This is a genomic window from Cellulosimicrobium sp. PMB13 (assembly GCF_051294865.1).
GTDB lineage: Bacteria > Actinomycetota > Actinomycetes > Actinomycetales > Cellulomonadaceae > Cellulosimicrobium.
The window spans coordinates 2924821-2982491 of record NZ_CP145910.1 but is presented as its reverse complement, the minus strand read 5'-3'; the positions used below and the strand labels follow the sequence as shown (position 1 = coordinate 2982491).

General features: G+C 73.6%; 48 protein-coding genes and 7 tRNA genes (2 of these 55 only partly in view). 30 read left to right on the top strand and 25 right to left on the bottom strand.

Annotated features, from left to right (window positions below; all coding sequences use genetic code 11):
- Positions 1-554 carry the 3' portion of a zinc-binding dehydrogenase gene (locus tag V5D56_RS13415; RefSeq protein ID WP_435735801.1) on the top strand. It extends 502 nt beyond the left edge of the window, so 554 of the gene's 1056 nt are visible here — the last part of the coding sequence; its start codon lies beyond the left edge, outside the window; its stop codon occupies positions 552-554.
- A gap of 29 nt (positions 555-583) precedes the next feature.
- Here the strand turns inward: V5D56_RS13415 and V5D56_RS13410 are convergent, their stop codons facing one another.
- Positions 584-1291, bottom strand: coding sequence for a GntR family transcriptional regulator (locus tag V5D56_RS13410; RefSeq protein ID WP_435735800.1), 708 nt, complete (start codon positions 1289-1291; stop codon positions 584-586).
- A gap of 65 nt (positions 1292-1356) precedes the next feature.
- Between V5D56_RS13410 and V5D56_RS13405 the strand changes: the two genes are divergently transcribed.
- From V5D56_RS13405 to V5D56_RS13390, 4 genes are all read left to right on the top strand, one after another.
- Positions 1357-2538 (top strand): TIGR03364 family FAD-dependent oxidoreductase, encoded by a 1182-nt coding sequence (locus V5D56_RS13405; RefSeq protein ID WP_435735799.1) that lies wholly within the window; start codon positions 1357-1359, stop codon positions 2536-2538.
- A 69-nt stretch (positions 2539-2607) separates the two neighbouring features.
- A complete protein-coding gene (locus V5D56_RS13400) occupies positions 2608-3285 on the top strand; it encodes a phosphonatase-like hydrolase (protein ID WP_435735798.1) in 678 nt (225 codons plus the stop codon).
- Positions 3286-3611: 326 nt separating this feature from the next.
- Positions 3612-5996, top strand: coding sequence for a hypothetical protein (locus tag V5D56_RS13395; protein ID WP_435735797.1), 2385 nt, complete (start codon positions 3612-3614; stop codon positions 5994-5996).
- A 57-nt stretch (positions 5997-6053) separates the two neighbouring features.
- The gene (locus V5D56_RS13390; RefSeq protein WP_435735796.1) at positions 6054-6635 is read left to right on the top strand and encodes a hypothetical protein; all 582 of its coding nucleotides are present in this window, start codon (positions 6054-6056) and stop codon (positions 6633-6635) included.
- A gap of 206 nt (positions 6636-6841) precedes the next feature.
- Here V5D56_RS13390 and V5D56_RS13385 read toward each other — a convergent pair.
- The 3 genes from V5D56_RS13385 to V5D56_RS13375 all read right to left on the bottom strand — a co-directional run bounded on the left by V5D56_RS13385 (position 6842) and on the right by V5D56_RS13375 (position 9012).
- Positions 6842-6913: transfer RNA gene (locus V5D56_RS13385), tRNA-Val, on the bottom strand.
- Positions 6914-6994: 81 nt separating this feature from the next.
- Positions 6995-7915 (bottom strand): aminotransferase class IV, encoded by a 921-nt coding sequence (locus V5D56_RS13380; protein WP_435735795.1) that lies wholly within the window; start codon positions 7913-7915, stop codon positions 6995-6997.
- Complete coding sequence (locus tag V5D56_RS13375) at positions 7912-9012, bottom strand: chorismate-binding protein (protein ID WP_435735794.1); 1101 nt, start codon at positions 9010-9012, stop codon at positions 7912-7914. Before V5D56_RS13375 ends, V5D56_RS13380 begins: the two co-directional genes overlap by 4 nt.
- 176 nt (positions 9013-9188) lie before the next feature.
- On the opposite strand from V5D56_RS13375, the gene V5D56_RS13370 reads away from it, so the two are divergent.
- From V5D56_RS13370 to V5D56_RS13340, 7 genes are all read left to right on the top strand, one after another.
- Positions 9189-9260: transfer RNA gene (locus tag V5D56_RS13370), tRNA-Gly, on the top strand.
- A gap of 47 nt (positions 9261-9307) precedes the next feature.
- A tRNA-Cys gene (locus tag V5D56_RS13365) sits at positions 9308-9378 on the top strand.
- Positions 9379-9412: 34 nt separating this feature from the next.
- Positions 9413-9487 (top strand) — tRNA-Val (locus V5D56_RS13360).
- Between the two features lie 216 nt (positions 9488-9703).
- Positions 9704-9775, top strand: a tRNA-Gly gene (locus tag V5D56_RS13355).
- A 55-nt stretch (positions 9776-9830) separates the two neighbouring features.
- A tRNA-Cys gene (locus tag V5D56_RS13350) sits at positions 9831-9901 on the top strand.
- Between the two features lie 41 nt (positions 9902-9942).
- Positions 9943-10017: transfer RNA gene (locus V5D56_RS13345), tRNA-Val, on the top strand.
- 135 nt (positions 10018-10152) lie between these two features.
- Entirely contained in the window at positions 10153-11088 is a 936-nt protein-coding gene (locus tag V5D56_RS13340) for a hypothetical protein (RefSeq protein WP_435735793.1), read from the top strand.
- 49 nt (positions 11089-11137) lie between these two features.
- Here the strand turns inward: V5D56_RS13340 and hrpB are convergent, their stop codons facing one another.
- Positions 11138-13663, bottom strand: coding sequence for an ATP-dependent helicase HrpB (gene hrpB / locus V5D56_RS13335; protein WP_435735792.1), 2526 nt, complete (start codon positions 13661-13663; stop codon positions 11138-11140).
- 61 nt (positions 13664-13724) lie between these two features.
- Between hrpB and V5D56_RS13330 the strand changes: the two genes are divergently transcribed.
- A complete protein-coding gene (locus tag V5D56_RS13330) occupies positions 13725-14093 on the top strand; it encodes a DUF2277 domain-containing protein (RefSeq protein ID WP_435735791.1) in 369 nt (122 codons plus the stop codon).
- Positions 14094-14102: 9 nt separating this feature from the next.
- Positions 14103-14441: a hypothetical protein gene (locus V5D56_RS13325; RefSeq protein ID WP_435735790.1), complete on the top strand. Its 339-nt coding sequence runs from the start codon at positions 14103-14105 to the stop codon at positions 14439-14441.
- Between the two features lie 97 nt (positions 14442-14538).
- Here V5D56_RS13325 and V5D56_RS13320 read toward each other — a convergent pair whose 3' ends face one another.
- Entirely contained in the window at positions 14539-14751 is a 213-nt protein-coding gene (locus V5D56_RS13320; protein WP_435735789.1) for a hypothetical protein, read from the bottom strand.
- Positions 14752-14954: 203 nt separating this feature from the next.
- On the opposite strand from V5D56_RS13320, the gene glgX reads away from it, so the two are divergent.
- The 4 genes from glgX to V5D56_RS13300 are packed head-to-tail and all read left to right on the top strand — an operon-like array spanning position 14955 to position 22694.
- The gene (glgX, locus tag V5D56_RS13315; protein ID WP_435735788.1) at positions 14955-17240 is read left to right on the top strand and encodes a glycogen debranching protein GlgX; all 2286 of its coding nucleotides are present in this window, start codon (positions 14955-14957) and stop codon (positions 17238-17240) included.
- Positions 17237-19819, top strand: coding sequence for a malto-oligosyltrehalose synthase (treY, locus tag V5D56_RS13310; protein WP_435735787.1), 2583 nt, complete (start codon positions 17237-17239; stop codon positions 19817-19819). The genes glgX and treY overlap by 4 nt, the downstream gene beginning before the upstream one ends.
- 29 nt (positions 19820-19848) lie before the next feature.
- Complete coding sequence (treZ, locus tag V5D56_RS13305) at positions 19849-21693, top strand: malto-oligosyltrehalose trehalohydrolase (protein WP_435735786.1); 1845 nt, start codon at positions 19849-19851, stop codon at positions 21691-21693.
- 14 nt (positions 21694-21707) lie between these two features.
- Complete coding sequence (locus tag V5D56_RS13300; protein WP_435735785.1) at positions 21708-22694, top strand: PPK2 family polyphosphate kinase; 987 nt, start codon at positions 21708-21710, stop codon at positions 22692-22694.
- A 41-nt stretch (positions 22695-22735) separates the two neighbouring features.
- On the opposite strand, the gene zapE is transcribed toward V5D56_RS13300, so the two are convergent.
- Positions 22736-23773 carry a cell division protein ZapE gene (zapE, locus tag V5D56_RS13295; protein ID WP_435739036.1) on the bottom strand — a complete coding sequence of 346 codons (1038 nt, stop codon included), beginning with the start codon at positions 23771-23773 and terminating at the stop codon, positions 22736-22738.
- A gap of 109 nt (positions 23774-23882) precedes the next feature.
- Between zapE and V5D56_RS13290 the strand changes: the two genes are divergently transcribed.
- Both V5D56_RS13290 and V5D56_RS13285 read left to right on the top strand, forming a co-directional pair.
- A complete protein-coding gene (locus V5D56_RS13290; protein ID WP_435735784.1) occupies positions 23883-24752 on the top strand; it encodes a dihydrofolate reductase family protein in 870 nt (289 codons plus the stop codon).
- Positions 24753-24757: 5 nt separating this feature from the next.
- Positions 24758-25243 (top strand): hypothetical protein, encoded by a 486-nt coding sequence (locus V5D56_RS13285; protein WP_251150858.1) that lies wholly within the window; start codon positions 24758-24760, stop codon positions 25241-25243.
- Between the two features lie 74 nt (positions 25244-25317).
- On the opposite strand, the gene V5D56_RS13280 is transcribed toward V5D56_RS13285, so the two are convergent.
- The 3 genes from V5D56_RS13280 to gndA are packed head-to-tail and all read right to left on the bottom strand — an operon-like array spanning position 25318 to position 28791.
- Entirely contained in the window at positions 25318-26085 is a 768-nt protein-coding gene (locus V5D56_RS13280; protein ID WP_435735783.1) for an aspartate/glutamate racemase family protein, read from the bottom strand.
- Positions 26078-27349 (bottom strand): carboxylate--amine ligase, encoded by a 1272-nt coding sequence (locus V5D56_RS13275; RefSeq protein ID WP_435735782.1) that lies wholly within the window; start codon positions 27347-27349, stop codon positions 26078-26080. Before V5D56_RS13275 ends, V5D56_RS13280 begins: the two co-directional genes overlap by 8 nt.
- Complete coding sequence (gene gndA, locus V5D56_RS13270) at positions 27346-28791, bottom strand: NADP-dependent phosphogluconate dehydrogenase (RefSeq protein WP_435735781.1); 1446 nt, start codon at positions 28789-28791, stop codon at positions 27346-27348. The genes V5D56_RS13275 and gndA overlap by 4 nt, the downstream gene beginning before the upstream one ends.
- Positions 28792-29069: 278 nt before the next feature.
- Here gndA and V5D56_RS13265 point away from each other — a divergent pair, with 278 nt between their 5' ends.
- From V5D56_RS13265 to V5D56_RS13245, 5 genes are all read left to right on the top strand, one after another.
- A complete protein-coding gene (locus tag V5D56_RS13265; protein ID WP_435739035.1) occupies positions 29070-29660 on the top strand; it encodes a DUF3000 domain-containing protein in 591 nt (196 codons plus the stop codon).
- Entirely contained in the window at positions 29657-30940 is a 1284-nt protein-coding gene (locus tag V5D56_RS13260) for an HRDC domain-containing protein (RefSeq protein WP_435735780.1), read from the top strand. The genes V5D56_RS13265 and V5D56_RS13260 overlap by 4 nt, the downstream gene beginning before the upstream one ends.
- 22 nt (positions 30941-30962) lie before the next feature.
- Entirely contained in the window at positions 30963-32006 is a 1044-nt protein-coding gene (locus V5D56_RS13255) for a lipid II:glycine glycyltransferase FemX (RefSeq protein WP_435735779.1), read from the top strand.
- 243 nt (positions 32007-32249) lie between these two features.
- A complete protein-coding gene (locus V5D56_RS13250) occupies positions 32250-33578 on the top strand; it encodes a thiolase family protein (RefSeq protein ID WP_435735778.1) in 1329 nt (442 codons plus the stop codon).
- A 62-nt stretch (positions 33579-33640) separates the two neighbouring features.
- A complete protein-coding gene (locus V5D56_RS13245) occupies positions 33641-35803 on the top strand; it encodes a 3-hydroxyacyl-CoA dehydrogenase NAD-binding domain-containing protein (RefSeq protein ID WP_435739034.1) in 2163 nt (720 codons plus the stop codon).
- A gap of 57 nt (positions 35804-35860) precedes the next feature.
- On the opposite strand, the gene V5D56_RS13240 is transcribed toward V5D56_RS13245, so the two are convergent.
- From V5D56_RS13240 to pflB, 7 genes are all read right to left on the bottom strand, one after another.
- Positions 35861-36616, bottom strand: coding sequence for a PIG-L deacetylase family protein (locus tag V5D56_RS13240; RefSeq protein ID WP_435735777.1), 756 nt, complete (start codon positions 36614-36616; stop codon positions 35861-35863).
- Positions 36617-36725: 109 nt separating this feature from the next.
- The gene (locus tag V5D56_RS13235) at positions 36726-37019 is read right to left on the bottom strand and encodes a hypothetical protein (RefSeq protein WP_435735776.1); all 294 of its coding nucleotides are present in this window, start codon (positions 37017-37019) and stop codon (positions 36726-36728) included.
- A 32-nt stretch (positions 37020-37051) separates the two neighbouring features.
- On the bottom strand, positions 37052-39277 hold the full coding sequence (locus V5D56_RS13230; RefSeq protein ID WP_435735775.1) for a DEAD/DEAH box helicase: 2226 nt from the start codon (positions 39275-39277) through the stop codon (positions 37052-37054).
- The gene (locus tag V5D56_RS13225; protein ID WP_435735774.1) at positions 39274-39660 is read right to left on the bottom strand and encodes a type II toxin-antitoxin system death-on-curing family toxin; all 387 of its coding nucleotides are present in this window, start codon (positions 39658-39660) and stop codon (positions 39274-39276) included. The genes V5D56_RS13230 and V5D56_RS13225 overlap by 4 nt, the downstream gene beginning before the upstream one ends.
- A 2-nt stretch (positions 39661-39662) precedes the next feature.
- A complete protein-coding gene (locus V5D56_RS13220; RefSeq protein ID WP_435735773.1) occupies positions 39663-39860 on the bottom strand; it encodes a CopG family transcriptional regulator in 198 nt (65 codons plus the stop codon).
- Positions 39861-39927: 67 nt separating this feature from the next.
- Positions 39928-40920, bottom strand: a complete 993-nt coding sequence (pflA, locus tag V5D56_RS13215) for a pyruvate formate-lyase-activating protein (RefSeq protein WP_435735772.1) — start codon at positions 40918-40920, stop codon at positions 39928-39930.
- A gap of 20 nt (positions 40921-40940) precedes the next feature.
- Positions 40941-43232: a formate C-acetyltransferase gene (gene pflB / locus V5D56_RS13210; protein WP_435735771.1), complete on the bottom strand. Its 2292-nt coding sequence runs from the start codon at positions 43230-43232 to the stop codon at positions 40941-40943.
- 339 nt (positions 43233-43571) lie between these two features.
- On the opposite strand from pflB, the gene V5D56_RS13205 reads away from it, so the two are divergent.
- The gene (locus tag V5D56_RS13205) at positions 43572-44669 is read left to right on the top strand and encodes a carboxylate-amine ligase (RefSeq protein WP_435735770.1); all 1098 of its coding nucleotides are present in this window, start codon (positions 43572-43574) and stop codon (positions 44667-44669) included.
- Between the two features lie 7 nt (positions 44670-44676).
- On the opposite strand, the gene V5D56_RS13200 is transcribed toward V5D56_RS13205, so the two are convergent.
- Together V5D56_RS13200 and dxs are read right to left on the bottom strand one after the other, a co-directional pair.
- Positions 44677-45375 (bottom strand): HAD family hydrolase, encoded by a 699-nt coding sequence (locus tag V5D56_RS13200; RefSeq protein ID WP_435735769.1) that lies wholly within the window; start codon positions 45373-45375, stop codon positions 44677-44679.
- Between the two features lie 123 nt (positions 45376-45498).
- Complete coding sequence (dxs, locus tag V5D56_RS13195; RefSeq protein WP_435735768.1) at positions 45499-47439, bottom strand: 1-deoxy-D-xylulose-5-phosphate synthase; 1941 nt, start codon at positions 47437-47439, stop codon at positions 45499-45501.
- A gap of 196 nt (positions 47440-47635) precedes the next feature.
- On the opposite strand from dxs, the gene V5D56_RS13190 reads away from it, so the two are divergent.
- Positions 47636-49087 carry a GuaB1 family IMP dehydrogenase-related protein gene (locus V5D56_RS13190; RefSeq protein WP_435735767.1) on the top strand — a complete coding sequence of 484 codons (1452 nt, stop codon included), beginning with the start codon at positions 47636-47638 and terminating at the stop codon, positions 49085-49087.
- Between the two features lie 6 nt (positions 49088-49093).
- Positions 49094-49804 (top strand): NUDIX hydrolase, encoded by a 711-nt coding sequence (locus V5D56_RS13185; protein ID WP_435735766.1) that lies wholly within the window; start codon positions 49094-49096, stop codon positions 49802-49804.
- A 58-nt stretch (positions 49805-49862) separates the two neighbouring features.
- On the opposite strand, the gene V5D56_RS13180 is transcribed toward V5D56_RS13185, so the two are convergent.
- The gene (locus tag V5D56_RS13180) at positions 49863-50339 is read right to left on the bottom strand and encodes a hypothetical protein (protein ID WP_435735765.1); all 477 of its coding nucleotides are present in this window, start codon (positions 50337-50339) and stop codon (positions 49863-49865) included.
- Positions 50340-50422: 83 nt separating this feature from the next.
- Between V5D56_RS13180 and V5D56_RS13175 the strand changes: the two genes are divergently transcribed.
- Positions 50423-51349, top strand: coding sequence for an aminoglycoside phosphotransferase family protein (locus tag V5D56_RS13175; protein ID WP_435739033.1), 927 nt, complete (start codon positions 50423-50425; stop codon positions 51347-51349).
- 15 nt (positions 51350-51364) lie between these two features.
- Here V5D56_RS13175 and V5D56_RS13170 read toward each other — a convergent pair whose 3' ends face one another.
- Complete coding sequence (locus tag V5D56_RS13170) at positions 51365-51844, bottom strand: DUF1801 domain-containing protein (protein WP_435735764.1); 480 nt, start codon at positions 51842-51844, stop codon at positions 51365-51367.
- Here V5D56_RS13170 and V5D56_RS13165 point away from each other — a divergent pair.
- Positions 51819-52079: a hypothetical protein gene (locus V5D56_RS13165; RefSeq protein ID WP_435735763.1), complete on the top strand. Its 261-nt coding sequence runs from the start codon at positions 51819-51821 to the stop codon at positions 52077-52079. The genes V5D56_RS13170 and V5D56_RS13165 overlap by 26 nt on opposite strands.
- 114 nt (positions 52080-52193) lie before the next feature.
- On the opposite strand, the gene V5D56_RS13160 is transcribed toward V5D56_RS13165, so the two are convergent.
- From V5D56_RS13160 to V5D56_RS13145, 4 genes are all read right to left on the bottom strand, one after another.
- On the bottom strand, positions 52194-55016 hold the full coding sequence (locus tag V5D56_RS13160) for an aconitate hydratase (RefSeq protein WP_435735762.1): 2823 nt from the start codon (positions 55014-55016) through the stop codon (positions 52194-52196).
- 212 nt (positions 55017-55228) lie between these two features.
- Complete coding sequence (locus V5D56_RS13155) at positions 55229-55444, bottom strand: hypothetical protein (protein WP_435735761.1); 216 nt, start codon at positions 55442-55444, stop codon at positions 55229-55231.
- 67 nt (positions 55445-55511) lie between these two features.
- Positions 55512-56840 carry a class I SAM-dependent RNA methyltransferase gene (locus tag V5D56_RS13150; protein WP_435735760.1) on the bottom strand — a complete coding sequence of 443 codons (1329 nt, stop codon included), beginning with the start codon at positions 56838-56840 and terminating at the stop codon, positions 55512-55514.
- Between the two features lie 67 nt (positions 56841-56907).
- Positions 56908-57671, bottom strand: partial view of an APC family permease gene (locus V5D56_RS13145; RefSeq protein WP_435735759.1) — the end only. 1240 nt of this gene lie beyond the right edge of the window; the window shows 764 of its 2004 coding nt (coding positions 1241-2004); its start codon lies off the right edge, out of view; the stop codon is at positions 56908-56910.

Sequence of the window (57671 nt, the reverse complement as noted above, 5' to 3'; positions counted from 1 at the left end):
CCGCCACCGTCATGGCGGCCGTCGAGGCGGCAGGACCGCTCGACGGACGGCGCGTGCTCGTCAGCGGCGCGGGGATGCTCGGCATCACGGCCGTCGCTGCGGCACGGGACGCGGGCGCCGCGGAGGTCGTCGTGACCGACCCCGACCCCGGCCGCCGCGTCCTCGCGCTCCGGTTCGGCGCGACGTCCGCGCGTGCCACCGACGAGCCGGTGGGTCTCGTCGACGTCGCGATCGAGCTCTCGGGCGCGAGCGCCGCCGTCGCTCGCGCCCTCGACGTCCTCGACGTCGGCGGTCGCCTGGTCCTCGCGGGCTCTGTGGCGCCCGGCCCCGCGGTGCCGCTCGACCCCGAACGGGTCGTGCGCGGCTGGCTCACCGTGACCGGCGTGCACAACTACGAGCCGCGCCACCTGCGCGCCGCGCTCGACCTGCTCTCCCGGACCCGGGACGTCGTCCCGTGGCACGAGCTCGTGACCCCCGCGGAGGACCTCGCCGCGGTCGGCGCGCTGCTGACCGGGCCGCCCGGCACCGCCCCGCGTGCGGCGGTCGCGCCGTGAGGGCGCCCGCCCCGCCGGCTCCCGCGGTCTCAGCCCTCGCCGAGCTCGACGACGACCCGCACCGCGTCCGCGCGCACCCACCGCTCGGTCGACAGCAGCGGTCGCCCGTCGACGGCGTCCCGCGCGAGGCTCGCGATGAGCCACGCCGGGTCGCCCGGCCGGCAGCCGAGGCCCGTGCTCGCCTCCTCGGGGGCGGACTCCATGCTGGCGCGCGTCCAGGCGCGCTCCGGCAGCACGCGAGCCGTCGAGCGCAGGATCGCGTCCAGCGACTCCTCGTGCCGCAGGGCCGCGGGCAGCTCCGGCACCAGGCTCGTCGTGAGCCACTCCACGCCCCAGGCCGCGGGCATCCCGTCGATGAACGACCGGCGCACCAGGCGGAACCCCGGCGTCCCCGGCTCGCAGCCGAGCGCTGCGGCGACGTCGTCAGGCAGCGGCACCTCGTCGCACGCGAGGACGACGGCGCGCGGCGTCGCACCGGCCTCCCGCAGGGTCCGGCTCCACGACGGGGCACGGCCCGGCGCGACGAGGTAGTCGACCCGACGCCGCGTGAACGTGCCGACACCCTGGATGCGGCTCACGAGCATCCGGCGCTCGAGCTCCTCGAGCGCCGCGCGCGCGGCCGCGCGGCCGACGCCGAACCTGCTCCCGACGTCCGCCTCCGACGCGACACGGCTCCCGGGCGGGAGCCGGGACAGCTCGTCGGAGAGCACACGCACGATCTCGGTCGACCTGGTCACGGGCGGACCGTACCCGGACCGGATGGCCCGCAGGTGAACAGCACCCGCGGCACGGAGAGGACACCATGAGCACGAGCGTGAGCACGAGCCCCCCGGAGCAGCGCCGCGCGCGGCACGCCGGCGGCCACGTCGTCGTGGTCGGCGCGGGCGTCGTCGGCCTCGGTGTCGCCGCCGAGGCGTATCGGCGCGGCCACCGCGTGACCGTGGTCGAGCAGGCGGCGGGCGTCGTCGGCTCGTCCGTCCAGAACTTCGGCCACGTCTGCGTCGCGGCGCAGGCCGGTCAGGCCAGGGCCTACGCGCTCGCCGCGCGCGATCGCTGGCTGGCCCTCGGCGAGGCCGCGGGCTTCCGGGTCGCGCGGACGGGGACGCACGTCGTCGCCCGGACGTCCGCCGAGCTGCGCCTGCTCGCCGAGCTCGCCGAGCAGCGCGGCGACGACGAGGTCCGCCTCCTCGACGCCGACCGTGCCCGGGCGGCCCTGCCCGTCCGGGCGGACGCCGTCGTGGGCGGTGCGTTCCTGCCGCTCGACCTGCAGGTAAACCCACGGACCGCCGCACCGGCGCTCGCCGCGTGGCTCGAGGCCCGCGGCGTGCGGTTCCTGTGGCGCACCGCGGCGCGTGCGGTGTCGACCGGACGCGTCGAGACGACGCGCGGCCCGCTGGCCGCCGACCTCGTCGTCGTCGCGACGCACCACGACCTGGACCGCCTGCTGCCCGACGTCGCCGTCGAGGCCGGTCTCCGCAGGTGCCGCCTGCACATGCTGCGGGTCCGGCCCGGGACCCCGGTACCGCTCACGACGCCGCTCCTCACCGGCTGGTCGACGGTCCGGTACGCGGCGCTCGCGGCGTGCCCCTCGGCGGCCGACGTCGCCGCCGAGCTCGCGGCGGCGGACCCCGACGGCGCCGCCTGGGACGTCAACCTCATGACCACGCCGCAGGAGGACGGGACGCTGATCCTCGGCGACACGCACGTGCGCGACGTCGACGCGCCCGTGTTCCAGGACGAGGCCGGATACGACGTCCTCCTGCGCCTCGCGGCCGACCTGCTCGGCCGCGACGACCTGCGCGTCGTCGAGCGCTGGCAGGGCACGTACGCGACCGCGCCCGACCGGGAGGTCCTGCTCGTCGAGCCGGAGCCGGGCGTCCACGTCGCGACGCTCACCACGGGCATCGGCATGACGACGGGCCTCGGCCTCGCCGTCGACGTGCTCGACCGCGCGGGACTCGAGCACGTCACCGCGGGCGCCTGAACCCACCGCACACCAGCCGCACCACCACAGCACCTCAGCACCTCAGCACCTCTCGGAAGGAACCACACCGTGATCGCTCTCGCCGCCCTGGACGTCGCCGGCACCACCGTCGAGGAGGGCAGCGCCGTCTACCGCGCGCTGCACGACGCCGTGCGCCGGCACGGCAGCACCGCGACCGTCCCCGACGTCGCTCGCTGGATGGGCGCGGACAAGCGCACCGCCATCCGCGCCCTGCTCGAGCTCGGCGGCGACGCGTCCGCCGTCGAGGACACCTTCGTCGACTTCGAGCGCCTGCTGGGCGAGGCGTACGACGCGAACCCGCCCGTCCCCATGCCCGGCGTGCTCGACACGTTCGCGGCGCTCCGCGGGCTCGGTGCGCGCATCGCCCTCACGACGGGCTTCTCGGCCGACGTGACCGGGCTCCTGCTCGAGCGTCTCGGCTGGCGGGACGGCGTCGTGGACGCCGTCGTGACGACGGACGACGTGCCCGCGGGGCGCCCGGCGCCCTACATGGTGCATCGAGCGATGGAGCGCACCGGCGTCACCGACGTCCGCCGCGTGCTCACGGTCGGGGACACCGTCCTGGACCTCGAGGCCGGCACCAACGCGGGCGCGGGGATCGTGGTCGGCGTCCTCAGCGGCGGCGTGCCGCGCGCGGTCCTGGAGGCCGCGCCGCACACGCACGTCCTGGACAGCGTCGCGGACCTCCCCGGCGTGCTCGACGGCGTCCTCGCCCCGACGGCCTGACCTCCACCTCCCCACGGCTCGGCGCGCGGGCAGGTCATGCGGCCCGCGCGCCCATCGTCGACGTGACCGGCACGTCTCCATCTGACCGCACGCTCGGCCTGGTCTCGGCATTCACAACCGTACGGACGTGCCACCCGCAGCAGCGGATGCACACACGGTGTCGCGACCATGCCGACCGCGCCGTCTCCGCAACGAACACGTTGATCGCACTGGCAATTGCCGGACGATCGAGCGTGAGGAAGGAATGCAGCCCCCGATTGCGCCGCTGTTGTCGGTGCGAATGCTCGGCGGTGCGCTCGCGAGAGTTCTGGTGGATGCTGGTCCGCATGAGCGGGGCGGACGGTGTCTGGCACGACGCCTTTATCTCGTACTCGACGCTGGGCAGCGCGCAACTCGGCGCCGCCCTGGAACTCGGACTCGAGGAGTACGGCAGGCGATGGGACGAGCCGCGCGCCCGTGATGTCTTCCGTGATGTCGCGGACCAGCCCGCGACATCGGACCTCGCTGCTGATCTGCTGACTCACCTCGACCGCTCACGGTTCCTGGTGTTCATCGCATCACCACGGGCGGTCGCCTCGATGTGGGTTCGACAAGAGCTCGAGCACTGGATTGCGAGGCGCGGGACCGATCAACTCCTGCTGGTGCTGGGCGAGGGAACGCTCGGATGGGATCAGTCGCAAGGGCGCTTCGGCGAACTCTCCACGCTGCCCGAAAGTCTTCGCAGGGCGTTCCGTGCCCAGCCGAAGTGGGTTTCTCTCACCTGGACGGCCGACGGATTCGACCCGGCCGACGTACGCTTCGCCGCCGCCGTTGCCGACTTGGCTGCGACGATCGACGGCGTCCCGAGGGCGGTTCTCGAGTCACGACACCGTGGCGAGCACCGTCGAGGACTTGCGCACCGTCTCGCAGCCAGCGCGGGCGGCGGAGTCGACACCCCCGCGGACCTCAACCTCCTGCTCGCCACCACTGCTTCAGAACTTGATGACAGCCCCCACACCCGGCGGGTCCTCTCGTCAGCGCTGGAGGCAACGAGCAGCTTGACGCTGCTGCTCGGCGCTGACGTGGCGGTCAGCGCCGTCTCGCACGCGGCAGAGTCCGGCTCGTTCCTCGTCGGGCGGACCGACGGGACTGTCGAGCGCTGGTGTGGCCCCGAGCGGCGAGATGTCTGGGTGTCAGGGCGCGCCCTGTCCGTCACCGCTATCGCCGACGACGCCACCGGAGACAGATTCGCGGTCGGCTTTGCCGACGGACGTGTGGAGTTACGAGGACGGCTGGGCCTTGCGCATCAGTGGACGTGGGGTCCCCAGGCGATCGACGAGATTGCGCTGCACCCGCTGGCGGACGTAGTCGCCGCTGCGTCCTCGGGGATGGTGAAGGTGTTCGCACCCACAGGGATCCACGAGTACGACGGCTTCGTCAGCGTGCACCTTCTGCGCTTTTCTGGGGACCTCCTCGATATCTTTGCGTGGGCGGCTCTTTACCAGCTCGACCTGACCTCGTGGGAGCTGACAAGAGTGCGGTCCTTCATGCCGCTCGCTCGTCCGGGACCGGTCGCGTTCGCCACGGACAGCGAGCGCTGGGTGCAGTGCCAACTCGACGGCGGCGGGATACAGGTGCATTCGTTCGGCTCGGACGATGAGTCATTCGTGCAGTCGAGGCGCGGGTTCATCGACGCGGCTGCCCTGAGTCCAGAAGGGCGCTGGCTCGCGATCGCTGCCAGCGGCAGCCTGGTCGTCTTCGACCTCGAAACTGGCGGCCCGCCGGATCGCACTCACCCGCTCGTCGGTCGGTCGGTGACGCGGCTGCTTGTGGGTCCCGATGGTCACTGGGTCGCCGCGCTGAGCGGGTCCCGGTGCGAACTCCACCAATCCCGACCAAGCACTCTGTGCCGAGTGTTGCAGCCGCACGCTGTCGACGTTCCTTCTGTCGTCCAGGCAGCACTGGACGTCTCGTTCTCCCCCGACGGCTCGCTCCTGGCATGCATCTCTTTCCCCACGGGACCTGCCAAGGTGTCGGTGTGGGATGTCGCAAGCTGGATCGAGGTCGCCGTTATCGCTCCGCCGGACGCGATGGCGTTACGGTTCCTCGATGCGCAGCACCTCGAGATACGAGCGTTGGATGGCACCGCGACCGTCCATGACGTTCCCACGGACGAAGTTCTCCACGAGGCCGTCACTGCCCTAGCCGGACCCCGGTTGCGAGTCGAGCAGCTGACCGGCCGATGGGGTCTGGCGGTGACGGCAGACGGAATCGTTGTCGCCGAGGTGGAGCAAGAGGGCCCCGCGAGTTTCACGGCCGCGGTAACCACCGACGGCACTCGGCTCGCAGTGAGCAGCTCCCATGGCGTCTTGACCCTTCGCGACATCGAGGCGCAGGTCGACGTGTGGTCCGCGGTCCTACCGCAGATGGCCGAACTGGTCTTCACCGCCGCTGGCGACATGCTGGCCGGTGTGACTGGCGGTGGCCTCCTGGTGCTCGTGGACGCGCTCAACGGTAACGTCACGGCCCGGCTGCAGGTGGCCGACGCCCCCGTGCACCGCATGGCGTTCGACCCCTGGGGGCGTCACCTCGCCGTCGCGGCGCCAGGGGGACCTCTCACGCTCATCGATGCCGACGTCTCTTCCTGGCGCCGGCTCGCTGCCCTTCGCGCAGGTCGCACCCTCACCCCCAACGAGCGCCGGTTGCTCGGGTTGGACAGCCGATGGGTCTGAGTTCGAATGAAGACCAGTGCACTTGGCGTCATCGCGTGCCTGCGGGAGACTGAGCGTATGCCGGTCAAGGAGGTCGGGGTCGAACTGGGTTGGGGTCCCGCGAGGCTCTCCGGCACGTGGGCGCCTGACAACGCCGAGCGCGACGCCGCCTGGGAGCTCTACGTCGAGCTCGTCACACGCATCGCGGTAGCGCCGATGCAGCCGGGAGAGGGAATCCTCCGGGAGGCGCTGAGATCTCTCTACCAACTGTTCGGAGTCACACGCGACATCCTTCGGCGGTACGGTCCCACCGTTGCCAAGCCGCCGCGTCGCGAGGGTGACTACCGGTTCGGCTACCTTGCCGTCTGGCTGCTCAACGGCGCAGTTCGCCCGGTGCTCGCTCGTTGGCATCCCGAGCTACAACGGTGGGAAGACTCACGCCCGCCCGACGTCTCGGTGGTTGACCACGAGACCAGCTGGGAGCACAGTGCCAGCCTGAGGAACGAGTTGGAAAGGCTGCGACACCTCCTCCTGCAGTACGCCGACCTGCTCGCGGCCGTATGTGATGCGCCGGCACTCATCGACGCCACCCGCGGGCTTCTGGCCACCGAGTCCTCGGCTCGCGAACCAGACGCCCGGCCCAGGACCACATCGCACTAGTCTGGCGGCGCCGGAGCCTTCCTCTCGTGCTTCTTGCACCTCCTGTGGTGCAGGCACATGCCGCATGCGGGCCCGGCACCGTGGGACTCCAGGAAGAGTGAGCGAGCACACAAGCGCCGGTTCCTGTGCATCGGGGCCCTTGGCGATTCCACGACAAAGGCCCCCGGGCCGGCGTCTCCGCCAGCCCGGGGGCCTCTCATCTCGGGTGGGCGATACTGGGTTCGAACCAGTGACCTCTTCGGTGTGAACGAAGCGCGCTACCACTGCGCCAATCGCCCGAGTGCGAGGTCGATACTAGCCTGAACCGGACCGGATCGAGAAACCGGCACGAAAGGTCACGGGAAGGCGCACGGGACGGGTCACGGATCGAGGCGCTCGCGCCGCCTGCGCTCGAACAGTTCCCGGGCCGCAAGCGACACCGTCCCCGCCTCCACCTCGACGCCGTCGAGCCACGCGACGGGCTGCACGTTGCGCACGGACCCGGTAAGCAGCAGCCCGGCACGGCCGTCCGTCACCTCGTCCAGCACGTCGAACGGCAGCTCGCCCGGGAGCGCCTCGCGCACGGGCAGCCCGTCCTCCGCGGCCCACTCGAGGAGCAGCTCGCGCGTGATGCCCGCGAGGCACCCCGTCGAGAGCAGCGGCGTGACGAGCTCGCCGTCGCGCTCGACGAAGACGTTGGCGCCCGTCCCCTCGCACAGCTCGCCGCGGGTGTTCGCGAGCAGGGCCTCGTCGCCGCCCTTCGCGACGGCGTCGGCGAGCGCGACGACGTTCTCGGCGTACGACGTCGTCTTGAGCCCAACGACGGCCGAGCGCTCGTTGCGCGTCCAGGGTGAGCGCACGGCGCGTCCGCGCGGCACGATCGTGGCGGGCCCGGCCGCGACGACGACCGTCTGCGCGCCGGGCGTGCGGCCCGAGCCGAGCGGTCCGATGCCCGCCGTGACCGTGATGCGCAGCCGACCGACCGCGCCCGCGCCGCCCGCCGCCCGGGTGCGCGCCTCGTCGAGGACCTGCGCGACGGCGTCGCGCACGAGGGCGTCGTCCGGTGCGTCGAGGCCGAGGCCCGCGGCGGACCGCGCAAGGCGACGCAGGTGCCGCGTGAGGGCGAACGCCTGGTCGTCGAACACCGCGCACGTCTCGAAGACGCCGTCGCCGACGGTGATGCCGTGGTCGACCGCGCTGAGCGCCTCGTCCCCGGGAGCGACGAGCCGGCCACCCGTCCACACGACGAGGTTCTCGGGCGGTGCGGTCGGGGCTCCGGGCGTCGGCAACGGCTGCGTCATGGTTCCAGTGTGCCGGAGGCGAGCCCGACGAGGCGGCGTGCCTTGAGCTCGGTCTCCTCCCACTCGCGCGCGGGGTCGCTCCCCCAGGTGATCCCGGCGCCCGTCCCGAACCGCAGGACACCGTCCGACCACCAGAACGTCCGAATCCCGACGGCGAGCACGGCGTCGTCGCCGTCGACCCACCCGACCGCACCACAGTACGGGCCGCGGGGTGCCGTCTCGAGGGCGGCGATGACGCGCAGCGCGGAGGACTTCGGCGCCCCGGAGACCGACGCCGGCGGGAACGTCGCGTCGAGCACGCGCCCCCACCGGTCGGGGGCGGCGAGCACGTCGTCGCGCACCCGGCCCGCGACGCGGCTCACGAGGTGCACGAGCCCGGGGTGCTCCTCGACCGCGAGCAGGTCCGTGACCTCGACCGTGCCGGGATCGCACACGCGCTGGAGGTCGTTGCGCACGAGGTCGGTGATCATGACGTTCTCGGCCCGGTCCTTCGCGGTGAGGCCGTCCGCGGTGGGCGCGGTGCCCTTGATCGGCCCCGACGTGAGCACCCCGTCGCGGAGCTCCAGGAACAGCTCCGGGGACGCGCTGACGACCCACACCGGGTCGACGCCGCTGCTCGCCGGGACGTGCACCATGCCGCCGTGCGGGGCCGGGTTGCCGCGGGCCAGACGCCGGGCGAGCGCCTGCGCGTCCGGCTCACCTCCGGCGTCGGGCACGAGAGGTGCGCTGAGCACACGGCACACGTTCGCCTGGTAGACCTCGCCCTCGCGCACCTCCCCGCGCACGTGCGCGACCGCGCTCTCGTACGCCTGGCGGCCCAGCGAGCTCGTCCACGAGCTCGGCGCGGGCCCCTGCCACACCGACGCTCCGGCGGACCAGGTCGCGTCGTCGGGGTCGACGGGCTCGGCGAAGCGCCACGCGCGCACCCGCCCACCGTCGCCGAGCGCGTCGAAGTCGGCGACGACGAACCAGGGCCCCTCGGAGCGCAGCCGCTCCGGCGCACGCCGCACGTCGACGCACTCGACCACGCCGCGCGCAGCGCGGCCGGCGAACCGCGCGGCTCCCGCCCCGACGGGCGTCCTCCCAGGTCCTGGCACGGGCCCACGCTACCCATGGCCTCGGCCGCCGCGTCGCCCCCGGCTCTCGGCCCGCCGGCGGCACGCCGGACGCCGGTTGGACGTCGGGCGCTCCGGTCGACTAATGTCTGGGACGCGCCGGAACGCCGGGGACGCACGATCGAGAGGTCGAGCGGCTCCCAGAACGGTCCGGCCGCGCGGATGTGGCTCAGTGGTAGAGCATCACCTTGCCAAGGTGAGGGTCGCGGGTTCGAATCCCGTCATCCGCTCGGAGGCCCACTCTCGACGGCCCCTCGGGGGCGTCGGAGCAGGTCGCGGTGGAGTGGCCGAGAGGCGAGGCAGCGGCCTGCAAAGCCGTATACGTGGGTTCGAATCCCATCTCCACCTCACACGCAGTACCAGCACCACCTGCACGACCCTTGGGCGATTGGCGCAGCGGTAGCGCGCTTCCCTGACACGGAAGAGGTCACTGGTTCGATCCCAGTATCGCCCACCAGCACGACACCAAAGGCCGTCCCGGCACGCTCCGGGGCGGCCTTTCGTGCACCCCGGAGCGTGCGCGCTCCCCCGTGGCTCACCGCACACCGACGAGCCGCCCGGATGCGGGATCTCGGCCGAAAGTCGGCTAGTATGTGGGACGCGCCGGAACGCCGGGGACGCACGATCTCTCGATCTTCGAGTCCCGATCGACATCCTCCGAAGGTCCGGCCGCGCGGATGTGGCTCAGTGGTAGAGCATCACCTTGCCAAGGTGAGGGTCGCGGGTTCGAATCCCGTCATCCGCTCGGAGGCCCACTCTCAGACCGGCTCTCTCGAGAGCGAGAGAGAGACGTGTCTCACGGTGGAGTGGCCGAGAGGCGAGGCAGCGGCCTGCAAAGCCGTATACGTGGGTTCGAATCCCATCTCCACCTCGCGAGCAGCAACCCCGGAGCGTTCCTCGGGGCTGCCACTCGGGCGATTGGCGCAGCGGTAGCGCGCTTCCCTGACACGGAAGAGGTCACTGGTTCGATCCCAGTATCGCCCACCACGTCACCGACGCGGGCCGTTCCGGAGGATTCCGGGGCGGCCCGTCGTCGTGAGGTCCGGCGTCGTCGTGAGGTCGGGCCACCCCTGGCCGCGACGTGCCGATCCGGCGTCACCCGAGCCCGCTACGCTCACCGCCATGGCCCACGACCGCACCGCCGAGGACACCAGCACCGACGACCGGCCCGACGTCCTGCCGCTCGGCCGGGCGCCCCGCCCGGCGACGGGCGCCGAGCTGGCCGCGAGGGTGCGTTCCGCGCTCGTCGAGGTGGTCGCGGGCGACCTGAGCGAGGGCTCGGTCGAGCACCTCGACCGGCTGAGCGTGAGCGCGACCGTCGACGGACCGGACGTCCCGACCCTCGACGTCGACCTCAGCGGTGTGGTCGTCCGGCCGACGACCTCCGCCACGGGCACCACGCCCACCGGCGAGCCCGTAGTTCCGGCGCCTGACGGCGCGTCGACGAGCACGGCCGCACGCGAGGACGGCGTGCTGCGCCGCGTGCGCGTCGACGCGCACCCCGTCACGGTCGAGGGCGTCCCGGTCGACGTCGCGCTGGAGGCGCTGGACGTGCCGTTCCGCTGGGTCGAGGGCGCGGACGGGTCGCTCGGCGTCGAGCTGGTGGAGCCGGACGACGACGCGCCGCTCCTCGGGCACGTGCGTGTCGCCGCACCGCAGGACGCGCTCGTCGAGACCGCGCGCCGGCTGATCGAGGAGCCGCTCCGCACGATGGGCGGCCTCAGCCTCTCCTCGTTCGACGTCGAGATCGAGTCGACGGGCCCACGCTCCGCCCGGGGCGCCGGGTTCGCCCGGGTCCGCAAGGGCATCCTGTCGGCGAGCATCCACGCGAAGGCCGTCGTCGAGGTCGACGCGGCGATGGTGCTCACCGTGCGGGAGCTGAGCCTGACGAGCCGCAACCCGGTGGTCGCGGCAGCGCTGCTCGCGGCGCGCAGGCACGTCGAGGAGGCGCAGGGCCGGCGCATCGACCTCGCGGCCGAGCTGCCGGCGGGCCTGCGGCTCGCGGACGTGCGGCTCGACGTCGGCGGGTCGATCGCGGTGTCCGCCCGGTTCGCGTGAGCGTGGGCGACCCGGTCCGCCACCTCGTCGGCGTCGGTCCGGAGAGCGGTCAGTCGCGACGTCGTGGTCGCGCCGTGCCGCGCAGCGGTGCCGCCGTCGCGGGGTCCTCGGGCCACGCGTGCTTGGGGTACCGACCGCGCAGCTCGGCGCGCACCTGCGGGTAGCCCTGGGCCCAGAACGACTCCAGGTCGGCCGTGACCGCGGCCGGACGGCCCGCCGGCGAGAGCAGGTGCAGGAGCACCGGCACGCGACCGCCCGCGACGCGCGGGGTGCGCGTCCAGCCGAACGTCTCCTGGAGCCGCACCGCGAGCACCGGCTGGTCCTCGGCGTAGCTCACGGCCACCCGCGAGCCGCTCGGCACCTCGAGCCGCTCGGGCGCGAGCTCGTCGAGGCGCGCCGCCTCGGGCCACGGCAGGAGCCGACGCACCGCGCCCGCCAGGTCCACTCCCTGTCCGCGGGCGACCACACGCAGGTCGGGACCGAGCCAGGCGTCGAGACCGTCGAGGAGCGCGTCGTTCCCGACGTCCGGCCACGGTTCCCCCACCGCGCGGTGCAGGAAGCGGAGCCGGTCCCGCAGGCGGACCGCCGCCTCGGTCCAGCGGAGCGAGTCGAGACCGTCCCGGCGCAGCCCGTCGCGCACCGCCGCGACCACCACGTCCGTCGGCGGGTCGCGCCACGGCTCGCGCACGAGCTCGATCGCGCCGAGCGACGTCACGCGCGAGGAGCGCACCCGGCCCGAGCCCCACTCGACGACACCCGTCGTCCGGAGCTCGCCGGCGGCCGCGGCGCGCGCCGTGGACTCGTCCACGGGCGCCGCGGACCCCACCACGGCGTCCGCGCGGCCCGCCGCCCGGTCCACGTCAGCGACCGCGAGCCAGGAGGTGCCCTGCAGCGGTGAGCCCGCGGGGAGCCTGGCCCCGGCCCCCGACACCATGAGGTACGACTCTCCGCCGGGCCGCAGGCGCGCGACCCGGTCCGGGTGCGCGAGCGCGACGACGTGACCGACCGCGGCGTCGTCGGGCAGGGACGGGCCGTCCCCGGCGATCGCCCGCCGCCCGTCCGAGGCGCCGCCCGTCGCGTCCCGCGCGACGCGCTCGAGCCGGTCACGCTGGGCCGCCCAGGCACCGGACCCGGGTCCGCCGCGGCGCAGCCCGCGCAGCGCTGCGGGCAGGTCCGCGCCCGGCGCTCGGACGTCCTCCGAGAGCAGCGCGACGACCTCCGCCGCACGCCGCACGCCGACCTCGGGGACGGCGTCGAGCAAGGCCCGCGCACGACGCGGGTCGGCCGGGACCGCGGCGATGCGGCGCCCGAGGGGCGTCACACCGTCGGGACCGACGGCGCCCAGCCCGTGCAGCACCTCGCGCGCCGCGGCGAGCGCGGCCGCGGGAGGCGGGTCCAGGAGGGCCAGCCCGGCGCCGTCGGGACTGCCCCAGCACGCGAGCTCGAGCGCGAACCCGGTGAGGTCCGCGGTCCGGATCTCGGGCTCCGGGTGCCGTGCGAGACGCGCGTGATCACCCTCCGACCAGCACCGGTACACCGCTCCTGGTCCCTCACGTCCCGCCCGGCCGGCACGCTGCTCCGCACCCGCCCGGCTGACCGCGACCGTGACGAGGCCGGGCAGCCCGCGGCGCACGTCGGTGCGCGGCTCGCGCGCCAGCCCGGCGTCGACGACGACGCGCACGCCCGGCACGGTGATCGACGACTCCGCGACCGCCGTCGAGACCACGACCCGGCGCCGCGGCCCCGGCTCGAGCGCCCGGTCCTGCTCGCGCGGGGGCAGGCGACCGTGCAGCGGGCGCACGTCGGCGTCCACGCCCGCGAGGCCGCGGGACACGAGGTCGACCTCGCGCGCGCCCGGCACGAACACCAGCACGTCGCCCGTGCGCTCCGCGAGCGCCCGTCGGGTCGTCGCGACGACGTGGTCGCAGAACGCGCGCGCCGTCCCCAGCGCATCGGTGCGCGGGCCCCGCGCGGGGCACCAGACGACGTCGACGGGGTAGAGCGCGCCCGCCACCCGGACGACCGGGACGTCGCCCGCCGCACCTGCGAGCGCCCGCGCGGTGCGCCCGGCCTCGACGGTCGCGGACATCGCGACGAGGGCGAGGTCGTCGCGCAGGTTCTCGCGCACGTCGGCCAGGAGAGCGAGCGCCAGGTCGTCCTCCAGGTGGCGCTCGTGCACCTCGTCCAGGACGACGCCGGCCACGCCGGGCAGCTCGGGGTCGCGCTGGAGCCTGCGCACGAGGGTGCCGGTCGTGACGATCTCGACCCGGGTGCGCCGCGACGTGCGCGACTCCCCGCGCACGGTGTACCCGACCGTGCCGCCGAGCTCCTCGCCCAGCAGGGACGCGAGCCGCCGCGCCGCGGCGCGCGCGGCGAGCCGGCGGGGCTGCGTGACGACGACGCGCCCCTCCAGCGCGGCTGCCAGGGCCGGCGGGACGAGCGTCGTCTTGCCGGTGCCCGGCGGCGCCTGCACGACGACCGCACCCGCCTCGCGGACGCCGGCGACGACCTCGGCGAGGTGGCCCCCCACCGGCAGGTCGGGCGGTGCGGCGAGGAGGCGGGCGATCGGGTCCACCCCCGTAGTCTCCCGCGCGCGCCCTTCCCCGGGCGGCGCGGCCCGGCGTACGGTCGAGAGCATGTGCCGGAACATCACGACCCTGCGCGGCCTCGTCCCCCCGGCGACGGAGGAGGAGGTCGAGGCCGCCGCCCGTCAGTTCGTCCGCAAGGTGACCGGGATCCAGCGCACGAGCGCCGCGACCCAGGAGCCGTTCGAGCGCGCCGTGTCCGACATCCAGGAGATCGTCGCGCGCCTGCTCGAGGAGCTCCCCGAGCGACGCCAGCCGCCACCGACGGTCCCGCCCCTGCGCCGCGAGGAGGTCCGCGCGCGCATCGCCGCCCGCGAGGCCGCGGAGCGCGAGCACGAGCGGGCGCACGCCCTCGGCCTGGCCCACTCGCACGACGACGTCGAGGAGGACGCACCGACCGCCCGCACCGCGGGCGTCTAGGCTCGTCCCGTGGAACTCGCTCCCCCGTCCCTCGACGACCCCGGCTCCGGGCGCGGCGCCCACCACGCCGACCTTCCCGAGCCGGTCAGCGCCTCGATGCGCCGGGCGAAGGCGGGCGCGCGCGCTGCGCACGTCACGACCGGACAGGTGCGCGAGAGCCCGGCGGGCCGCGTGACGATCGAGTGCTCCTGCGGGATGGTCCTCACCAACGGTCCGGACTGGACCGTCGACGAGCACATCCGCCTCCACCGCGCGGAGGCGCGCTACCTCGCGCTCAGCGCGGTCGCCCCCGCCGGCATGCCGCGCATCCTGCCGGTCGACGCGGCGCGCCTCCCGCGACTGGACTGAGCGCTGCCGCCCGTCGGGCGCAGCACGCGGACCGGCCGGTGCGCGGCTCGCGGTGGCTCGCGGTGGCTCGCGGTGGCCCGCTGCCGCCGGGACCTGCTCAGAGCTCGTCGGGGTCGTCCCACGAGGTCCCCGAGGACGCCCCCTCCATCGGGCGGCGCTCGGTCTCCGACAACGAGTGCGGCGCCTTCGTGGCGTCGCCGCCCGTCAGGACGTCTCCGCGCTCCTCGTCGTCGTCGCGGCGCGGTGAGAGCCGGGCCGAGGCGATGTCGGACTGGTTGAGGTCGTCGGCACGGTGCGGGTCGGTGCTCATGCCACGGGTCTACCAGGTCGCTCCGGCACCCGCACGCGGTCCTCCGTCGAGGCGTCCCCGGTGGGCTCTGCACCTGGGCGGACGGTCGAGTTTGTGCGCGCTTGGCACACTTTTTATGACGACCTTCCGGAGTGTGGCGCGCGTCTCAGGCGGCAGGGCGACTCCCCAGGGCGACGGTCGGTGGCCCATGACATCCTCTGGGGATGCAGACCTGGCCTGGCCACCCCTACCCCCTCGGGGCCACGTACGACGGCTCGGGGACGAACTTCGCCCTCTTCTCCGAGGTCGCCGAGCGCGTCGAGCTGTGCCTGCTCCACGACGACGGCACCGAGCAGCGCGTCGAGGTCGAGGAGGTCGACGCCCACGTGTGGCACGTCTACCTGCCGGGCATCGGCCCCGGTACCCGCTACGGGTACCGCGTGCACGGCCCCTACGACCCCGCGAACGGCCATCGCTGCAACCCGTCGAAGCTCCTCCTCGACCCCTACGCCAAGGCGATCGAGGGCCAGATCGACGGCGACGAGTCGCTGTTCTCCTACCGCTTCGGAGACGACCCGGACGCCGCCGCGGAGGAGCCCGAGCGCACCGCCACCGACTCGGACGAGCCCGGTGACGACCAGGGCGACGACGCGGGGGCGCCGTCGGCTCCCCCGCGCAACGACGACGACTCGGCCGCGCACACGATGGTCTCCGTGGTGGTGAACCCCTTCTTCGACTGGGGCCACGACCGCCCGCCGAACCGGGACTACCACGACAGCGTGATCTACGAGGCGCACGTCAAGGGCATGACGATGCTCCACCCGGACGTGCCCGACGAGCTGCGCGGCACGTACGCGGGCATGGCGCACCCGGCGGTGATCGAGCACCTCGTGTCGCTCGGCGTCACGGCCGTCGAGCTCATGCCGGTGCACCAGTTCGTCAACGACCCCCACCTCGTGGAGAAGGGCCTGTCGAACTACTGGGGCTACAACACGATCGGCTTCTTCGCGCCGCACAACGGCTACGCCGCGTACGGGACGCGAGGGGAGCAGGTCATGGAGTTCAAGTCCATGGTCAAGGCGCTGCACGAGGCCGGCATCGAGGTGATCCTCGACGTCGTGTACAACCACACGGCCGAGGGCAACCACATGGGTCCCACCCTGAGCTTCCGGGGCATCGACAACAAGGCGTACTACCGCCTGGTCGACGGCGACGAGGCGCACTACTTCGACACCACGGGCACGGGCAACTCCCTGCTCATGCGCTCGCCGCACGTGCTGCAGCTCATCATGGACTCGCTGCGGTACTGGGTCACGGAGATGCACGTCGACGGGTTCCGCTTCGACCTCGCGGCGACCCTCGCGAGGCAGTTCCACGAGGTGGACCGGCTCTCGGCGTTCTTCGACATCGTCCAGCAGGACCCGGTGGTCTCCCAGGTCAAGCTCATCGCCGAGCCGTGGGACCTCGGCTCCGGTGGCTACCAGGTCGGTGGTTTCCCGCCGCTGTGGACCGAGTGGAACGGTGACTACCGCGACACGGTGCGCGACTTCTGGCGCGGCGAGTCCGCGACCCTGCCCGAGTTCGCGAGCCGGCTCACCGGGTCGTCGGACCTCTACGAGCACAGCGGTCGCAAGCCCATCGCGTCGATCAACTTCGTCACCGCGCACGACGGCTTCACGCTCAACGACCTCGTGTCCTACAACGACAAGCACAACGAGGCGAACGGCGAGGACAACAACGACGGCGAGAACCACAACCGCTCGTGGAACTGCGGCGTCGAAGGACCGACCGACGACCCCGACGTCCGGGCCCTGCGGGCCCGCCAGCGGCGCAACTTCCTCACGACGCTGCTGCTGTCCCAGGGCGTGCCCATGCTCGCGCACGGCGACGAGATCGCCCGGACCCAGCGCGGCAACAACAACGGGTACTGCCAGGACAGCGAGATCACCTGGATGGACTGGCGCGGGATCGTCGAGGACGCGAGCTCCTCCACCGAGCCTCCGGTGCACGACGAGGGCGTCCCCGTCGACCCGGACACCGAGGAGCGTCGTGCGCTCCTCGACTTCGCGCGCCGGGTCGTGTGGCTGCGCCGCGACCACCCCGTGCTCCACCGTCGGCGGTTCTTCGCGGGTCGCGGGCCCGACGACAAGACGACGAACCCCGAGGAGCTGCCGGACATCGAGTGGCTCGACATCACGGGTTCGCGCATGAACGCCGAGGACTGGAACCACGCGTACGCGCGCTCGGTGATGGTCTTCCTCAACGGCGACGCGATCCCGGAGAAGGACCGCCGCGGCGAGCCGATCGTCGACGACTCGTTCCTGCTGCTCCTCAACGCGCACCACGACGTGCTCGAGTTCACGGTGCCGGGCGAGCAGTACGGCGCGTCGTGGTCCGTCGTCCTCGACACGGACGGCACCGTCGACCACGGCGACGAGCTCCGCCCGGGCGACACCGTGCCCGTCACGGGCCGCAGCTCGATCGTCCTGACCCGGCCCCCGCTCCGGTGACGCAGCACACCGACGCGGCCGTGCGTTCCCCGGAGCCGGGCGCGCCGTCCCCCCGTGCCACCCCGGTCTCGACCTACCGGCTCCAGCTCGGCCCGGACCTCACGTTCGACGACGCGGCGCGCCAGGTGCCCTACCTCGCGCGCCTCGGGGTGACGCACCTGTACCTGTCGCCCGTGCTGCAGGCCGCGCCCGGGTCCACGCACGGGTACGACGTCGTCGACCACGATCGCATCAGCGCCGAGATGGGCGGCCGCGCCGGCCTCGACCGGCTCGCCTCGGCGGCACGGGCCGCCGGCCTCGGGATCGTGCTCGACGTGGTGCCCAACCACATGGCCGTCCCCACCCCCGCGTGGCACAACCGCGCGCTGTGGTCGGTGCTCGAGCACGGTCCCGAGTCGCCGTACGCGTCGTGGTTCGACGTCGACTGGTCGGCCGGCGAGGGGGCCGTCCTCATGCCGGTCCTCGGCGTGCGGCTCGGGGACGCGCTCGCCGCGGGCGACCTCGTCCTCGACGAGATCGACGTGCCGGGCGGGACGCGGACCACCGTCCTGCGGTACTTCGACCATGTGTTCCCGGTGCGCGAGGGCACGCAGGACCTCCCGCTCACCGAGCTCGTCGAGCGCCAGCACTACCGCCTGGCGTTCTGGCGCGTCGGCGACGAGGAGCTCAACTACCGGCGGTTCTTCGACGTCGGCTCGCTCGTCGCGGTGCGGGTCGAGGACGAGGCGGTGTTCGACGCGACGCACGCCCTCCTGCTCGACCTCGTGACGTCGGGGGTCGTCGACGGCCTGCGCATCGACCACCCGGACGGGCTCGCCGACCCCGGGCAGTACCTGGACCGCCTCGCCGAGCGCACGGACGGCGCCTGGGTCGTCGTCGAGAAGATCCTCGCGGGCGACGAGCAGGTGCCGCCGGACTGGGCGACGGTCGGGACCACCGGGTACGACGTCGCGTGGCGCCTCCAGCAGCTCTTCGTCGACCCGGGCGGTCGCGCCGGGCTCGACGCGGTCATGACGCGACTCACCGGCGACCTGGCCGGTGGTCTCGAGGGCGTCGTCGAGCAGGCCAAGCACGAGGTCGTCGCCGGGCCGCTCTACGCGGAGGTGCACCGGCTGACGGACCTCGCGGCGGCGATCTGCCACGACGACCCGCGCCTGCGCGACCACACGTGGCGCGGCCTGCACCAGTGCCTGCGCGAGCTGCTCGTCGCGTTCGACCGCTACCGCGCCTACGTCGAGCCGGGCGTCACGCCACGGCACGAGGCCGTGCGCGCCGTCGAGGAGGCTGCGGCGCGCGCCCGCACCCGCCTGGACCCGCAGCGCGGCGAGACGCTCGAGGTCGTCGTCGACCTCGTGCTCGGGCGCGAGGTCGGCAGCGCGGGCCGACGGCGCGAGGCGCGCCGCGACGAGCTCGTCGTCCGGTTCCAGCAGGTGTGCGGCGCGGTGACCGCGAAGGGCGTGGAGGACACGGCGTTCTACCGCTGGACCGAGCTGTCGAGCCTGTGCGAGGTCGGCGGGGAGCCCGACCGGTTCAGCCTCGGCGTGCACGACTGGCACGCGTTCGCCCAGCGCTTCTCCGCGCTCACGCCGCTCGCGCTGACCGCCGGGTCGACGCACGACACCAAGCGCGGCGAGGACACGCGGGCCGCACTGGGCGTGCTCGCCGAGGACGCGACGGGCTGGGCACGGCTCGTCGACGAGGTCCGGTCCGCGAGCGCCCCGTACCGCGGCGTGCTCGTCGACGGGCTCGCCGAGAACCTGCTGTGGCAGACGGTCGCAGGCACGTGGCTGCCCGACGCCACGGCCGTTCCCGACGACGCCACCGGGTCGTCGGACCGCCCGGACGACCACCGTGCGATCGGCGCCGACCGTCTCGTCGACTACCTGCGCAAGGCGCTGCGCGAAGCCAAGGTGCGCACGTCCTGGACGAGCCCGGACGAGGCCTACGAGCGGGCGGTCGAGGACCTCGCGCGTCGAGCCCTCGAGGACCCGGCCGTCCTCGCCGCGTTCGCCCGCTGGTCGCACGACCACCACGAGGAGCTGCGCGCGGCGAGCCTCGGGATCAAGCTCGTGCAGCTCACCGCCCCGGGCGTCGCGGACGTGTACCAGGGCAGCGAGGGCTACTCCCCCACGCTCGTCGACCCCGACAACCGGCGCCCGGTGGACGTCCGCGACCTCGACGCCCGCCTCGCACGGCTGGACGAGGGCGGCGGCGCGCGGACCCTGGCCGACGAGAAGCTGCTCGTCACGTCGCGCGCGCTGCGACTGCGCCGCGACGCCCGGGAGGCGTTCGTCGGTGCGGGGGCGGGCTACGCGCCGGTCGCGACGTCCACGCCGTGCGCGCTCGCGTTCGCGCGCACGCAGGACGGCGCGCCGCGCGCGGTGACGGTCGCGACGCGGTTGCAGGGCACGGTCCGACGCCTCGGCGGGTGGCGCGACCACGTCGTGGCGCTGCCGGTCGCGACGGGCGGATGGCGCGACGTGCTCACCGGCCGCGTCCACCCCGCGGGCACCGTCCCCGTCGCGGATCTCCTGGCCGACCTGCCGGTCGCGCTGCTCGTCGAGGCGGGTGCCCCGTGACGCCCGCGCCTCCGCCCCGAGGGACCCCGATGCTGTCCGTGCCCGGCCCCCGACCGCTCGTGTGGGCGCCGACCGCGCGCACGGTCGAGCTGCTCCTGCCCCGGCCAGGATCGGGCACGTTCGACGGCGCGCGCCGTGAGCCGCTGCGGCTCGTCGGGGCGCACGTCCCGGGGTGGTGGGGGTACGACCACGAGCTGCCGTGGGGCACGGACTACGGCTTCGCGGTGGACGACGGACCGGGACGACCGGACCCGCGCAGCCCGTGGCAGCCCTACGGCGCGCACGGTCCGAGCCGGTCGTTCGACCCGGCGTTCGCGTGGAGCGACGACGACTGGGCGGGTCGCGACGTGCGCGGCGAGGTCCTCTACGAGCTGCACGTCGGGACCTTCACCCCCGAGGGGACGCTCGACGCCGCGATCGGCCGGCTCGACCACCTCGTCGACCTCGGTGTCGGCGCGGTCGAGCTCCTGCCCGTCGCGGCGTTCGGGGGGCGCCGGGGCTGGGGGTACGACGGCGTGCACCTCTATGCGGTGCACGAACCGTACGGCGGCCCGCGCGCACTCCAGCGCTTCGTCGACGCCGCGCACGCACGTGGCCTCGCCGTCGTGCTCGACGTCGTCTACAACCACCTGGGCCCGTCGGGGAACTATCTGCCGGAGTTCGGTCCGTACTTCACGGACGCGCACCACACCCCGTGGGGTGCGGCCGTCAACCTCGACCGTTCCGGCAGCCGCGAGGTGCGCGAGTGGGTGATCGACAACGCCGAACGCTGGTTCGTCGAGTTCCACGTCGACGCGCTGCGCCTCGACGCGGTGCACGCGCTCGTCGACGACTCCCCGACCCACGTGCTCGCCGAGCTCGCGCGCCGGGTCGACCGTGTCGAGCAGGAGCTCGGCCGCCCCCTCACCCTGATCGCCGAGTCCGACGAGAACGACCCGGCGACGGTGACCGGTGTCGAGCAGGGTGGGCGCGGGATGCGCGCGCAGTGGGCCGACGACGTGCACCACGCGCTCCACGCACTCGTCACGGGCGAGCGGGAGGGCTACTACGTCGACTTCGGGTCGGTCGCCGTGCTCCGCAAGGCGCTGACCGGGGTCTTCGTCCACGACGGCACGTGGTCGACGTTCCGCGGGGAGCGGTGGGGACGGCCCGTGCCCGAGGGGACCGACGGGCACGCGTTCGTCGTGTGCACGCAGAACCACGACCAGGTGGGCAACCGCGCTCAGGGCGACCGGCCGTCGGCGACCCTCGACCCCGGGGGGCTCGCGGTGTCCGCGGCCCTCGTGCTGCTGTCCCCGTTCACCCCGATGCTCTTCATGGGCGAGGAATGGGGTGCCTCGACGCCGTGGCAGTTCTTCACGGACCACGACGACCCGGAGCTCGCCCGAGCGGTCCGCGAGGGTCGCGCCGCGGAGTTCGCCGGACACGGCTGGGACGCGGCGGGCGACGACGGACCTGTCGTGCCCGACCCGCAGGATCCCGCGACGCGCGACGCGAGCGTGCTGGACTGGTCCGAGCGGCACGACGGCGACCACGCCCGTCTGCTCGACTGGTACCGCACCCTCGTCGGGCTGCGCGCGCGCGCCGACGTGCGCTCCGGAGACCTGTCCGCGGTGACGGTGCACGGCCCCGAGGGGGCGGACGACGACGCGTCCGGCGAGGAGGGTCGGCTCGGCCCAGACGACGGGCCGGCCTTCGTCGTGGAGCGCCGGACGATCGCCGTCGCCGTGAACCTGGGCCGGCGTCGTCGCACCCTGCAGCTCGCGCTCGGCGGCTCGCCACGCCTGCTCGCGGCGTGGGACCCGGCGACGGAGGTCCGCGGACGGATCGTCGACCTTCCCGCGCGTTCCGTCGCCGTCGTGTCCTGGGTGTGACTACGCTCACGCCCATGGCTGCCGCGAAGAAGTCGGACAAGACCTCGGACAAGAAGAAGTCCGGGAAGCACCCCGGGAAGCACGGCGGGGGGAAGCACTCCGGCAAGAAGTCCTCCACGACGTCCTCGAAGGGATCGGCCCCCGCGGGTGCGGCAGCCCCCGACTGGGACGTCCCGCCGACCGAGGTGCTGCGCGCGCCGGCAGGCTTCGACCTCGCGGCGTTCGACCGGCACTCGACCCCCGGTTTCGGCGGGGACAAGGCCGCCGGCGAGGCGCTCGTCGCGGACCACGCCGACGAGCTCTCGGACCTTCAGGAGCGGCTGTTCGCCGAGGGCAGGTCGGGCGGCTCCCGGTCGGTGCTGCTCGTCCTCCAGGGCATGGACACCTCGGGCAAGGGCGGGATCGTGCGGCACGTCGTCGGGCTCGTCGACCCGCAGGGCGTCGCCCACCGCTCGTTCGGCGTGCCGACGCCCGAGGAGCGCCGGCACCACTACCTGTGGCGCGTCCGACGCGCGCTCCCCCGCCCCGGGTACATCGGCGTGTTCGACCGGTCGCACTACGAGGACGTGCTCATCGCCCGCGTCGACTCGCTCGCGCCCGACGAGACTCTCGAGAAGCGGTACGACGAGATCAACCGCTTCGAGGAGAAGGTCGTCGCGTCGGGGACCACGATCGTCAAGGTCGCCCTCCTCGTGTCGTACGAGGAGCAGCGCGCCCGGCTCATGGAGCGGCTCGAGCGTCCGGACAAGTTCTGGAAGTACAACCCGGCCGACGTCGACTCACGGAAGAAGTGGCCCGCGTACCAGGACGCCTACCAGACGGTCCTCGACCGCACGAACACCGAGATCGCCCCGTGGCACGTGATCCCTGCGGACCGGAAGTGGTTCGCGCGCCTCGCCGTGAGCGAGCTGCTGCTCGACGCGCTGCGCCGGCTCGACCTCGGCTGGCCACCGGCGGACTTCGACGTCGACGTCGAGAAGCGCCGCCTCGCCGCGACCTGAGGCGCCTGAGTACCCGAGACGCCTGACGGCCCGACGTGCCGTCAGGCGGTGCCGACCAGGGCGCGGCCGTCCTCGGCGAGAGAGCCGAGCCGGGAGAGGGCCCGGTAGTACTTCTTGCGGTAGCCGCCGCGCAGCATCTCCGGGGTGAACAGGCCCGTCTCCCCCGCGCCGCCGAGCAGCACGGGCACGTCGCGGTCGTACAACCGGTCCACGAGCACGACGAGTCGCAGCGCCGACGACTGGTCGGTCACGGGATGCACGCCCGTGAGGGCGACGGCCCGGATGCCGTCGAGCATCGCGCCGTACCGGCTCGGGTGGACCTGTGCGAGGTGGGCGAGCACGTCGTCGAACGCATCGAGCGTCGCGCCCGGCTCGGTCGCTGCCGTCGCGCGGACGACGTCCTCGGCCAGCGGGGCCGAGTCGGTGACGACCGCGCGGTGGCGGTAGTCCTCGCCGTCGACCCGCAGGACCTCGAAGCGCGCGGCGAGCGCCTGGATCTCGCGCAGGAAGTCCTCCGCGGCGAACCGGCCCTCGCCGAGCGCCTCGGGCAGCGTGTTGGACGTCGCGGCGAGCGCGACGCCGCGGTCCGCGAGCTCGCGCAGCAGGCGCGACATGAGGACGGTGTCTCCGGGGTCGTCGAGCTCGAACTCGTCGATGCACACGAGCTTCTTCGTCGCGAGGGCCTCGACGGTGGCCTGGAACCCGAGCGCCCCGACGAGGTTCGTGTACTCGACGAAGGTGCCGTACGCGCTCGCGTCGAGCCCGACCGCGTGCGCGAGCGACGTGAGCAGGTGCGTCTTCCCGACGCCGAACCCGCCGTCCATGTACACGGCGGGGGCCGTGGTGCGGCGCGCGAAGAGCCCCTTGCGCGGCGGCTTCACGACGGTAGCCGCGACCTCCTCGAGCCGCGCGACGGTCTGCGCCTGGCTCGGGTACCGCGGGTTGGCCCGGTACGTGGAGAACCGCGCGTCGGCGAAGTGGGGCGGGGGGACGAGGTCGGCGAGGAGCCGCGACGGCGGGACCGACGGGTGCACGTCCGCGAGGGCGGGGACGCCCGCCGCGGTGCTCGCGGTGGTCACGACCGGCCGGACGACCTCCCCGGTGGAGCCCTTCGGCGCGGTCGTCCCGCCGGATGCTGGCGCTGAAGTCACGAGGATCCAGCCTACGCCTGCCGCTACCGTGGCCCGTGTGACCTCCGCCACGACACCGCCCTCCACGCCGCACGCTCCCCCGACCGCGGACGCATCACCCGGGGGACGCGACGACCTGCCGCCTCTGGACGTCCTGCTCCCCGCGCCCCGACGCCTCGACCCCGACCCCCGGGAGGACGCGCTCGCCGCCCTCTACGCCGACGAGCCGCCGTCCCGCGGCCCGTGGACCGTGCGGGCGAACATGGTCACGAGCATCGACGGCGCGGCATGGGGGCCCGACCAGCGCTCGGGGTCCATCAACGACGACGCGGACTGGCGCGTCTTCCGCGTGCTGCGCGCCCTCGCCGACGTCGTGCTGGTCGGTGCCGGCACGGCCCGCGCGGAGGGCTACACGGCGCTCGGACGTCCCCGCGGTCTCACGCACCTGCGCGCGGCACCCCTCGAGCTGGCGCTGGTCTCCCGGACGGGGCACGTACCGGAGCGGCTCGTCGCCGCAGACCGTCCGCCCTTCGTGCTCACCGCTGCGGCCGGGGCGGACGCCGCGCGCTCCGTCCTGCCCGACGACCGCGTCGTCGTGGTGGGCGACGCGCAGGTCGACCTCGCGGCCGGCCTGCAGGTGCTCGCCGACCTCGGCCTGCGCCGTGTCCTCACCGAGGGCGGGCCCACGCTCCTCGGCGCCCTGCTGCGGGCCGACCTCGTCGACGAGCTGTGCGTCACGACGACGCCGGGGATCGTCGGACCCGGACCGGGCCGCATCGTCGCGGGGGACGTACCGGCGGGACCGCAGCAGGGCGTCCCGGTGCTGCCGCGCGGCGCGCGGCTCGCGCACCTGCTGCACAGCCCGCACGCCCGGCCCGGCGCACCGGCCGGGACGACGATCGCGCGCTGGCTCCTGCCGATAGGCTGACGCGCGTGACCGACACGATCCTGGTCCTCACCGAGGACACGCTGAACCCGGCCGACGTCCAGCACATGCTGTCCCTGCACGAAGGAGAGACGCTCGCCTACCGCGTCCTCGTGCCGGCCGACACCGAGCGCAACCTCGTCTCTGCGCTGATCGACCACCTCAGCGTGGGCGAGCTCAAGCAGGCGTGGGACGAGGTGCTCGGTCGCGAGCCCTCGGAGAAGCAGGCGAAGGCGACGGCGGCCGAGCAGCTCGAGCGCAGCGTCGCCGAGCTGCGCGCCGCGGGCCGCGACGCCGACGGCACCGTCACCGAGGACGACCCGCTGCCCGCGCTGCGCAAGGCCGTGGCGGCCGGTGACGTCCGCGAGGTCGTCGTGGTGACGTACCCGCACGCGGTCGAGGACACGTTCCACCGCGACTGGGCCTCGCGTGCGCGGGACGAGCTCCACGTGCCGGTCCTGCACCTCTACTCCGGCACGAGCGAACTGGGCTGAGGCGCTCGTCCGGCACGAGAGAGGCCTGAGGCGCGACGGCTGAGGCGTCCCGAGGGACGCCCCCGGCCGGCCGCTCAGTCCCGCACGCGGTGGCCCGCGCGACGGATCGTCGCGCGGGCGAGCTGGTCCATCGAGTCGAGGTACACCGGGTCCGCGAGGAGGTCGTGGTCGACGGCGACGACCGACAGCTCGGTGCACCCGAGGACGATCACCGACGCGCCGCGCTCCACGAGGCGCCCGGCGACGGCCCGGAACGTGTCGATGTCGACCGGTCGCCCGGCCTTGACCTGTTCGTAGATGATCTGCGAGACGAGCGCCTGGTCGGCGTCGTCGGGCACGACCGTCGTCACGCCGTGAGCGGCGAACGCGTCCTGGTAGACGCCCGCCGCGGCGGTGCCCGCCGTGGCGAGCAGCCCCACGGTCGCGAGGCCCGGGACGCGCTCGCGCGCCGCCTCGACCGTCGTGTCGATGATCGACACGAACGGGACGCTCACGGCGTCGACCACCTGCTGCGTGAAGTGGTGGGCCGTGTTGCACGGCATGACGAGGAACGACACGCCGAACGACTCCAACCGGCGCGCGTCGCGCGCGAGGACCGGGCCCGGGTCCTCCTCCGAGCGCCCGAGCACGAACGCGGTGCGGTCCGGGATCGTCGCGTGGTTGAGCACGACCATGTCGAGGTGGTCCTGGTCGCGCTCCGCGTCCGTGAGCTCGACGACGAGCTGGAGGAAGTAGGCCGTCGCGAGCGGCCCGACGCCGCCGATGACCCCGACGGGCGGTCGCTCGTCGGGCCCACCGTCGGTCGCAGGGCCCGGGCCGCGACCGGCGTCCGTGTCAGCCACGCCCGCCCCGGCCTCCGTCGTCCGGTGCCACGTAGGCGGCCTTCGCGGCGGACACCGGGTAGAACGCGCGGAACTTCTGCACCTGGCGCAGCTCGGCGACGCGGACCCACAGGTCCCGACGCCACGCGCGGTCACGCGAGTACTTGAGCGGGTGCCCGACGCGCTTGACCTTGCGCACCCGCGCGGCGACCGCCGGGTCCGTCGCGCCGCGCACGTACCGGCGCAGGAGGAACCCCGGCACGATCCGGTACAGCACCGGGACGCGCCGGGGGTCGGGCACCCGCCCGCCCTGCAGGTGCTCGCCCACCCAGTACATGGCCGGGTTGATGCCGCTCGCGGTGAGGTAGAAGTTCGAGCGGCCCGTGCGGGGGTTGAGCTCGAAGAAGTACCCCGTGCCGTCGCGCGGGTCGACCTTGATGTCGAAGTTCGCGAAGCCCGTCCAGCCGAGGTGCTCGACGAGCTTGCGCGCGTCCGCCTCGATCTGCGGCAGCGGGCCTGTGAGGATCGCCGCCGGGTTCCCGAGCGTCCCGGGCGTGTGCTCCTCGAGCAGCACGTGGCCGCCGTGCGCCATGCGCACCTGCCCCTTCTCGTCCGAGAAGGTGGTCATGATGCGCATCTGCGAGTCGTTGCCCGGGACGAACTCCTGGACGATGAACGGCTCGCGGTACCCGGCGTCACCCGCCGTGCGCAGGAGCCACTCGAGCTGCTCACGGTCCGCGAGCTCGTGCACCTTGCGCTTGCCCGGGAACGACGTCCGGTGCCAGGCCACGTTGTCGCCGGGCTTGGCGATGATCGGGAACCGCAGGCCCAGCTCACCGACGCGCTCGCCGCCGTGGCGCACGACCGTGCGGGGGTGCGGCACGCCGAGCTCGACGCACAGCTCGGAGAAGCGCTGCTTGTCCATCACGCGGTCGAGCAGGTCCGTGGTCGTGTACGGGACCACTGCGACGTCCTCGATCTTCGCGCGGTGCTCGGCGAGCGCCTGCACGTACCAGTCGACGCACGTGACGACCATCGCGGGCGCCTTCGCGCGCGCGGCGATCTCCCGGATGGTGCGCACCATCACCTCGGGGTCGTCGAGCTGTGGCTCGATGACGTTGTCGAGGATGGTCGAGTACCGGATGTTGCGCGTCGAGACGATCGTCACGACCGTGCTGCGCACCCCGTACGCCTCGTGGAACGCACGGGCCAGGCTGTACGCACCGGCGTCGCCACCCAGGATGATCGGGTGGACGACCGCCGGGCGTACGACGCCTCGACTCACGCGTCGCCTTCGCGCGTCTCGCTCCGGTCGCGGGTCCACTCGGTGTGGAACACGCCGGGGCCGTCGACGCGGCGGTACGTGTGGGCACCGAAGAAGTCGCGCTGCGCCTGGATGAGCGCGGCAGGCAGACGCTCGGCCCGCACGCCGTCGTAGTACGCGAGCGACGAGGAGAACGCGGGCGTCGGCACGCCGTTGAGCGCGGCCTGCGCGACGACGCGGCGCCACGCGGAGAGCCCGTTGCCGACGGCGCCGGTGAAGTACTCGTCGGCGAGGAGGAGCGGCAGCTGGACGTTGCGCTCGTACGCCTCGGTGATGCGGTTGAGGAAGCGCGCGCGGATGATGCAGCCCCCGCGCCAGATGCGCGCCATCGCGCCGCGGTCGATGTCCCAGCCGTACTCGGCCGACGCCGCGGCGATCTGGTCGAACCCCTGCGAGTACGCGACGACCTTCGACGCGTAGAGCGCGAGGCGCACGTCCTCGACGAACGCGTCCCGGTCGGTGACGTCCCACGCCTGCGCGTCCGCGGGCAGCGCCGCACGGCCCGCCTCGCGCTGCGGGACCGAGCCCGACAGCGCACGCGCGAACGTCGCCTCGGCGATGCCGGTGATCGGGACGCCCAGGTCGAGACCGTTCTGCACGGTCCAGCGGCCCGTGCCTTTCTGCTCCGCCTGGTCGAGCACGACGTCGACGAACGCCGAGCCGGTCTGCGCGTCGACGTGCTGGAGCACGTCGGCCGTGATCTCGATGAGGAACGACTCGAGGTCGCCCGTGTTCCACTCCTCGAAGATCTTCCCGATCTCCGCCGCCGACGCGCCCAGCCCCTGCTTGAGCAGGTCGTACGCCTCGGCGATGAGCTGCATGTCGGCGTACTCGATGCCGTTGTGGACCATCTTCACGAAGTGGCCCGCGCCGTCGGGACCCACGTACGTGCAGCACGGGACGCCGTCGACCTTCGCGGAGATGTCCTCGAGGATGGGGCCGAGGCTCGCGTAGGACTCGCGCGTGCCGCCGGGCATGATCGACGGGCCGTTGAGCGCACCCTCCTCGCCGCCGGACACGCCGGTGCCGACGAAGTGCAGGCCCAGCGCGGACAGCGCCTGCTCGCGACGGATCGTGTCGGGGAAGTGCGCGTTGCCCGCGTCGACGACGATGTCGCCCTCCTCGAGCAGCGGCACGAGCTCGTCGATCACCGCGTCGGTCGCCGCGCCGGCCTTGACCATGATGACGACCTTGCGCGGGCGCTCGAGCGACGCGACGAAGTCGGCCATGGACTCCGACGGGACGAAGTCGCCCTCGGAGCCGGCCTCGGCGATCAGGGACTCCGTCTTGGCGTACGAGCGGTTGTGCACCGCGACCGTGTAGCCGTGACGGGCGAAGTTGCGGGCCAGGTTGCGACCCATGACCGCGAGTCCGGTCACACCGATCTGTGCTCGTGCTGCCATCTGCTTCCCTGCTCCTCGGAGATCGGTACCGGCGACCTCGAGGGCACGACCGCGGCCGGGCGACACCGCGCGAGCGGCACCGACGGACGCGACGGCAGGCAGGTGCAACCGGTACGGGGCGGATACGCGGACAGCCTAGTCCCCCGTCCTCGACCGCTCCGGACGTGGCCAGCATCCGGGCGTGGTCAGCGGTGGTGACGATCGCGGTCACGATTCGGTGACGTCCGCGCGCGCCGCGGCCCTCGGCGTGCGCGGGGGCTCGTAGTGTGCTGAGGGTGATCACCGCTCACGGGACCGAGGCGCCCGAGGAGTTCCGTGCGGCCCTGGAGTCGGTCGCCGCCCGCCGCGTGCGTCCCGAGGTGACCCTGCGGGAGGTCCCCGCGCCACGGCGCATCGCCCCGTTCTCCGTCGCGCTGACCGGCGAGGTCTCCGGGGTGGGCGACGACGAGCCGGACCTCGCTTCCGGGCGGTTCATCCTCCTGCACGACCCCGCGGGCCAGGAGGCGTGGCAGGGGCGGTTCCGGGTCGTGACGCTCGTGCGCGCCACGCTCGAGCCCGAGATGGCGGCGGAGGACATGCTCGCCGAGGTCGCCTGGACCTGGTTCGCCGACGCGCTGCGCGACACCGGGGCGTCCGCGCGGGCCGAGGGCGGAACCGTCACCCGTGTGCTGTCCCAGAGCTTCGGCGCCCTCGCCGGGCGCGCGAACGACGTCGAGCTCGAGATGCGCGCGTCCTGGACGCCGCTCACGACCGACCTCGGACCGCACCTGGCGGCCTGGGCGCAGCTGCTGTGCACGGCCGCCGGCCTGCCCCCGCTGCCCGAGGGGATCACACCGTTGCCCGCGCGACGCAATACCGTGGGTCCATGAGCTCGGCCGCAGCACCTGCACCTTCGCCCCTCGACCAGCCCGACGACGCCCCCGACGACGGCGCCGTCGTCCCCGTCGTCGTCCCGCTCACCGAGCCGTCGGACGGGGTGGGTCCCGTCGTCGACACCCCGGAGGCGTTCGCACGCGTCGTCGACGCGTTCGCGCGGGGGACGGGCCCCGTCGCGGCTGACGCCGAGCGCGCGTCGGGCTACCGCTACGGCCAGCGCACCTACCTCGTCCAGGTCCGGCGCGAGGGATCGGGCACCGCGCTCATCGACCCGGTCGGCGTCCCGGACCTCGCTCCCCTGCGCGAGGCGGTGGGTGACGCCGAGTTCGTGCTGCACGCCGCGTCCCAGGACCTGCCCGGGTTCGCGGAGCTCGGCCTGCTCCCGGCGCGCGTCTTCGACACCGAGCTCGCGGCGCGGCTCCTCGGCATGGAACGCGTCGGGCTCGCGGCCGTGGTCGCGGAGCTGCTCGGCCTCGGCCTCGCGAAGGAGCACTCGGCGGTCGACTGGTCCACGCGCCCCCTGCCGCCCGAGTGGCTGCGCTACGCGGCGCTCGACGTCGAGGTGCTCGTCGCGCTGCGCGACGTGCTCGCGGCACGGCTCGAGGAGGCCGGGAAGACGCAGTGGGCGGCGCAGGAGTTCGAGGCGGTGCGCACGGCTCCCCCGCCCCCGCCGCGGGTCGACCCCTGGCGACGCACCTCCGGGACGCACACGCTGCGCGACGCGCGCCGACTCGCCGTCGTGCGCGCGCTGTGGGAGGCCCGCGACGTCAACGCGCGCCGTCGGGACATCGCGCCGGGGCGCGTCCTGCCGGACCGCGCGATCGTCGCCGCCGCCGAGGCGCTGCCGCGCAGCGTCGCCCAGCTCGTCACCCTGCCGGCCTTCGCGGGCAAGGGCACGCGACGCCGGGCCGCCTACTGGCAGCAGGCGATCGACACCGCGCTCGCGCTGCCCGCGAGCGCCCTGCCCTCGGTCCGCGGGCCGCGCTCCGACGCCCCGCCGCCACCGCGCGCCTGGGCGGACCGCGACCCGGCTGCCGCCGCACGCCTGGAGGCGGCGCGCGCCGTCGTGCAGGAGCTGTCCGAGCAGCACACCGTGCCGGCGGAGAACCTGCTCCAGCCGGACGCGCTGCGGCGCCTGTGCTGGACCCCGCCCGACCCCGCGGACGCCGCGGGCGTGGCCGCGTTCCTGCGCGGCCGCGGTGCGCGCGAGTGGCAGGTCGGGCTCCTCGCGGAGCGCCTCGCGGCGGCCTTCGCGGACGTGTCGGACCGGTAGGCGGACGGGTAGGGTCGGGGCCGTGCACGACACGAACCTGACGATCCGGACAGTGACCGACCGCGACGCCTGGGACGCCCAGGTGAACGCGCTCGGCGGCCACCCCCTGCAGCTGTGGGGCTGGGGGGAGGTCAAGGCGACGGGCGCCTGGACGCCGCGCCGCCTCGAGGCGGTCGACGGCACGGGCCGCACGGTCGGCCTCGCCCAGGTGCTCGTGCGGTCCCTGCCCGCGCAGTTCAAGGCGCTGTGCCACGTGCCGCGCGGCCCGGTCGTGGCCCCCGGGCCCGACGGCTGGGGCGCCGGTCCTGGCGTCGGCGACGACGCGGCGCGCGACGCCGTGACGCGCGCGGTCGTGGCGTGGTGCAAGGACAACGTGGGCGGCGTGGGGATCACGATCGAGCCGGACTGGCCCGTGGGCACGCCTCTCGACCTACCGGGCGCGCGCGACGCCGCGAACCCCATCCTCTACCCGGTCACCCTGATCCTGGACCTCACGAAGACCCCGGACGAGCTCACGGCCGCGATGGGCAAGTCCACGCGCTACGACATCCGCAAGGCGGCCCGCACCGGGCTCGAGGTGCGGCGCGTCACGGATGAGGCCGAGGTCCGCCAGGTCCTCGCGGTCTACCACGAGACCGCCGAGCGGGCGAGCTTCGCGCTGCACGAGGACGAGTACTACCTCGCGATCCACCGCGAGCTCGGCGAGCACTCGGTGCTCGTCGCGGCGTTCTCCGAGGGCGCGCCCGTGTCGTTCGTGTGGTGCGTGGCGTCGGCGACGACGTCGTTCGAGCTGTACGGGGGGATCGACGACGCCGGGCGCAAGCTGCGTGCGAACGCCCCGGTCAAGTGGCACGCGATCACGCTCGCGCAGGAGGCGGGTCTCGTGCGCTACGACATGAACGGGCTCCTCAACGACGGGATCAGCGAGTTCAAGCGGAGCTTCGCCCAGCACGACGACGAGCTCGTGCACAGCGTCGACGTGCCGTTCTCGATGTGGTACTCGGCCTGGAACAAGGGCCTGCCGACGGCGAAGAAGGTCGTGCGGAAGCTGCGCGGCAGCCGCTGACCGCGGTCCGCACCGGCGCGAGCGGTGCGCGCGAGACCCCTGTCAGAGACCCGGTATCGCAACGTGGCCCACGGGCCCACAGGTTGGCGATACCGGGTCTCGTCATGTCGTAGCATCGTTCTCGTGCTTTCCCGATACTCGCGGTAGCGTGTATCACCTGAGCGGTGTCGCTCCGGACACCGCCGTCCCGACCATCTGACCCGGCCCCACCACGGCCGGACCACCCGACCGGATGGAGATGCCATGACCGTGGCCGACAGCCTGGCCCCAGGAGCCGCCGCCGGCGCGAGCACCGCGCAGGCCCACGCGCCGACCCAGGCGGCGCGCCGTCGTGCGGTGCGCGACGTCGTCTTCGTCGAGGGGGTGCGCAGCCCCTTCGGCAAGGCACGTCCCGACGGGATCTACGCCGAGACCCGCGCCGACGACCTCGCCGTGAAGACGATCCGTGAGCTCCTGCGCCGTCGGCCCGAGCTGCCCGCGGAGCGCATCGACGAGCTCGCGCTCGCCGCGACCACGCAGACGGGCGACCAGGGCCTGACGCTCGGGCGCAGCGTCGCGGTGCTCGCGGGGCTGCCCAAGTCGGTCCCCGGGTTCGCGATCGACCGCATGTGCGCGGGCGCGATGACCGCCGTCACGACGACCGCCGCCAACGTCGCCGTGGGCGCGCAGGACGTCGTCGTCGCGGGCGGCGTCGAGCACATGGGGCACCACCCCATGGGCGAGGGCTCGGACCCGAACCCCCGGTTCGTCGCCGAGAAGCTCGTCGACTCGTCCGCGCTCGTCATGGGAGCGACCGCGGAGAACCTGCACGACCGCTACCCGCACCTGACCAAGGAGCGCGCGGACGCCTACGCCGTGGCGAGCCAGGCCAAGTACGCGAAGGCCCTCGCGAACGGCGACATCTCCTCCGACCTCGTGCCGATCGCGACGCGCTCGACCGAGCTCGGCTGGGGTCTGGCCACCGCCGACGAGCTCCCGCGTCCCGGCACCACGGTCGACGCCATCCGGGACCTCAAGACGCCGTTCCGCCCCGGGGGCAAGGTCACCGCGGGCAACGCCTCGCCGCTCACCGACGGCGCGACGGCGTGCCTGCTCGCCGCGGGCGAGGTCGCCGACGAGCTCGGCCTGCCCGCACGCATGCGCCTCGTCTCCTACGCGTACGCCGGCGTGGACCCGGAGGTCATGGGCTACGGCCCGGTGCCGGCGACCGAGCGCGCGCTCGCGTCCGCGGGCCTGACGATCGACGACATCGGCCTGTTCGAGATCAACGAGGCGTTCGCCGTCCAGGTGCTCGCGTTCACCGACCACTTCGGGCTCGCGGACGACGACGAGCGCGTCAACCTCTACGGCGGGGCGATCGCCATGGGCCACCCGCTCGCGTCGTCGGGCGTGCGCCTCATGACGCAGCTCGCCCGCCAGTTCGAGCAGCACCCCGAGGTGCGCTACGGCCTGACGACGATGTGCGTCGGGCTCGGGATGGGCGGCACCGTCATCTGGGAGAACCCGCACCACGCCGACTACTCCGGCCACGGCGCCGCCGACACGACCACCGCGACCGACGGGGAGAACTGACCGTGAGCGAGACGACCTCAGAGACCACCAGCAGGCCCGGCACGACGAACGCCGACCAGACCATCACCGCTGAGCCGTCCCCGCGGGGCGACGGCGGGTCGGCGCGCGGCGAGCGCGTCACGCACTCGCTCGTGCGCGACGTCGCGCTCCCCGGCGGGACGGGCACGCTCGCCCTGCTGACGCTCGACAACGGGCTCGACCACACCAAGCCCACGACGCTCGGGCCCGAGGGGCTCGCGGAGCTCCGCACCGCCCTGGAGGGGATCGAGCGCCGCGCGGCAGACGGTGAGATCGTCGCCGTCGCGGTGACCGGCAAGCCGTACTTCCTCGCCGCGGGGGCCGACCTCACGCAGGCCGCCGCGATCCAGGGCCGGGCCGACGCGCTCGGTCTCGGCCGCGCCGGTCACGCCGCGTACGCGATCCTGGGCGGGCTGCGGGAGAAGACCGGCGTCCCGACGTTCGCGTTCGTCAACGGCGTCGCGCTCGGCGGCGGCCTCGAGATCGCGCTGAACTGCGACTACCGCACGGTCGCGTCCGACGCCGGGGCGCTCGCGCTCCCCGAGGTCGGCCTCGGCCTCGTCCCCGGCTGGGGTGGCGCGTACCTCGTCCCGCGCCTGCTCGGGATCCAGGACGCGATGAAGGTCATCCTCGAGCGCCCCGCGGCGAACAAGCCGTTCAAGGCGAAGGAGGCGTTCGAGATCGGCCTCGTCGACGCGCTGTTCGACGCGCCGGACTTCCTCGAGTCCTCGATCCGCTGGGCGGAGTCGGTGCTGCGCGGGGACGTCGTCGTGGAGCGCCGCGAGCTCGACCCGCAGCCCGTGTGGGACGCGGTCGTCGCCGGGACCCGGCAGCGGCTCGACGCGGTCGTCGCCGGCTCGCGGCCTGCGCCGTACCGCGCGCTGGACCTCGTCGCCGCCGCGCGGACCGCGACGAAGGACGAGGCGTTCGCGGCCGAGGACGAGGCCCTCGCCGACCTCATCATGAGCGACGAGATGCGCGCGAGCGTCTACGCGTTCCAGCTCGTGTCGAAGGGCAAGCGGCCCCAGGGCGCGCCGGACGCGAAGCTCGCGCGGCCCGTCACCCGGGTCGGGATCGTCGGTGCCGGGCTCATGGCGGCGCAGATCGCGCTGCTGTTCGCCCAGCGGCTCCAGGTGCCCGTCGTCATGCGCGACCTCGACGCCGAGCGCGTGGAGAAGGGCCTCGCCTCCGTCCGCTCGACGGTCGAGAAGCTCGTCGGCTCGGGACGCATGTCGCGCGACGCCGGGGCCCGGATCGTCGCGAACGTCCACGGCACGACCGAGCTCGGCGACTTCGCGGGCTGCGACGTCGTCATCGAGGCGGTCACCGAGATCCTCGGCCTGAAGAAGAAGGTGTTCGCCGAGCTCGAGGGCGTCGTGGGCGACGAGACGGTGTTCCTCACGAACACCTCCGCGCTGTCCGTGACTGAGATGGCGGCCGACCTGCGGCACCCGGAGCGTGTCGTCGGGATGCACTTCTTCAACCCCGTCGCGCAGATGCCGCTCGTCGAGATCATCCAGGCGGCGAAGACGGACGACGCCGCCCTCGCCACGGCGTTCGCCATGACGAAGAAGCTGCGCAAGACGGCCGTCCTCGTCGCGGACCGGCCGGGCTTCGTCGTCAACCGCCTGCTCATCCTCCTCATGGGCAAGATCGTCGAGGCGGTCGAGAACGGGACGTCGGTCGAGGTCGCGGACCGCGCCGTCGCGCCGCTCGGGCTGCCGATGCCCCCGTTCGCGCTGTTCGACCTCGTCGGGCCGGCGGTGGGGCTGCACGTGCTCACGTCGCTGCGCGAGGACCTCGGCGACCGGTTCCCGGTCTCCCCCGGGCTCCAGCGCATCGTCGACGAGCAGATCCCCGTCGTGCTCGACGCGCCGAAGGGGCTGCCGAAGCCGGTCGACCCGGCGATCCAGGCCGTGTTCGGCGACGGGACGGCGGGCGGCGACGGTGCTCTGGACGAGGCGGGCGTGCTCGACTCGGTGCTCACGGCCCTCACGCAGGAGATCGGCCTGATGCTCGACGAGGGCGTGGTCGCGAGCGCGTCGCAGGTCGACCTGTGCATGATCCTCGGTGCCGGCTGGGGCTTCCACCTCGGCGGCATCACGCCGTACCTGGACCGCACGGGCTACTCCGAGAAGGTCCTCGGTCGGCGCTTCCTGCCCGACGGCGTCGCGAACGTCCCGGCGGCCGCCGCGGCGCGCGCCTGACCCCACCCCGCCCGCGTGCTCGGCGCTCCCGCCGAGCACGCGGGTCGGCGGACCGCGTCAGTCCCAGGTGAGCTTCACGACCTCGAACGCCACGGCGTGCGTGACCCCGAGCGCCGAACCCGTCGGCCCGGTCATCGACGCCAGGAACTCCGCCGGGTCGAAGTCCTCCCACCCGAGCCCGTCGAGGTACGCCGCGTGCGCTGCGAGCGACGCCACACCGGCGTCGAACGTGGCACTGACGTCGACGGCGTGCGTCGCCGCCGGCGAGCCCGCGACCCACACCTGCCCGACGCCGCCCCAGGGCTCGAGCCCCTCGTCCTCCACCTGGTCCCGGAAGATCCAGCGGTTGCCCGCGTCGCGCACGGCGTCGAGCACCGCACGGCCCGTGGCGACGTGGTCCGCCTGGTTCGGGACGCCGTTCGGGAACGCGTCGTGGTGGTTGCCGGTGATGACCACGTCCGGCCGGTGTCGCCGCACGGCCCGCGCGATCTCGCGCCGCAGGGGCACGCCGTACTCGAGCACGCCGTCGGGCAGGCCGAGGAAGTCGACGTCGTCGACGCCCACGAGCCGCGCCGACTCGACCTGTTCCGCCTCGCGCACGCCGCGCGCGACGTCGGGGTCCATGCCGTCGATGCCCGCCTCTCCGCTCGTGACCATGCAGTACACGACGCGCTTGCCCTGACCGGTCCAGCGCGCGACGGCTGCGGCGGCGCCGAACTCCATGTCGTCCGGGTGGGCGACGACGGCGAGCGCCGTCGACCAGTCCTCCGGCAGAGCTGCGAGGGGCGCGGGATCCTGCGGGTGTGTGCTCATACGGTCACCGTAGGACCGGGCCCTGCGCACCGCACCCGCCGAGAAGTGACCGTCCGCCCCGGATCCGGGCCGATCGAGGGCGGCAGGTCACGTCTCGGCGCAGACCGGGCTACTCGAGACCACGGTGCTCCGACCAGCGCTGCGCCGCGGCGGTGGCCCGCGCGTCGACGAGCGCGGCGAGCTCGGGGCGATCGGGGACGCGGAACGAGACGTAGCCGCCGCGACCACCGGCGACGGGACGACCGTAGGCCTTGGCGGCGAGGTGACCGTCCGGCAGCAGCCGGACGGTGATCGTCTGGAGCTCGAAGACCTCGCCGCGACGCTCGTCGGTCCAGCGGAGGTCGTCGGGGACGGTGACGTTGATCGCGAGGGCGCCCACCTGGACGCCGGAGATGTCGGGCATCCCCCCATCCTCGCCGACGCCCCGGACGGCCGTCAGCCCGTCGCCGCGTCGTGCGTGGGGGCGTCCTCGACCGACGTGACGCGCGGGTCGACGACGAGCCGTGCCCGCTCCGCCGCGACGATGGTGCGCGCGAGCGCGGCCTCCGACACGTCGACGGCGCCCGCGACCTCCTCCGCGAGCACGCTGCGCCGCGCGTACGCGTCGAAGAGCCGCGTCTTGGTGTCGAGGATCCGCACGAGGTGCTCGTCGACGCTGTCGACCGTCAGCAGCCGGTGGACCTGCACCGTCTCGACCTGTCCCATGCGGTGTGCCCGCGCGATCGCCTGGGCCTCCGTCGTGGGCTTGGTCTGCGGTTCGCAGAGGATCACGACGGAGGCAGCCTGGAGGTTCAGGCCCACTCCCCCGACGTCGATCTGGCTCACGAGCGCGCGGGGCACGGGTGACGCGGTGAACTCGTCGACCACGACCTGCCGGGCCGTGGCCGGGACGGACCCCGTGAGGGGGCCGAGCGCGACGTCGCCGAGCGCCCGGACGACGAGGTCGACGACGTCGCGGAAGTACGAGAACACGACGACCTTGCGCCCGTTCTGGGTCGCCTCCCCCACGATCTCCACGAGGCGACGCACCTTGGCCGAGTCCTCGGGATGGTCCACCGCGAACGCCGCACGGCGCATCGCCATGAACGCCCCGTCCGCGGTCGCAGCCCGGTACGCCGCGCCGTCGACGGTCCCGAGCTCCTCCCACTCGTCGACCTGCACGAGCTCGGGCAGCTCTTCGAGGACGTCCTCCGCGTTGCGTCGCAGGTACACCGGCGCGACCGCCCGGCGGAACGCCTCGGGACCGGCGGCGCCCGCGGCGGCGTCGAGATCGGCGGCGAGCTCCGGCCGGAGGTAGCCGACGAGCGTGCGGAACTCCTCGACGCGGTTCTCCATCGCCGTCCCGGTGAGGAGCAGCGCGTGCGGCGTCCCGGCCGCGAGCGCGGCGACGGCCAGGGACCGCTTCGCCTCAGGGTTCTTCACGAAGTGCGCCTCGTCGACCACGACGACGGCCGGCCCCGCCGCGGTGAACCACTCCGGTCCGGCGGTGCGCAGCCCGGCGAACGTCGTGACCGCGACACCGCCGCGCGTGCGCCACGCCGTCGCCGCCTCCTCGCGCGCCTCGCCGTGCAGCGCGTGGACCGCGAGCGTCGAGTGCGCGCGCAGCTCGCGCACCCAGCTCGTCAGCACGCTCGCGGGGCACACCACGACGGCGTGCGTCGCGCCCCGCGCGACGAGGTGCGCGATCACCGCGATGGCCTGGACCGTCTTGCCGAGGCCCATCTCGTCGCCGAGGATCACGCGGCCCTGCGCCAGCGCGAACCGGGTGCCGAACGCCTGGTACCCGCGCAGCGAGGCCCGCAGGAGCGTCTCGTCGAGCGCCTGGGTCTGGACGCGCTCGACGAGCTCCGCCGGCAGGTGGCCCTCGGTCGCGGCGAGGTCGCGGCCCGTGGGGGCGACGCCGTCGAGCAGCGCGTAGTACGCGGCCGAGCGGCGGCGGAAGTCCTCCCATACGTCGTACGGGCGGCCTGGCTCGGCCAGCAGCGCGACGACGCGGCCCGCCTCCTCGGCGAGCCCCGTGGCGCTGGCCTCGTCACCCAGATCGGCGAGGGTCGCGACGGCGGCGAACGCCCGACGGCGGCGCTCGCCCCACGCGAAGAACCGGCGAGTCCCGCTCGCGGCGACCCGCGCGTCGTCGTGCACGCGCGTGTGCTCGGCGAGGGTGCGGCGCGCCTGCTCGCCGTAGCGCGCGACGGCGGCGTCGGCCTGGTCGAGCGTGTGCAGCGCCTGCACGAGCGCGGTGGCGACGGGGTCGGTCGGGGTGAGGTCGATGCGGAACCGCAGGCTCTCGCGCACGGCGCGCGCCACCTGCTCCGCCGCGGCGAGCAGGTGGGTCGCGGTCTGCGGGCCGATGCCCGGGACGCGCTCGAGCCCCCGGCGTCCGAGGCGCGCGACGTCGCCGACCGTCGCGACCCCGGCGTCGGTGAGCGTGCCGAGGCGAATCCGCTCGCGCGTCACGTCGCGCAGCGCCGCGACGTCGACCCCGTCGAGGTGCGCGAGGACCTTCTCCTCGCGGCTGTCGCCGAACGCGGAACGGACGCGCTCGCGCGCCACCGACGGCGCACCGAGGAGCTGCGCGAGCAGCGCGGAGAGCCAGTCGCCGTCCTCGACAACCTGCCGCGCCGCTGCCACGTCACGGCGCGGCGGCACGTCCTCGGTCACGTCTCGCTGCGGATCACGCAGGCTGCGAGCCTGGCCGCGACGGTCGGCACGTCCTCGACCTCGCCGGCGGCGATCTGGATGACGAGGTCGTAGGCGTCGTCCTGCGGCATGGCGAGTCGCGCACCGTTCAGCGCGTAGAAGAGCCGCACCCCGACCCAGCCGAGGCGCTTTTTCCCGTCGATGAGTGCGTGATTCTTCGTCAGCGAGAGCAGCAGAGCAGCCGCCTTCTCGTCGAGCCCCGGATACGCCTCCACCCCGAACAGGGACGCCCCGGGGCGCGCGAGAGCCGACGAGAGCAGCCCGTAGTCCCGCACGACTGCGGGAGCGCCGAGGAAGGCGTCCGCAGCGGCGAGCAGGTCGTCCTCGTCCAGGTAGACGACCACTGCTACTGCGCGAGCCGGTCGAGGAGCTCGCGGTCCTTCTCGACGATCTGCGCGATGAGCCGGTCGCGCAGCTCTCGCCGCTTGGCGTCGTACTCCACGACGGCGCGGCCGACCGCGACGTTGGCCGAGACACCGTCTCGACGCGCGATACGTTCCAGCGCAGCCTGCGCCTCGTCGTCGAGCCGCAACGTCATGGCCATCGGAACCTCCAGGGGTGCAGTGATACCAGAACGGTATCACCGGCGGCCGGCGCCGACCGAGGTGCGCTCAGTACGTCGTCAGGCCGTGCGCCCGGAACTGGTCGCGCACGCGGTCGGTCAGCTCGGCCGACGGCGCGGGCGTGTCCTCCAGCGCGTAGGTGCGACCGAGCGCGTCCCACTTGTCGCGGCCCATCTGATGGAAGGGCAGCACCTCGACGCGGGTCACCGTCCCGGGACGGATCGCATTCAGCGAGGCCGCGTACTCCGCGACCTTCTCGACGTTCTGCGTTTCGTCCGTGAGCCCGGGCACGAGCACGAACCGGATCCACACCTCGGGGCCGTGGCCGGTCAGCCCGCGCTCCGCGAGCCGGCGCCCGAACCGCAGCGTCGGCTCGAGCTCGCGGCCCGTCACGCGGCGGTAGGTCTCCGGGTCACCCGACTTCACGTCGAGCAGCACGAGGTCGGCGTCGTCGAGCATCGCGTCGGTCGCGTTCGCGCCGAGGAAGCCCGACGTGTCGAGCGCGGTGTGCACGCCCATCGCCTGTGCGCCCCGCAGGACGCGGGCCGCGAACGCGGGCTGCATGAGCACCTCGCCGCCGGAGAGCGTGAGCCCCCCGCGGGTGGCCCGGAACACCGGCAGGTAGCGCCGCACCCGCGCCAGGAGACCGTCCGCAGTGACCGGCTTGCCGTCCTTCATCGCGAACGTGTCGGGGTTGTGGCAGTACAGGCACCGCAACGGGCACCCGTTGAGGAACACCGTGAGCCGCGTCCCGGGGCCGTCCACGGCGGTGACGAGCTCCCAGGAGTGGACCGAGCCGAGCTCGCCGGCGCGCATCGCCGCGAGCTTGTCGGCCCGGTCCACGTCCGCGACCGTCAGCCCGTCCAGGCCCGCGCCCGCCCGGCGCGCGTGGCCCACGGGCGTGCCCGACGCCGCGGGCTCGGCCGCGGAGCTCGGGGCACCCGGGACGTCGAGGCGCGTGGCGTCGCCGGGCAGGGTGGCACCGGCGGCGCCGCTCCCGCGCGACGCGCGGACGGCGGGGCCGGGAAGGGTGACGGTCATGGCTGGCTCCTCAGCGCTCGTCAGAGCGCGCCGTGGAAGGTGCGCGAGAGCACGTCGAGCTGCTGCTCGCGCGTGAGGCGGACGAAGTTCACCGCGTAGCCGGACACGCGGATCGTCAGCTGCGGGTAGTCCTCCGGGTGGTCCATGGCGTCCAGCAGCGTCTCGCGGTTCAGCACGTTGACGTTCATGTGGTAGCCGTTCGAGCCGACGTAGGCGTCGAGGAGGCCGGCGAGGTTCGTGACCTGCTCCTCCTTCGTGCGCCCGAGCCCGCTCGGCACCACCGTGTTGGTCAGCGAGATGCCGTCCTGCGCCTCGTCGTACGGGAGCTTGGCCACCGAGAGCGCCGAGGCGAGCATGCCGTGCGTGTCGCGCCCGTTCATGGGGTTGGCCCCCGGGGCGAACGGCTCGCCGGCGCGGCGGCCGTCAGGCGTGTTCCCCGTCGCCTTGCCGTACACGACGTTCGACGTGATCGTCAGGACCGACTGCGTCGGTACCGCGTCGCGGTACATCGGGTGCGTGCGCACCTTCGCCATGAACCGCTCGACGAGGTCGACGGCGATCGCGTCGGCCCGGTCGTCGTCGTTGCCGTACGTGGGGAACTCGCCCTCGGTGACGTAGTCGACGACGAGGCCGCGCTCGTCGCGCACGACGGAGACCCTGGCGTGCTTGATCGCCGACAACGAGTCCGCCGCGACGGACAGCCCCGCGATGCCGCACGCCATGGTGCGCAGCACGTCCTTGTCGTGCAGCGCCATCTCGAGCCGCTCGTACGCGTACTTGTCGTGCGACCAGTGGATGCAGTTGAGCGCCTCGACGTACGTGGCGGCGAGCCAGTCCATCGTCGCGTCGAACTTCGCCAGGACGTCGTCGTAGTCCAGCACGTCGCCCTCGACGGGAGCCGCCACGGGCGAGACCTGCTTGCCCGAGACCTCGTCCCGCCCGCCGTTGATCGCGTAGAGCAGCGTCTTGGCGAGGTTGACGCGCGCACCGAAGAACTGCATCTGCTTGCCGACGCGCATCGGGGACACGCAGCACGCGATCGCGGCGTCGTCGCCCCACGCGGCGCGGATGAGCTCGTCCGACTCGTACTGCACCGCGGACGTGTCGATCGACACCTGCGCGCAGAAGTCCTTGAACCCCTGCGGCAGCGCGGGGCTCCAGAAGACCGTCATGTTGGGCTCCGGCGCCGGACCGAGGTTGTACAGGGTCTGCAGGAAGCGGAACGAGCTCTTCGTGACGAGAGGCCGGCCGTCCTCGCCCATGCCGGCGATCGTCTCGGTGACCCACGTCGGGTCGCCGGAGAAGAGCGCGTCGTACTCCGGCGTGCGCAGGAACCGCACGATGCGCAGCTTGATGACGAAGTCGTCGACGATCTCCTGCGCCTGCGACTCCGTGATGCGCCCGGCCTCGAGGTCGCGGTCGAGGAACACGTCGAGGAACGTCGACGTGCGACCGAGCGACATCGCGGCGCCGTTCTGCTCCTTCACCGCGGCGAGGTACGCGAAGTAGAGCCACTGCACGGCCTCGCGGGCGCTCGTCGCCGGACCGGAGATGTCGTACCCGTAGGACGCGGCCATCTCCTTGAGCTCACCGAGGGCCCGGATCTGCTCCGCGTGCTCCTCGCGCTCGCGCACGACCTTCTCGCTGAACGGCTGCGTGTCGAGCTCGAGCTTGTCGAGCTTCTTCGCCGCGACGAGGGCGTCGACGCCGTACAGCGCGACACGTCGGTAGTCGCCGATGATCCGGCCGCGCCCGTAGGCGTCCGGGAGGCCCGTGATGATGTGCGAGCTGCGCGCGGCCCGGACGTTCGGCGGGTAGACGTCGAACACGCCCTGGTTGTGCGTCTTGCGGTGCTCGCTGAAGACCTTCTTCAGCGTCTCGTCGACCTCGTAGCCGTAGGTCTTCAGGGCACCCTCCACCATGCGCCAGCCACCGTTCGGCATGATCGCGCGCTTGAGCGGCGCGTCGGTCTGGAGGCCGACCACGATCTCGTTCTCCTGGTCGATGTAGCCGGGAGCGTGCGCCGTGATGCCCGCCGGGGTGTGCGGGTCGACGTCGTAGACGCCCTTCTCGCGCTCGGTGGGGAACATCGCGGAGAGCGTCGACCAGATGCCGGTCGTGCGCTCCGTCGGGCCCTCGAGGAACGAGGCGTCGCCCGTGTAGGGGCGATAGTTGCGCTGGATGAAGTCGCGGACGTCGACATGGTCGCGCCACGGGCCGTCCACGAAGCCCTCCCAGGCGGGGACGTGGGCGTCGTCGGTCTGCGGACGGGTCACGCCCTGCGTGCGCGGTGCCTCGGAAACGCTGGTCATCGGTCCTCCTTCGTGCCTGACGCGCTGGTCCGCGCGCCGGCCGGCTCCCGGTAGCCCTCGACAACCCTGCCCCGGGCTCCGTCGCCACCTCCAGGCTAGGGACGTCAGGCCGCGCGTGGGGCGGTTCCGGGCCTCCCGGGGACCTAGGTCCCGAGCCGGGCGCGACGGAGCAGAACGGCGGGATATCAACGATATCGGGCCCCTGGGAGCCGCCGCCGAGACATCTTGTGACCACCTTCACAAGCCTCGGTGCACCCTCGGCCGCCGCTTCGCAGCAGCTCGTGCCGCCGGCGAGCACCACCGGCGGCAAGCGCTGCCCGTCCGTGTGAGACTTCCCGGGTGAAACGGACCGTAGGTGTGGAAGAAGAGTTCCTGCTCGTCGGGGAGGACGGCCGACCCGTCGCCAAGGCCCAGGAAGCGCTCGAGGCGACCGGGACGTCGGACAAGGACGGCGGCACCGGCTCGCTCGAGTCGGAGTTCATGGAGGAGCAGCTCGAGACGGCAACGCACCCGCGCACCGAGCTGGAGGATCTCGCGAAGGAGATCCGCGCCGGACGCGCCCGCGCGCAGGAGGCGGCCGACCAGGTCGGCGCCCGCGTGGCCGCGCTGTCCACGTCGCCGCTGCCGTTCGAGGGCACGACGGTGGGCCGCCTGCGCTACCTCGAGGCGCGGGCCGCGTTCGGGCTGACCGCCCGCGAGCAGCTCACGAGCGGGTGCCACGTCCACGTCGCCGTGGCGGACGACACGGAGGGCGTCGCCGTCCTCGACCGGATCGGCCCGTGGCTCGCGACGCTGCTCGCCCTGAGCACCAACTCGCCGTACTGGCAGGGCGAGGACAGCGGCTACGCGAGCTTCCGGTCGCAGGTGTGGTCGCGGTGGCCCACCTCGGGGCCGGCGCGTTCGTTCGGCAGCCCGGAGGCGTACCACGACGCCGTCGCCTCGCTCGTCGCGACGGGCACCATCCTCGACCAGGCGATGGTGTACTTCGACGCCCGGCTCTCGGCGCGGTACCCGACCGTCGAGATCCGCATCGCCGACGTGTGCCTCGACCCGGACACCGCGGCCCTCGTCGCTGCGCTCGCTCGCGGTCTCGTCGAGACCGCGGCCCGTGAGGCGGCGGCGGGCAAGGACGCGCCCGAGCTGCGGACCGAGCTCCTGCGCACCGCCTCGTGGCGCGCCGGCCGCTCGGGGCTGGGCGAGGACCTCGTCTCGCCGCTCACCTGGCGCCCGGCACCTGCGCACGACGTCGTGGGACAGCTCGTCACGCACGTGCGCGAGGCGCTCGTCGACAACGACGACCTCGACACCGTGACCGAGCTGCTGGGGCGGCTGTGGTCACGCGGCAACGGCGCGGCTCGACAGCGCGAGTGGTTCGCCGAGTCGGGCGGGGACCTGCGCGTCGTCGTCGAGAAGGCCGTCGGCGTCACGCACTCCTGAGCGACCGCTACAGCGGGGCGGGCGCCCCGGGACCGGTCGCCGCGACCTGGGCCGCCTCCTGGGTCGCCGCCGCGAGCGCCAGCGTCTCGATCGTCGTCGTGCCGACCACGTCGGGCTCCGCCCCTCCCGCCCAGGCGTGCCCGTGCGAGACCCAGGCCGTGCGCACACCCGCCGCGCGACCTGCGGCGACGTCGAGGTGGGGAGCGTCCCCGACCATCCAGACCTCGCGCCGGTCGACCGCCTCGGCGCCGATGCGCTCCAGCGCGATCTCGAGCAGGCGCGGGTCCGGCTTGGCGACCTGCTCCTCGTCGGAGACCACGACGGCGTCGACGTGCGGCGCGACGGCGCAGCGGGCGATCTTCCCGCGCTGCTGCGCCGACGTGCCGTTCGTCACGACGACGACCCGGTGCCCGTCCGCGCGCAGCGCGTCCAGCGCGGCCAGCACCCCCGGGTACGCCTCGACGTGATCGAGGATCCCGCGCCGGAAGCGTTCGACCACCGCGGGCAGCTCGTCGGTCCACCCGAGCCGGTCGACGATCACGCGCGCGACGTCCGTCTTCGGGGCGTGGCCTCCCCGGTCCGCCGCCACGATCGCGACGACGTCGGACTCGTCCCCGCCCGCGTCCGCGACCGCTCCGCGGGCCCAGGCGGCGAACGCGAGGTCGCGCCCGACGAGCGTGTTGTCGAGGTCGAGGAGCCAGATCATGCGCCGGACCCTAGCGCAGTCGCGCGGTCGCGCGGTCGGCCCGTCCGCGCGCGATCGGCTGCTCGGCGCCGGATCCGCCGCCGGGCGCGAGATCGGTCACCGGGCGCGGCGAGCCTGCGCAGGTCAGTCGCGCCCGAGCGCCGCGAGACCGTCGAGCACGTCGCGCGCGACGTCGGCGGCCGTGAGGCGGGACGCCGTCGCGACCTGGTCGCGGCTCGCGTGGTCGAGGAACTGCGCGGGCAGCCCGATCGCGTGGACCGGCGTGCGCACACCGGACTCGAGGGCGCGCTGCGCGAGGAGCGCCCCGACGCCGCCGTCGACGACACCGTCCTCGACGCTCACGACGAGGTCGTGCTCTCCGGCCAGCTTCACGAGCGCGCTCGGCATCGGGAGGACCCACGTCGGCGACGCCACGGTGACGTCCACGCCGTGCGTCGTGAGCGACTCCGCCGCCCCGAGCGCGACCTGCGCCATCGAGCCCAGACCGACGAGCAGGACGCGGCGACGTGGCCCTGCGACCGTCGCGGCGGCGTCGGTCACCGGCGTGCCCGTGCCGGACACCGCGGCGTCCGCGGGCACCGCGAGCAGGTCGACGCCGTCGACCGTGTCGACCGCGGGCAGCGCCTCGGAGAGCGCGCCCTTCGGGTACCGCACGACGGTCGGGGCGTCGTCGACGTCCACGGCCTCGCGCAGCGCCGTGCGCAGCGTCTCCTCGTCGCGCGGCGCCGCGAGGCGCAGGCCGGGGACGATGCGCAGCATCGCCATGTCCCACATGCCGTTGTGGCTCGCACCGTCGTCGCCGGTGATGCCGGCGCGGTCGAGCACGAACGTCACGCCCGCCTTGTGCAGCGCGACGTCCATGAGCACCTGGTCGAACGCGCGGTTGAGGAACGTCGCGTAGACGGCGACGACCGGGTGCAGCCCGGCGAAGGCCATGCCCGCCGCCGAGGTCGCGGCGTGCTGCTCCGCGATGCCGACGTCGAACGTGCGCTCGGGGAACGCCTGCGAGAACGGCTTGAGGCCGACGGGCTCGAGCATGGCCGCGGTGATCGCCACGACGTCGGACCGCCGACGGCCGATCTGGACGATCTCGTCGGCGAACACGCTCGTCCAGCCGAAGCGCGAGGGCGCGACGGGCAGGCCGGTCTCCGGGTGGATCTTGCCCACGGCGTGGAACCGGTCGGCGACGTCCTGCTCGGCCGGGGAGTAGCCCCGGCCCTTCTCGGTGATCGCGTGCACGAGCACCGGCGCGCCGTAGGAGCGGGCGCGGCGGAGCGCGTGCTCCATCGCCTCGACGTCGTGACCGTCGATCGGCCCGATGTACTTGATCCCCAGGTCCTCGAACATGCCCTGCGGCGCGACGACGTCCTTGAGACCCTTCTTCAGCCCGTGCAGCCACTCGTACGCGAACCGTCCGGGCGCACCGGACCGGGTCAGCGTGCGCTTGCCCCACTGGAGGAAGCTCTCGTAGCCGCGCGTCGTGCGCAGGGTCGACAGGTGGTGCGCCATGCCGCCGATCGTCGGCGAGTAGGAGCGGCCGTTGTCGTTGACGACGACGATCAGCCGGCGGTCCTGCGACTCCGCGATGTTGTTGAGGGCCTCCCACGCCATGCCGCCCGTGAGCGCACCGTCACCGATGACCGCGACGACGTGCCGGTCCGTCAGGCCCCGCACGACGTTCGCCTTCGCGATGCCGTCACCCCAGGAGAGCGCGGTCGAGGCGTGCGAGTTCTCGACGACGTCGTGCTCGGACTCGGCGCGCGACGGGTAGCCCGACAGACCGTCCTTCTTGCGCAGCGCGGAGAAGTCCTGCCGACCCGTGAGGAGCTTGTGCACGTAGGACTGGTGGCCGGTGTCGAACACGAACGTGTCCGTCGGCGACGAGAAGACGCGGTGCATGGCGATCGTCAGCTCGACGACGCCGAGGTTCGGCCCGAGGTGGCCGCCCGTGCGCGACACGGAGTCCACGAGGAAGGCCCGGATCTCGGCGGCGAGCTCGCGGGACTGGGCGGGGGTCAGCCGTTGCACGTCCTCAGGGGAGGTGATCGTGCTCAGCAGGCTCATGCAGTGCTCCGTTCCGTTCCCGTCCGACCAGCCACACAACTCTAGGTGCTCCGCGGCGGTGTCCCGCGCAGCGGTGCGCGGGACGACGAGACCTTCACGCCATTGACGCACACTCCGGCACGGGACGCCCGTGGACCAGGGCGGAAGTTCGCTTCCACCCTGCGGACAGCCCGGCTGGCCACCGTAGGATGGCACCATGCGCTTCCTGCCCGGCCAGACCCCCGCGACCGACCTCACGTACGGCGACGTCTTCCTCGTCCCGTCGCGCTCCGAGGTCACGTCCCGCTTCGACGTCGACCTCTCCTCCGCGGACGGCACGGGCACCACGGTCCCGCTCGTCGTCGCGAACATGACCGCGGTCGCCGGCCGCCGGATGGCCGAGACCGTCGCGCGGCGCGGTGGGATCGCGATCCTCCCCCAGGACGTCCCGACCGACGTCGTCGCCGACGTGGTGGCGGACGTGAAGTCCAAGGACCCGGTCATCGAGACGCCGGTCGTGGTCCGCCCGCACGACACGGTCCACACCGCGCTGACGCTCATCGGCAAGCGCGCCCACGGCGCTGCGGTCGTCGTGGACGACGGTCGCCCGGTCGGCGTCGTCACCGAGGCCGACTGCACCGGCGTCGACCGGTTCACGCAGGTCCACCAGGTCATGACCGACCACCCGCTCGCGCTCGACGCGTCGATCCTCGACGGCGGGCGCGCCGGGCTCGAGGCCGCGTTCGACCAGCTCTACACGGCGCGCCTCAAGGTCGCTCCCGTGACGCGCGACGGCGCGATCGTCGGCGTTCTCACGCGCAAGGGCGCGCTGCGCTCGTCCGTGTACACCCCGGCGCTCGACACCGCGGGCCGCCTGCGCGTCGGCGCGGCGGTCGGCATCAACGGCGACGTCGCGGCCAAGACCAAGGAGCTGCTCGCCGCGGGGGTCGACGTGCTCGTCGTCGACACCGCGCACGGCCACCAGGCGAAGATGCTCCAGGCGCTCGACGCCGTCCGCTCCGTCGCGCCCGACGTCCCGGTCGTCGCGGGCAACGTGGTCACCGCCGACGGCGTGCGCGACCTCGTCGCGGCGGGCGCCGACATCGTGAAGGTCGGCGTCGGCCCGGGCGCGATGTGCACGACGCGCATGATGACCGCCGTCGGGCGGCCCCAGTTCTCCGCGGTGCTGGAGTGCGCCGCGGCGGCGCGCGAGCTGGGCAAGCACGTGTGGGCCGACGGCGGCGTGCGGCACCCGCGCGACGTCGCCCTGGCTCTCGCGGCCGGCGCGTCCCAGGTGATGATCGGGTCGTGGTTCGCGGGGACCTACGAGTCCCCCGGCGACCTGCACGACGACGGCACCGGTCGCCTCTACAAGGAGAGCTTCGGCATGGCGTCGGCCCGGGCGGTCGCCGCGCGCACGGCCGGCGGCTCGCCGTTCGACCGCGCGCGCAAGGGCCTGTACGAGGAGGGCATCAGCTCCGGCCGCATGTTCCTCGACCCGCAGCGCCCCGGCGTCGAGGACCTGCTCGACGAGATCACGTCCGGGCTGCGGTCGTCGTGCACGTACGCAGGCGCGGCGGACCTCGCGCAGTTCGCGGAGCGCGCCGTCGTCGGCATCCAGTCCGCCGCGGGGTACGAGGAGGGCCGCCCGCTCCCTGTGAGCTGGTGACCTCGCGTGGCGACGCCCGACGGCCCGACGGCCCCACCCCCCGCCCGTGACCAGCTCGCCGCCCTCCCCCACGACGGCGGCGACTGGCCGTCGCCGTGGCGCGTCGCCGTGGGCGCGCTCGACGCGCGGGCCCGCCCGGCGGCCGTCCTCATGCTGTTCGGCGTGCTCGACGGCGCGCCGTCGGGCCACGCCGCGCGAGCCGTCGCGCGGGACCTCGACGTCCTCCTCCTCGCCCGCGCGACGACGCTCGGTCACCACCCGGGACAGGTCGCCTTCCCCGGCGGCCGGGTCGACCCGGCCGACGACGACGCCGTCGACGCGGCGCTGCGCGAGGCCGTCGAGGAGACCGGTCTCGACCGCACCGGTGTCGAGGTGCTGGGGACGCTCGGCGAGCTGCCCGTCCCGGTGAGCAACCACCTCGTGACGCCCGTGCTCGGCTGGTGGGCCCGTCCCACCCCCGTGCGCGTGGTCGACGACGCGGAGTCGGCGCACGTGTTCCGCGTCCCGGTCGCGGACCTGCTCGACCCGGGCAGGCGACGCACCGTGACGGTGCGCCAGGGGCGGCGCGTGCACAAGAGCCCGGGCTTCCTCGTGCACGCCGACGGCCGGGACCACCTCGTGTGGGGCTTCACGGGCGGGCTCCTCGACGCGCTGTTCGACCGGCTCGGGTGGACCGAGCCGTGGGACCGCGCGCGCACGGTCGACGCCCCGCTCTGAGGGAGCCGACGGACACCGGGCGCGCCCGCTCGGACGCGAGGCGGCCGGCGGCACCCGGTCACGCGCTCCGGTGAGCGACCTGCTCCCGCACCAGCACGTCGTACGGGCTCGTGGGCGCGTCCCGCTCGTCGGCCACGAGCACGACCAGGGCGCGGCACCCGGGGTGGCCCGCCAGGTGCGCGAGGGTCCGCCGCCACGACCGGAGGTTCGGGTGCTCGAGGTCTCGCGCCGCTTCCGCCGGTTCGAGCAGCTCGGCGGCCCGCGCGAGCAGCGCCCCGGGCAGCTCGAGGGTCCGCGTCACGCCGTCCCAGCCGACGAGCAACGACATCACGGCTGCGGGCAGCCCGTGCTCCCCCCGGTTCGCGGCACCGACCTCGGTGGTCCCGTCGGCATGGTGCACGACCGTGCCGTAGACCGCCGGCGCCCGGTATCCGGGCATGAGCGCCTCGAAGCGCAGGCGCGCCGCGGTGAGCTCCTCCCGGGTCGCCCACGCCTGCGGCGCGCGCGTCGTCGTCTCGGGACGTGATGTCGACATGCGCGGAAGGGTAGCCGACCGGGTCGCCTCCCTGCGGACGGGTTCGAGGACGACGGCTCGGGTAGTTTCGGCGGGTGCCCCTCATGCCTCCCGCCGAGGTCGACGTCACCGTCGACCTCGCGCGCGCCCTCCTCAGGTCCCAGCACCCGGATCTGGCCGGCCTGCCGCTCGCGGTCGTCGCGAACGGCTGGGACAACGTCGTGCTGCGGCTCGGCGACGACCTGGCGCTCCGTCTGCCGCGCCGCGCGCCGGCCGCCGGTCTCGTGGAGAACGAGCAGCGTTGGCTCCCCGTGCTCGCCCCGCGGCTGCCCGTCGCCGTGCCCACGCCGGTGCGCGTCGGCCGACCGTCCGACGGCTCGGCGGGACCCGTCTTCCCGTGGTCGTGGAGCGTGGTCCCGTGGTTCCGCGGCGTCGCCGCGTGGACCGTGGACCCCGCGTCGCGCGGCGGGCTGGCCGAGCCGCTGGCCGACGTCGTCGCAGCCCTGCACGTCCCCGCGCCGCCGGACGCGCCCGCCAACCCCTTCCGGGGCGTCCCCCTCGCGGCGCGTGACACCGTGGTGCGCGAGCGGCTCGCGTCCGGCTCGGTGCCCCAGGCTGCTCGCCTGCTCGACCTGTGGGTGCGCCTGCTCGACACCCCGGTCTGGACCGGTCCCGCCGTGTGGCTGCACGGCGACCTGCACCCGGCGAACCTGGTCGCCACCTCGGGCGCCCGCGACGGCGCACCCACGGCGGACGTCGCGCGCCTCGTCGCCGTGGTCGACTTCGGCGACATCACGAGCGGCGACCCGGCGACGGACCTGGCGACCGCGTGGCTCACGTTCGACGCGCCCGCCCGAACGACGTTCCGGGAGCGGGTGGTCGCGCGGTGCGGGACCGACGACGCGACCTGGGACCGCGCGCTCGCCTGGGCCGTGCTGTTCACGTCGATCCTGCTCGCGCACTCCGACGACGCCCCGCACCTGCGCGCCATCGGCGAGCACGCGCTGCTCCAGGTCCTCGGCGACGCCTGACGGATCGTCCGACCGTCAGGCGGGCGCCCGGTCCGCCGACCCCGCCGACGGCCCGGACGCACGCTTCCCGAACGCGGGAGAGCCCGTCAGCGTCGTGTACGAGCGGCGGACCATCTCCTCGAGCACGTCCAGGTCGACCGCGTCGAGGTCCTTGACGTACACGCACGCCTTGCCCACGGAGTGCGGCCCGAGCCGGCCCAGGAGCTCGGCGTGCTCGTCGACGCCGTCCATGAGGTAGACGGTCGTCGCGGCCTTGCGCGGGGAGAACCCCGCCGCAGCCGTGTCGTTCTCGCGCCCGCTCGCGTACCGGTAGTGGTAGGTGCCGAAGCCGACGATCGACGGTCCCCACATACGGGGCTCCTCGCCCGTGACCCGGTGCATGAGCCGGACCAGACGTTCGGCGTCGCGTCGTCGCACGGGGTGCTCGACCGTCGCGAGGAAGGCCGTGACGTCCGCGTCGGTCGGACGGGTGGTGCTGCTGTCGGATCGGGCCACGATCTCAGTATCCATCTCGGGGACCACCGCGGACGCAGGTCCACGGGTCGCATCACCGACGACACCTATTCGTCAAAAGCCGCGTCTCGTCGGCGAGGGCGAGATCGAGTGGGAGCCGATCCTCCGCGCCGCCCAGGGCAAGGTCAAGTACTACACCGTCGAGTACGACTTCGCGCCGGACGGGCGGGAGTTCGCCGCCGACTCCTTCGAGTACCTCACGAGCCTGACCTACTGAGGCCCCGGCCCTCCTGAGACTGCGGGCCGACGCGACCGCTCCGAGCCTGCCCGCACGACGGACGCCCCGCCGCTCCTTCCGGAGCGACGGGGCGTCCGTCGTGGTGGTTGCCGGTCAGGCGGCGACGAGCGACCGGAGCACGTACTGCAGGATGCCGCCGTTGCGGTAGTAGTCCGCCTCACCCGGGGTGTCGATGCGCACGACCGCGTCGAACTCGACGGTCGCACCGTCGCCCTTGGTGGCGGTGACCTTCACCGTGCGCGGCGTCGACCCGTCGTTCAGGGCGGTGATGCCGGCGACGTCGAACGTCTCGGTGCCGTCCAGGCCGAGCGACGCGGCGCTCTCGCCCGCCGGGAACTGCAGCGGCAGGACGCCCATGCCGATGAGGTTCGAGCGGTGGATGCGCTCGAAGCTCTCGGTGATGACGGCCTTCACGCCCAGGAGCGCGGTGCCCTTGGCGGCCCAGTCGCGCGACGAGCCGGAGCCGTACTCCTTGCCGCCGAGGATGACGAGCGGCGTGCCCTGCGCGGCGTAGTCCTGCGCGGCGTCGTAGATGGTGTCCTGGGCGTCCTTCACGAAGTTGTACGTGTAGCCGCCCTCGACACCGTCGAGCAGCTGGTTGCGCAGGCGGATGTTCGCGAACGTGCCGCGGATCATGACCTCGTGGTTCCCGCGGCGCGAGCCGTAGGAGTTGAAGTCGCGGCGGCCCACGCCGTGCTCGGCGAGGTACTTGCCGGCCGGCGAGTCCGCCTTGATGGCGCCCGCAGGGCTGATGTGGTCCGTCGTCACCGAGTCGCCGAGCTTGGCGAGCACGCGCGCGCCGGAGATGTCGGTGACCGGGGACGGCTCGGCCGCCATGCCCTCGAAGTACGGGGGCTTGCGCACGTAGGTCGACTCGGTGTCCCACGCGAACGTGTCGCCCTCGGGCGTGTCGAGCGAGCGCCACCGGTCGTCGCCGGTGAAGACGTCGGCGTAGTCCTTCGTGAACATGTCGCGGTCGATCGAGGAGTCGATCGTCGCCTGGACCTCCTCGGGGGACGGCCAGATGTCCTTGAGGAAGATCGGCTCGCCGTGCGGGTCGGTGCCCAGCGGCTCCCCGTCGAAGTCGAAGTCCATGGTGCCCGCGAGGGCGTAGGCGATGACGAGCGGCGGCGACGCGAGGTAGTTCATCTTCACGTCGGGGTTGATACGGCCCTCGAAGTTGCGGTTGCCCGAGAGCACCGACACGACCGACAGGTCGTGCTCGTTGACCGACGCCGAGATCTCCTCGGCGAGCGGGCCCGAGTTGCCGATGCACGTCGCGCAGCCGTAGCCCACGAGGTGGAAGCCGAGCTTCTCGAGGTACGGCCAGAGACCGGCCTTCTCGTAGTAGTTCGTCACGACCTGCGAGCCCGGGGCCATCGACGTCTTGACCCACGGCTTCGACGCGAGCCCGCGGTCGACCGCGTTCTTCGCGAGCAGCGCCGCGGCGAGCATGACCGAGGGGTTCGACGTGTTCGTGCACGACGTGATCGAGGCGATGACGACGTGCCCGTGGTCGAGCTCCGTCGTCGTGCCGTCACCGAGCGTCACCGGGACGACCTTGTGCGGACGCGTGGCGCTGTCGCCGTGGCCGGGGGCGACCGGGTGGTCGGACTCGTTGTCGTGCGCGGCCGCCGCGATCGGGTCGGACGCCGGGAAGGTCTCCTCGACGGACTCGTCGAGCCCGGTGAAGGGCGCGGCCTCCTCGGCGCCGACGTAGTCGAGGATCGCCGAGGCGAACGACTCCTTGGCCTCGGTGAGCTCGATGCGGTCCTGCGGCCGCTTCGGGCCGGCGATCGACGGGACGACCGTCGAGAGGTCGAGCTCGAGGTACTCGGAGAACGCCGGCTCGACATAGGTCGCCGCCGTCGGGTCGAGCCACAGGCCCTGCTCCTTGGCGTACGCCTCGACGAGCGCGAGCTGCTCCTCGCTGCGGCCCGTGAGACGCAGGTAGTCGAGGGTCACACCGTCGATCGGGAAGATCGCCGCGGTCGAGCCGAACTCGGGGCTCATGTTGCCGATCGTCGCGCGGTTCGCGAGCGGCACCTGGGCCACGCCCTCGCCGTAGAACTCGACGAACTTCCCGACGACGCCGTGCTGGCGCAGCATCTGGGTGATCGTGAGCACCACGTCGGTCGCGGTCACGCCCGCCGGGATGGAGCCGGAGAGCTTGAAGCCGACGACGCGCGGGATGAGCATCGACACCGGCTGGCCGAGCATGGCCGCCTCGGCCTCGATGCCGCCGACGCCCCAGCCGAGCACGCCGAGGCCGTTGACCATCGTCGTGTGCGAGTCGGTGCCGACGCACGTGTCGGGGTAGGCGCGGAGGACCCCATCGACCTCACGCGTCATGATCGTCCGCGCGAGGAACTCGATGTTCACCTGGTGCACGATGCCGGTGCCCGGGGGGACGACCTTGAAGTCGTCGAACGCCGTCTGGCCCCAGCGCAGGAACTGGTAGCGCTCGTGGTTGCGCTCGTACTCGATCTCGACGTTGCGCTCGAACGCGTCGGGGCGGCCCGCGACGTCGATCTGCACGGAGTGGTCGATGACCATCTCGGCGGGCGCGAGCGGGTTGATGCGCGACGGGTCGCCGCCGAGGTCGACGACGGCCTCGCGCATCGTCGCGAGGTCGACGACGCAGGGGACGCCCGTGAAGTCCTGCATGATCACGCGCGCGGGCGTGAACTGGATCTCGGTGTCGGGCTGCGCCGCGGGGTCCCACGACGCGAGCGCGCGCACGTGGTCGGCGGTGATGTTGGCGCCGTCCTCCGTGCGCAGGAGGTTCTCGGCGAGGATCTTCAGGCTGTACGGGAGGCGTTCGACACCCTCGACGGCGGACAGGCGGAAGATCTCGTACGAGCTCCCACCGACCTCCAGTGTTCCCTTCGACCCGAACGTGTCGACGCTGCTCACTCGTGGCTCCTTCGTGGCGAGACGGTGGCACGGATGCCATGGTTCTGGGGGGCTTCGCCCAGCCTACGCCGGGCCGGTGCGGCGGTCCGGCCGGGGTCGCGCGCACGTCGAGCGCTCGCGTCCGTCGGCGCCGGGACCAGCACCGCGACCAGCATAGCGCACATATCTTGACGTCAAGATATCTGCCGGACACACAGCGACAGGTCCGGTCGTCAGAGGTCGCAGTCGCACAGCACGTTCAGCTCGACGACCTGCTCGCCCTCCTCGGGCCGGGCCCACGCCTCGGCCTCGGCGCGCGACGCGAACGCGCGACCGGCGAGCCTGCCGTTCGGCAGCAGCACCCCGACGCCCACGACGTCGCGGACGTCGTCCGGCTGCGCCGACCTCCCGGCCTGCCGGGTCGACCCCTCCCGCACCTGCTCGCCCATCTCCGCGCTCCCGTCCGCCCTCGCCGGCCGCGCGACGGCGACCGGACGGTCCAGGGCTCCTGACTGCTCAACGCTCGAGGACCGCGACCGCTTCCAGGTGGTGCGTGTGCGGGAAGAGGTCGAACGCCCGCAGGCTGCGCAGGTCGTAGCCGTGCTCGCCGAGATACGCGACGTCCCGCGCCAGTGCGGCAGGGTCGCACGCGACGTACACGACGCGCCCGGCACCCGTCCCGGCGACCGCCTCCACGACGGCGCGGCCTGCACCGACACGCGGCGGGTCGAGCACGACGACGTCCGCTCCCCCGCGCGCCACGGCGTCCGCACCCTCACCGCGCCCGGTGAGCACGTGCTCGACCGGACCGTGGTGGAGCTGGACGTTCTCCACGCCGTGGGCGTTGCGCCGCGCGTCGCGCACGGCCCGCTCGTCACCCTCGACGGCGACGACGGCCCCGCTCGCCCCGACCGCCGCCGCGAGCGGCAGCGTGAAGAGACCGGCGCCCGAGTAGAGGTCGAGGACACGCGCGCCGTCGACGTCGCCCACGCCGGCGAGGACCGCGTCCGCGAGCGCGGCGGGTGCGCGGTGGTGCACCTGCCAGAAGCCGTCGGCCGCGACGCGGTAGGCGTGCTCGCGACCGCCCACCGTCACGTGCTCGACGACGCTGCGGCGCGCGTTGGTCCGCTTGTCCAGGGACCCGCCGCGCCACGGCTCGCCGTCGACCAGGAGCAGCGGGGCGGAGCCGGTCGGGGCGACGAGCTCGAGGCGCGTCCCGGGGCGCCAGCGTCGCGTCCAGACCTTCTCCTGCTCGGCCAGCCCCGCGACCTCGTCGGTCGCGAGCGGCATCGCGTCGAGCGCGACGACGTCGTGCGAGCGGAACCGGTGCATCCCGGCGTGCCCGTCGGCGTCGGCCACGAGGTCGATGCGCGTCCGGTAGCCGAGGCCGCCGGACTCGTCGTCCCCCGGCAGACCCTCGACCTCCACCTGAAGGTCAGGCCGGGCGTCGAGATCGAGGCGCGCGAGGCGCCGCAGCTGTTCGGCGAGCACGTCGCCCTTCCAGCGGCGCTGGGCAGGGAGGGCGACGTGCGCGAGCTCGCCACCGCCGACGCCGCCGGGACCCGCCTCCGGCCACACGGACGGCACCCGGTCGGGCGAGGGCTCGAGGATCTCGACGGCGTCCGCGCGCCAGAACTTCGAACCCTCGCCCCCCTCGGTCACGCGTGCGCGGACGCGCTCGCCGGGCAGCGTGTGCCGCACGAAGACCACACGACCGTCGTGGCGGGCGACGCAGTGCCCACCATGCGCGACGGGACCGACCTCGACCTCCATCTCGACCTCGACCTCAGGTCGAGGGTTCGGACGGGTACGTGCTGCGGCGCGGCCGCGCGGGGAGGAGGGCATGCCACCCAGTATCCCCGGTGGCTCCCCGCGCGGCGGCCCTCAGCGGTCCCCGACGGCCACGGACGCGTCACATGCCCGGGAAGCGGGACCGGAAGCCCTCCCCCTCGAGGCCGGTCTGGCCCTCGGTCGACGCGAGCTGCCACGGCACGGACGCCACGACCACGCCGGGCGTGAAGAGCAGGCGGCCCTTGAGCCGCAGCGCGCTCTGGTTGTGCAGGAGCTGTTCCCACCAGTGGCCCACGACGTACTCCGGGATGTACACGACCACGAGGTCGCGGGGCGACTCGCGCCGCACCGACCGCACGTAGGACAGGACGGGTCGCGTGATCTCGCGGAACGGGGAGTCGAGCACGCGCAGCGGGACGGGGAGGTCGAGCCCCTCCCACTCCCGCATGAGCTCGGTGACGTCCTCCGGGTCGACCCCCACCGTGACCGCCTCGAGCACCGACGGGCGCGACGCGCGCGCGTAGGCGAGCGCGCGCATCGTCGGCCGGTGGATCTTCGACACCAGGACGATGGCGTGGACGCGGCTCGGCAGTGCGCGGGCCTGGGTGAGGTCGTCCCCGAGGGCCAGCTCGTCGCGGACCGTGTCGTAGTGCTTGCGGATCGCGCGCATGAGTACGAACACGACGCCCATGGCGAGGATCGCGATCCAGGCCCCGTGCGTGAACTTGGTGATGAGCACGATGACGAGGACGGTCCCCGTCATCGCGAGCCCGACCGAGTTCACGACCCGCGAGCGGCGCATGCGGGAACGCTCGCGCGGCTGGTGCTCCGTGCGCAGCGCACGCGTCCAGTGCCGCACCATGCCGAGCTGCGAGATCGTGAACG

Coding starts and splice junctions, on each gene's coding strand:
- V5D56_RS13220 (WP_435735773.1), bottom strand. CDS start 39,860: ATGGCCATGACGTTGCGGCTCGACGACGAGGCGCAGGCTGCGCTGGAA.
- V5D56_RS13190 (WP_435735767.1), top strand. CDS start 47,636: ATGCGCTTCCTGCCCGGCCAGACCCCCGCGACCGACCTCACGTACGGC.
- V5D56_RS13200 (WP_435735769.1), bottom strand. CDS start 45,375: ATGATCTGGCTCCTCGACCTCGACAACACGCTCGTCGGGCGCGACCTC.
- V5D56_RS13150 (WP_435735760.1), bottom strand. CDS start 56,840: ATGCCCTCCTCCCCGCGCGGCCGCGCCGCAGCACGTACCCGTCCGAAC.
- V5D56_RS13390 (WP_435735796.1), top strand. CDS start 6,054: ATGCCGGTCAAGGAGGTCGGGGTCGAACTGGGTTGGGGTCCCGCGAGG.
- dxs (WP_435735768.1), bottom strand. CDS start 47,439: ATGAGCCTGCTGAGCACGATCACCTCCCCTGAGGACGTGCAACGGCTG.
- V5D56_RS13340 (WP_435735793.1), top strand. CDS start 10,153: ATGGCCCACGACCGCACCGCCGAGGACACCAGCACCGACGACCGGCCC.
- V5D56_RS13180 (WP_435735765.1), bottom strand. CDS start 50,339: ATGTCGACATCACGTCCCGAGACGACGACGCGCGCGCCGCAGGCGTGG.
- V5D56_RS13320 (WP_435735789.1), bottom strand. CDS start 14,751: ATGAGCACCGACCCGCACCGTGCCGACGACCTCAACCAGTCCGACATC.
- V5D56_RS13330 (WP_435735791.1), top strand. CDS start 13,725: ATGTGCCGGAACATCACGACCCTGCGCGGCCTCGTCCCCCCGGCGACG.
- V5D56_RS13405 (WP_435735799.1), top strand. CDS start 1,357: ATGAGCACGAGCGTGAGCACGAGCCCCCCGGAGCAGCGCCGCGCGCGG.
- V5D56_RS13395 (WP_435735797.1), top strand. CDS start 3,612: ATGAGCGGGGCGGACGGTGTCTGGCACGACGCCTTTATCTCGTACTCG.
- pflA (WP_435735772.1), bottom strand. CDS start 40,920: ATGACCGTCACCCTTCCCGGCCCCGCCGTCCGCGCGTCGCGCGGGAGC.
- V5D56_RS13240 (WP_435735777.1), bottom strand. CDS start 36,616: ATGAGCACACACCCGCAGGATCCCGCGCCCCTCGCAGCTCTGCCGGAG.
- V5D56_RS13155 (WP_435735761.1), bottom strand. CDS start 55,444: ATGGGCGAGCAGGTGCGGGAGGGGTCGACCCGGCAGGCCGGGAGGTCG.
- V5D56_RS13235 (WP_435735776.1), bottom strand. CDS start 37,019: ATGCCCGACATCTCCGGCGTCCAGGTGGGCGCCCTCGCGATCAACGTC.
- V5D56_RS13260 (WP_435735780.1), top strand. CDS start 29,657: ATGAGCTCGGCCGCAGCACCTGCACCTTCGCCCCTCGACCAGCCCGAC.
- V5D56_RS13300 (WP_435735785.1), top strand. CDS start 21,708: ATGGCTGCCGCGAAGAAGTCGGACAAGACCTCGGACAAGAAGAAGTCC.
- V5D56_RS13250 (WP_435735778.1), top strand. CDS start 32,250: ATGACCGTGGCCGACAGCCTGGCCCCAGGAGCCGCCGCCGGCGCGAGC.
- pflB (WP_435735771.1), bottom strand. CDS start 43,232: ATGACCAGCGTTTCCGAGGCACCGCGCACGCAGGGCGTGACCCGTCCG.
- glgX (WP_435735788.1), top strand. CDS start 14,955: ATGCAGACCTGGCCTGGCCACCCCTACCCCCTCGGGGCCACGTACGAC.
- V5D56_RS13175 (WP_435739033.1), top strand. CDS start 50,423: ATGCCTCCCGCCGAGGTCGACGTCACCGTCGACCTCGCGCGCGCCCTC.
- gndA (WP_435735781.1), bottom strand. CDS start 28,791: ATGGCAGCACGAGCACAGATCGGTGTGACCGGACTCGCGGTCATGGGT.
- treZ (WP_435735786.1), top strand. CDS start 19,849: ATGCTGTCCGTGCCCGGCCCCCGACCGCTCGTGTGGGCGCCGACCGCG.
- V5D56_RS13380 (WP_435735795.1), bottom strand. CDS start 7,915: ATGACGCAGCCGTTGCCGACGCCCGGAGCCCCGACCGCACCGCCCGAG.